At 44.9% G+C, this 56,457-nt stretch carries 61 protein-coding genes (2 of these 61 only partly in view); 47 read left to right on the forward strand and 14 right to left on the reverse strand.

The window, feature by feature from the left end; translation table 11 throughout:
• Positions 1-249, reverse strand: the beginning of a protein-coding gene (locus K339_RS0110620) for a glycoside hydrolase family 43 protein (protein ID WP_028523555.1). Its footprint begins 744 nt before the window's first position; the window shows 249 of its 993 coding nt (coding positions 1-249); its start codon is at positions 247-249; its stop codon lies beyond the left edge, outside the window.
• Between the two features lie 257 nt (positions 250-506).
• On the opposite strand from K339_RS0110620, the gene K339_RS0110625 reads away from it, so the two are divergent.
• From K339_RS0110625 to K339_RS0110635, 3 genes are all read left to right on the forward strand, one after another.
• A complete protein-coding gene (locus tag K339_RS0110625) occupies positions 507-2,300 on the forward strand; it encodes an acyl-CoA dehydrogenase (protein ID WP_028523556.1) in 1,794 nt (597 codons plus the stop codon).
• A gap of 113 nt (positions 2,301-2,413) precedes the next feature.
• Complete coding sequence (locus K339_RS0110630) at positions 2,414-2,929, forward strand: hypothetical protein (protein ID WP_028523557.1); 516 nt, start codon at positions 2,414-2,416, stop codon at positions 2,927-2,929.
• Between the two features lie 87 nt (positions 2,930-3,016).
• Positions 3,017-3,421, forward strand: coding sequence for an Hsp20/alpha crystallin family protein (locus K339_RS0110635; protein ID WP_028523558.1), 405 nt, complete (start codon positions 3,017-3,019; stop codon positions 3,419-3,421).
• An 86-nt stretch (positions 3,422-3,507) separates the two neighbouring features.
• Here the strand turns inward: K339_RS0110635 and K339_RS0110640 are convergent, their stop codons facing one another.
• Positions 3,508-5,067 (reverse strand): OmpA family protein, encoded by a 1,560-nt coding sequence (locus K339_RS0110640; RefSeq protein WP_028523559.1) that lies wholly within the window; start codon positions 5,065-5,067, stop codon positions 3,508-3,510.
• A 461-nt stretch (positions 5,068-5,528) separates the two neighbouring features.
• On the opposite strand from K339_RS0110640, the gene K339_RS0110645 reads away from it, so the two are divergent.
• Both K339_RS0110645 and K339_RS0110650 read left to right on the forward strand, forming a co-directional pair.
• The gene (locus K339_RS0110645; RefSeq protein ID WP_028523560.1) at positions 5,529-6,053 is read left to right on the forward strand and encodes an ion channel; all 525 of its coding nucleotides are present in this window, start codon (positions 5,529-5,531) and stop codon (positions 6,051-6,053) included.
• An 18-nt stretch (positions 6,054-6,071) separates the two neighbouring features.
• A complete protein-coding gene (locus K339_RS0110650; protein WP_051397937.1) occupies positions 6,072-7,787 on the forward strand; it encodes a VRR-NUC domain-containing protein in 1,716 nt (571 codons plus the stop codon).
• A gap of 54 nt (positions 7,788-7,841) precedes the next feature.
• Here the strand turns inward: K339_RS0110650 and K339_RS0110655 are convergent, their stop codons facing one another.
• The 5 genes from K339_RS0110655 to K339_RS0110675 all read right to left on the reverse strand — a co-directional run bounded on the left by K339_RS0110655 (position 7,842) and on the right by K339_RS0110675 (position 16,073).
• Positions 7,842-8,564 (reverse strand): SIMPL domain-containing protein, encoded by a 723-nt coding sequence (locus K339_RS0110655; protein ID WP_028523562.1) that lies wholly within the window; start codon positions 8,562-8,564, stop codon positions 7,842-7,844.
• An 81-nt stretch (positions 8,565-8,645) separates the two neighbouring features.
• Positions 8,646-10,634, reverse strand: coding sequence for a family 10 glycosylhydrolase (locus tag K339_RS33350; protein ID WP_051397938.1), 1,989 nt, complete (start codon positions 10,632-10,634; stop codon positions 8,646-8,648).
• A gap of 210 nt (positions 10,635-10,844) precedes the next feature.
• On the reverse strand, positions 10,845-13,454 hold the full coding sequence (locus K339_RS33355; RefSeq protein WP_051397939.1) for a carbohydrate-binding domain-containing protein: 2,610 nt from the start codon (positions 13,452-13,454) through the stop codon (positions 10,845-10,847).
• 302 nt (positions 13,455-13,756) lie between these two features.
• Entirely contained in the window at positions 13,757-14,002 is a 246-nt protein-coding gene (locus tag K339_RS0110670) for a DUF433 domain-containing protein (RefSeq protein WP_028523563.1), read from the reverse strand.
• A 91-nt stretch (positions 14,003-14,093) separates the two neighbouring features.
• Positions 14,094-16,073 (reverse strand): M1 family metallopeptidase, encoded by a 1,980-nt coding sequence (locus tag K339_RS0110675; protein WP_028523564.1) that lies wholly within the window; start codon positions 16,071-16,073, stop codon positions 14,094-14,096.
• 173 nt (positions 16,074-16,246) lie between these two features.
• On the opposite strand from K339_RS0110675, the gene K339_RS0110680 reads away from it, so the two are divergent.
• Both K339_RS0110680 and K339_RS0110685 read left to right on the forward strand, forming a co-directional pair.
• Positions 16,247-17,257 carry a CobW family GTP-binding protein gene (locus K339_RS0110680; protein WP_028523565.1) on the forward strand — a complete coding sequence of 337 codons (1,011 nt, stop codon included), beginning with the start codon at positions 16,247-16,249 and terminating at the stop codon, positions 17,255-17,257.
• 6 nt (positions 17,258-17,263) lie between these two features.
• The gene (locus K339_RS0110685; protein ID WP_028523566.1) at positions 17,264-18,550 is read left to right on the forward strand and encodes a hypothetical protein; all 1,287 of its coding nucleotides are present in this window, start codon (positions 17,264-17,266) and stop codon (positions 18,548-18,550) included.
• On the opposite strand, the gene K339_RS0110690 is transcribed toward K339_RS0110685, so the two are convergent.
• Positions 18,470-20,761, reverse strand: coding sequence for a T9SS type A sorting domain-containing protein (locus tag K339_RS0110690; RefSeq protein WP_051397940.1), 2,292 nt, complete (start codon positions 20,759-20,761; stop codon positions 18,470-18,472). The genes K339_RS0110685 and K339_RS0110690 overlap by 81 nt on opposite strands.
• Before the next feature lie 52 nt (positions 20,762-20,813).
• Between K339_RS0110690 and K339_RS33360 the strand changes: the two genes are divergently transcribed.
• A complete protein-coding gene (locus K339_RS33360; protein ID WP_051397941.1) occupies positions 20,814-21,899 on the forward strand; it encodes a patatin-like phospholipase family protein in 1,086 nt (361 codons plus the stop codon).
• On the opposite strand, the gene K339_RS0110700 is transcribed toward K339_RS33360, so the two are convergent.
• Positions 21,888-22,586, reverse strand: coding sequence for a YjjG family noncanonical pyrimidine nucleotidase (locus K339_RS0110700; protein WP_028523568.1), 699 nt, complete (start codon positions 22,584-22,586; stop codon positions 21,888-21,890). The genes K339_RS33360 and K339_RS0110700 overlap by 12 nt on opposite strands.
• A 59-nt stretch (positions 22,587-22,645) precedes the next feature.
• Here K339_RS0110700 and K339_RS0110705 point away from each other — a divergent pair, with 59 nt between their 5' ends.
• From K339_RS0110705 to K339_RS33365, 3 genes are all read left to right on the forward strand, one after another.
• A complete protein-coding gene (locus K339_RS0110705; RefSeq protein WP_028523569.1) occupies positions 22,646-23,491 on the forward strand; it encodes an MOSC domain-containing protein in 846 nt (281 codons plus the stop codon).
• Between the two features lie 31 nt (positions 23,492-23,522).
• Positions 23,523-24,992: a 1-hydroxycarotenoid 3,4-desaturase CrtD gene (gene crtD, locus K339_RS0110710; protein WP_028523570.1), complete on the forward strand. Its 1,470-nt coding sequence runs from the start codon at positions 23,523-23,525 to the stop codon at positions 24,990-24,992.
• Between the two features lie 66 nt (positions 24,993-25,058).
• Positions 25,059-26,090 (forward strand): PorP/SprF family type IX secretion system membrane protein, encoded by a 1,032-nt coding sequence (locus K339_RS33365; protein ID WP_157607556.1) that lies wholly within the window; start codon positions 25,059-25,061, stop codon positions 26,088-26,090.
• 5 nt (positions 26,091-26,095) lie between these two features.
• Here the strand turns inward: K339_RS33365 and K339_RS0110720 are convergent, their stop codons facing one another.
• Entirely contained in the window at positions 26,096-27,241 is a 1,146-nt protein-coding gene (locus K339_RS0110720) for a hypothetical protein (protein WP_028523571.1), read from the reverse strand.
• Positions 27,242-27,357: 116 nt separating this feature from the next.
• On the opposite strand from K339_RS0110720, the gene K339_RS0110725 reads away from it, so the two are divergent.
• Entirely contained in the window at positions 27,358-28,371 is a 1,014-nt protein-coding gene (locus K339_RS0110725) for a quinone oxidoreductase family protein (RefSeq protein ID WP_028523572.1), read from the forward strand.
• A gap of 78 nt (positions 28,372-28,449) precedes the next feature.
• Positions 28,450-29,517, forward strand: coding sequence for a dual-specificity RNA methyltransferase RlmN (rlmN, locus tag K339_RS0110735; protein WP_028523573.1), 1,068 nt, complete (start codon positions 28,450-28,452; stop codon positions 29,515-29,517).
• 258 nt (positions 29,518-29,775) lie between these two features.
• Here the strand turns inward: rlmN and K339_RS0110745 are convergent, their stop codons facing one another.
• The 3 genes from K339_RS0110745 to prfA form a co-directional block, all read right to left on the reverse strand.
• Positions 29,776-30,900, reverse strand: a complete 1,125-nt coding sequence (locus K339_RS0110745; protein ID WP_028523575.1) for an acyltransferase family protein — start codon at positions 30,898-30,900, stop codon at positions 29,776-29,778.
• A gap of 66 nt (positions 30,901-30,966) precedes the next feature.
• Positions 30,967-31,401, reverse strand: coding sequence for a (4Fe-4S)-binding protein (locus K339_RS0110750; protein ID WP_028523576.1), 435 nt, complete (start codon positions 31,399-31,401; stop codon positions 30,967-30,969).
• Between the two features lie 130 nt (positions 31,402-31,531).
• Entirely contained in the window at positions 31,532-32,608 is a 1,077-nt protein-coding gene (gene prfA / locus K339_RS0110755; protein ID WP_028523577.1) for a peptide chain release factor 1, read from the reverse strand.
• A gap of 189 nt (positions 32,609-32,797) precedes the next feature.
• On the opposite strand from prfA, the gene K339_RS0110760 reads away from it, so the two are divergent.
• The 3 genes from K339_RS0110760 to K339_RS0110770 all read left to right on the forward strand — a co-directional run bounded on the left by K339_RS0110760 (position 32,798) and on the right by K339_RS0110770 (position 37,728).
• Positions 32,798-35,629 (forward strand): sensor histidine kinase, encoded by a 2,832-nt coding sequence (locus K339_RS0110760; protein ID WP_169731848.1) that lies wholly within the window; start codon positions 32,798-32,800, stop codon positions 35,627-35,629.
• Between the two features lie 26 nt (positions 35,630-35,655).
• The gene (locus K339_RS0110765; RefSeq protein ID WP_037300137.1) at positions 35,656-36,279 is read left to right on the forward strand and encodes a response regulator transcription factor; all 624 of its coding nucleotides are present in this window, start codon (positions 35,656-35,658) and stop codon (positions 36,277-36,279) included.
• A gap of 90 nt (positions 36,280-36,369) precedes the next feature.
• The gene (locus tag K339_RS0110770; protein WP_028523580.1) at positions 36,370-37,728 is read left to right on the forward strand and encodes a CotH kinase family protein; all 1,359 of its coding nucleotides are present in this window, start codon (positions 36,370-36,372) and stop codon (positions 37,726-37,728) included.
• Positions 37,729-37,734: 6 nt separating this feature from the next.
• Here K339_RS0110770 and K339_RS0110775 read toward each other — a convergent pair whose 3' ends face one another.
• Positions 37,735-38,598, reverse strand: a complete 864-nt coding sequence (locus tag K339_RS0110775) for a hypothetical protein (RefSeq protein WP_037300140.1) — start codon at positions 38,596-38,598, stop codon at positions 37,735-37,737.
• Positions 38,599-39,045: 447 nt separating this feature from the next.
• On the opposite strand from K339_RS0110775, the gene rplC reads away from it, so the two are divergent.
• From rplC to K339_RS0110935, 31 genes are all read left to right on the forward strand, one after another.
• Complete coding sequence (rplC, locus tag K339_RS0110785; protein ID WP_028523582.1) at positions 39,046-39,666, forward strand: 50S ribosomal protein L3; 621 nt, start codon at positions 39,046-39,048, stop codon at positions 39,664-39,666.
• Between the two features lie 25 nt (positions 39,667-39,691).
• Complete coding sequence (gene rplD / locus K339_RS0110790) at positions 39,692-40,321, forward strand: 50S ribosomal protein L4 (RefSeq protein ID WP_028523583.1); 630 nt, start codon at positions 39,692-39,694, stop codon at positions 40,319-40,321.
• A 4-nt stretch (positions 40,322-40,325) separates the two neighbouring features.
• A complete protein-coding gene (gene rplW / locus K339_RS0110795) occupies positions 40,326-40,616 on the forward strand; it encodes a 50S ribosomal protein L23 (RefSeq protein ID WP_028523584.1) in 291 nt (96 codons plus the stop codon).
• Positions 40,617-40,652: 36 nt separating this feature from the next.
• A complete protein-coding gene (gene rplB / locus K339_RS0110800) occupies positions 40,653-41,477 on the forward strand; it encodes a 50S ribosomal protein L2 (protein WP_028523585.1) in 825 nt (274 codons plus the stop codon).
• Between the two features lie 10 nt (positions 41,478-41,487).
• Positions 41,488-41,766: a 30S ribosomal protein S19 gene (rpsS, locus tag K339_RS0110805; protein ID WP_028523586.1), complete on the forward strand. Its 279-nt coding sequence runs from the start codon at positions 41,488-41,490 to the stop codon at positions 41,764-41,766.
• Positions 41,767-41,783: 17 nt separating this feature from the next.
• Positions 41,784-42,152, forward strand: coding sequence for a 50S ribosomal protein L22 (gene rplV / locus K339_RS0110810; protein ID WP_051397943.1), 369 nt, complete (start codon positions 41,784-41,786; stop codon positions 42,150-42,152).
• A 15-nt stretch (positions 42,153-42,167) separates the two neighbouring features.
• Positions 42,168-42,980, forward strand: a complete 813-nt coding sequence (gene rpsC / locus K339_RS0110815; RefSeq protein WP_028523588.1) for a 30S ribosomal protein S3 — start codon at positions 42,168-42,170, stop codon at positions 42,978-42,980.
• 50 nt (positions 42,981-43,030) lie between these two features.
• Complete coding sequence (gene rplP, locus K339_RS0110820) at positions 43,031-43,465, forward strand: 50S ribosomal protein L16 (protein ID WP_028523589.1); 435 nt, start codon at positions 43,031-43,033, stop codon at positions 43,463-43,465.
• 11 nt (positions 43,466-43,476) lie between these two features.
• Positions 43,477-43,677: a 50S ribosomal protein L29 gene (gene rpmC, locus K339_RS0110825; protein WP_028523590.1), complete on the forward strand. Its 201-nt coding sequence runs from the start codon at positions 43,477-43,479 to the stop codon at positions 43,675-43,677.
• 39 nt (positions 43,678-43,716) lie between these two features.
• Entirely contained in the window at positions 43,717-43,995 is a 279-nt protein-coding gene (rpsQ, locus tag K339_RS0110830) for a 30S ribosomal protein S17 (protein WP_028523591.1), read from the forward strand.
• Positions 43,996-43,997: 2 nt separating this feature from the next.
• The gene (rplN, locus tag K339_RS0110835) at positions 43,998-44,366 is read left to right on the forward strand and encodes a 50S ribosomal protein L14 (RefSeq protein ID WP_028523592.1); all 369 of its coding nucleotides are present in this window, start codon (positions 43,998-44,000) and stop codon (positions 44,364-44,366) included.
• Between the two features lie 3 nt (positions 44,367-44,369).
• Positions 44,370-44,723 carry a 50S ribosomal protein L24 gene (rplX, locus tag K339_RS0110840; protein ID WP_028523593.1) on the forward strand — a complete coding sequence of 118 codons (354 nt, stop codon included), beginning with the start codon at positions 44,370-44,372 and terminating at the stop codon, positions 44,721-44,723.
• Between the two features lie 59 nt (positions 44,724-44,782).
• The gene (gene rplE / locus K339_RS0110845; RefSeq protein WP_028523594.1) at positions 44,783-45,337 is read left to right on the forward strand and encodes a 50S ribosomal protein L5; all 555 of its coding nucleotides are present in this window, start codon (positions 44,783-44,785) and stop codon (positions 45,335-45,337) included.
• Between the two features lie 27 nt (positions 45,338-45,364).
• Positions 45,365-45,634: a 30S ribosomal protein S14 gene (gene rpsN / locus K339_RS0110850; RefSeq protein ID WP_028523595.1), complete on the forward strand. Its 270-nt coding sequence runs from the start codon at positions 45,365-45,367 to the stop codon at positions 45,632-45,634.
• Positions 45,635-45,712: 78 nt separating this feature from the next.
• A complete protein-coding gene (gene rpsH / locus K339_RS0110855) occupies positions 45,713-46,111 on the forward strand; it encodes a 30S ribosomal protein S8 (RefSeq protein ID WP_037300144.1) in 399 nt (132 codons plus the stop codon).
• Positions 46,112-46,127: 16 nt separating this feature from the next.
• Entirely contained in the window at positions 46,128-46,685 is a 558-nt protein-coding gene (rplF, locus tag K339_RS0110860; RefSeq protein ID WP_028523597.1) for a 50S ribosomal protein L6, read from the forward strand.
• Positions 46,686-46,714: 29 nt separating this feature from the next.
• Positions 46,715-47,068 (forward strand): 50S ribosomal protein L18, encoded by a 354-nt coding sequence (gene rplR / locus K339_RS0110865; protein WP_028523598.1) that lies wholly within the window; start codon positions 46,715-46,717, stop codon positions 47,066-47,068.
• 6 nt (positions 47,069-47,074) lie between these two features.
• Positions 47,075-47,590, forward strand: coding sequence for a 30S ribosomal protein S5 (gene rpsE / locus K339_RS0110870; protein ID WP_028523599.1), 516 nt, complete (start codon positions 47,075-47,077; stop codon positions 47,588-47,590).
• A gap of 12 nt (positions 47,591-47,602) precedes the next feature.
• Positions 47,603-47,782, forward strand: a complete 180-nt coding sequence (rpmD, locus tag K339_RS0110875; RefSeq protein WP_028523600.1) for a 50S ribosomal protein L30 — start codon at positions 47,603-47,605, stop codon at positions 47,780-47,782.
• Between the two features lie 14 nt (positions 47,783-47,796).
• Complete coding sequence (rplO, locus tag K339_RS0110880) at positions 47,797-48,243, forward strand: 50S ribosomal protein L15 (RefSeq protein ID WP_028523601.1); 447 nt, start codon at positions 47,797-47,799, stop codon at positions 48,241-48,243.
• A gap of 62 nt (positions 48,244-48,305) precedes the next feature.
• Positions 48,306-49,619, forward strand: a complete 1,314-nt coding sequence (secY, locus tag K339_RS0110885) for a preprotein translocase subunit SecY (protein WP_028523602.1) — start codon at positions 48,306-48,308, stop codon at positions 49,617-49,619.
• Between the two features lie 8 nt (positions 49,620-49,627).
• Positions 49,628-50,422 (forward strand): type I methionyl aminopeptidase, encoded by a 795-nt coding sequence (map, locus tag K339_RS0110890; protein ID WP_028523603.1) that lies wholly within the window; start codon positions 49,628-49,630, stop codon positions 50,420-50,422.
• Between the two features lie 21 nt (positions 50,423-50,443).
• Entirely contained in the window at positions 50,444-50,662 is a 219-nt protein-coding gene (gene infA / locus K339_RS0110895) for a translation initiation factor IF-1 (RefSeq protein WP_013927416.1), read from the forward strand.
• Between the two features lie 92 nt (positions 50,663-50,754).
• The gene (gene rpmJ, locus K339_RS0110900; RefSeq protein WP_028523604.1) at positions 50,755-50,871 is read left to right on the forward strand and encodes a 50S ribosomal protein L36; all 117 of its coding nucleotides are present in this window, start codon (positions 50,755-50,757) and stop codon (positions 50,869-50,871) included.
• An 8-nt stretch (positions 50,872-50,879) separates the two neighbouring features.
• Complete coding sequence (gene rpsM / locus K339_RS0110905; protein WP_028523605.1) at positions 50,880-51,257, forward strand: 30S ribosomal protein S13; 378 nt, start codon at positions 50,880-50,882, stop codon at positions 51,255-51,257.
• 85 nt (positions 51,258-51,342) lie between these two features.
• Positions 51,343-51,738 carry a 30S ribosomal protein S11 gene (gene rpsK, locus K339_RS0110910; RefSeq protein WP_028523606.1) on the forward strand — a complete coding sequence of 132 codons (396 nt, stop codon included), beginning with the start codon at positions 51,343-51,345 and terminating at the stop codon, positions 51,736-51,738.
• 103 nt (positions 51,739-51,841) lie between these two features.
• Positions 51,842-52,453 carry a 30S ribosomal protein S4 gene (gene rpsD / locus K339_RS0110915; protein WP_028523607.1) on the forward strand — a complete coding sequence of 204 codons (612 nt, stop codon included), beginning with the start codon at positions 51,842-51,844 and terminating at the stop codon, positions 52,451-52,453.
• 131 nt (positions 52,454-52,584) lie between these two features.
• The gene (locus K339_RS0110920) at positions 52,585-53,574 is read left to right on the forward strand and encodes a DNA-directed RNA polymerase subunit alpha (protein WP_028523608.1); all 990 of its coding nucleotides are present in this window, start codon (positions 52,585-52,587) and stop codon (positions 53,572-53,574) included.
• A 111-nt stretch (positions 53,575-53,685) separates the two neighbouring features.
• Positions 53,686-54,429, forward strand: coding sequence for a 50S ribosomal protein L17 (rplQ, locus tag K339_RS0110925; RefSeq protein ID WP_028523609.1), 744 nt, complete (start codon positions 53,686-53,688; stop codon positions 54,427-54,429).
• A 119-nt stretch (positions 54,430-54,548) separates the two neighbouring features.
• The gene (gene carA / locus K339_RS0110930; protein ID WP_028523610.1) at positions 54,549-55,649 is read left to right on the forward strand and encodes a glutamine-hydrolyzing carbamoyl-phosphate synthase small subunit; all 1,101 of its coding nucleotides are present in this window, start codon (positions 54,549-54,551) and stop codon (positions 55,647-55,649) included.
• Positions 55,650-55,762: 113 nt separating this feature from the next.
• Positions 55,763-56,457, forward strand: partial view of a carboxylesterase/lipase family protein gene (locus K339_RS0110935; protein ID WP_028523611.1) — the 5' end (the start) only. It continues 961 nt past the right edge of the window; the window shows 695 of its 1,656 coding nt (coding positions 1-695); the start codon lies at positions 55,763-55,765; its stop codon lies off the right edge, out of view.

Consider the following 56,457-nt stretch of genomic DNA (forward strand, 5'->3'; position numbering starts at 1 on the left):
GTCGCCTTTGGTCAGGATCATCCCCAGTGAATCTTTTGACTTAGCAGGTACTGTCCATGTTTTCAGGTCTTTTGATTCTAAAAAGGCAAATCCTTGCGGCCCATCGTTTCCACTTTTTGACCCAGTAAGATAATACTTGCCTCCCTCTATATAGACGGTCACATCTGCAAAAAAAATCTCTCGCTTTGCCTGTGCTGATGCCTGTAGTGTGGAGAGTAAAAGGAGAGGAAAAATAAGAATTGATTTCATTTTTTCGGGTTACAATTAGTAGTTTTATCTGTTAAACTAAACGCTACATACTTATCTACTCAACGGCGCTTCATATTTATTCTGCCAGTCTGATAAAAACTAGATGCCGCTGATGGCTGTACTTCTACGATACGTATTGAAGACATAAATAGCGTGTGCCTGAGGGCGTTCATAATCTCCCTTTTTTGTTTCAATGAAATTCCTTCTATATTTGCAAAACCGTATGCTTGCATAATACCTAAAACACTTAACGTCCAATGGCACAGTACTATAGCCGTCGTAATCTTAACTTTTTACTTCACGAAGTATTCGACGCCGCATCGCTTAACAAATATCCGTATTTCAGCGCTCACGACCGCGAAACGATTGATATGACGATTGATGCGGTGACGCAGATTGGCGATAATCTGATGTATCCCTATTTCCGAGATCTGGATCGTAATCCTCCTGAGCTACACAATGGCAAAGTGACGGTTCATCCTAAAGTCGGTGATTACCTGAAAGCCATGGGAGAAGCAGGGTTGATAGGAACAAGCTTTTCGTTTGAAGATGGTGGTCAGCAATTGCCTGAGGTGGTGAGTTCGTGTTTGGGATTTATCGTCATGGCTGCCAACAATGGCATGATGTACACAGGGCTTACCTCTGGAGCAGCTGGGTTGATTAATTCGTTTGGTACGGATGAATTGAAACAAACCTACGTAGCCAATATGCTTTCGGGCAAATGGCAAGGAACGATGGCGTTGACCGAGCCTCAGGCGGGTAGCTCGCTTTCGGACATTACTTCTACTGCTGCTCCACAAACCGATGGAAGCTATTTGGTTAAAGGACAGAAAGTTTTTATTTCAGCAGGCGACCACGACCAGTGTGAGAACATCATTCACTTGATGTTGGCCCGAATCGACGGTGCACCCAAGGGAACGAAAGGAATTTCGCTTTTTGTCGTGCCAAAATTTCGCCTCGATGGCGCTGATAACGACGTGACTTCGACGGGAGTATATCATAAATTAGGGCAGCGGGGCGTACCTGCCATGCACCTTACCATGGGTGACCGCGACGACTGTCGTGGCTGGTTAGTGGGAGAACCGCACAAGGGGCTTTCGTATATGTTCCAGATGATGAACGAAGCGCGTATTGGGGTCGGGATGACGGGTGCGGCGATTGCGTCGGCGGCTTATTGTGCCTCGGTGCAGTATGCCAAAGAACGCCCACAAAGCCGCCGTCTGAACGAAAAAAGCGTATTAGATAGTCCGCAAATTCCGATTATTCAGCACCCCGACGTAAAACGGATGTTGCTGCTCCAAAAAGCGGTAGTGGAAGGTTCGTTGTCGTTGTTGTTGGAAACGGCGCGTTGTGTTGACATTGCCCACGCTAGTGAAGACCCCGAAGAAAAAGAAAAATACCACCTCATCCTCGAATTATTGACACCAATTGCGAAAACGTATCCTACCGAAATGGGATTAGTTGCGGTAAGTAATGGCTTGCAAGTGCTTGGAGGATACGGTTTTACGGAAGATTTTCCGCTGGAGCAATACTACCGTGATATTCGCATTACGCCTATTTATGAGGGGACAACGGGGATTCAATCGCAGGATTTGTTGGGACGTAAGATGACCATGAAAGGTGGAAAACCTGCGCAACTGCTGTTTGCCGAAGTCGCCAAAACCATTGCGGAAGCCGAAACCCACGAAGAATTGAAGCCTTATGCGCAAAAACTCAAGGCCGAATTGGGGCGCTTGCAAGAAGTAACGATGGCCTTGATGCCGTACGCCATGCAGGGCGACATTGAGCGCTACTTGATGGATGCAACGTTATTCATGGAAATGTTTGGGATTATTGCCGTGGCGTGGCAGTGGCTAAAACAAGGAGTTGTGGCCAAAAATGCGCTACTTACTCAATCGCTTGAAGGGGATGAATTGGCATTCTACGAAAGCAAAATTCACACAATGAAGTTTTACTTCCATTACGAAGTGCCAAAAACGCTTGGATTGGCGGTTCGATTAAAAGATACAGAAGTGTTGACCATTGAAACTGAAAAAGAGTTAGCACTTTAAAAGAAAAAAAATCAACAATTGAAAACCGAAGCAACAGTCCCGACAATTGTCGGGATTTGTTGTTTTTGAGGGAGTTTGCTTTTAAGTTTGTGTTTTAACCTACCACAGACACAATGATTATTGGTATCGGCGGCCGAAGCCGTTCTGGAAAAACTACCCTCGCCGAAACACTGGTTTGGCACGAACGTTCGCAAAACAAAAAGGCCATTACGCTGCACCAAGACGATTTTGTGAACCGAATAGAAGATATTCCACTCGTTCGCGATCACATTGATTGGGAAATTCCTGCCTCGATTGATTTTGAACTCTTGCGTAAAACGGTTGCTTTTTTGCAGACCCAATTTGACGTGGTTGTGGTTGAAGGTTTTTTAGCTTTTGCCGATGCTGACCTAAATTTGATGTACGACCGCTGTTTTTTTACGGTTATTTCGGAAGAGACCTTTCGGATTCGGAAAGCGGCTGACACGCGCTGGGGGCAAGAACCTGAGTGGTACGTGACGTACATCTGGGAAAGTTTTTTAGCGTATGGGCAACCTCCTGCTTCGCTAACCAATTTGATGGAGATTGATGGGGCAAAACCGTACCCAATGGAAGAAATTGTGGATTTTTTGCGCCATTCTGGCAGTTAGTGTATTTGTTAAGAAGCCATTTTGTCGTAAAAATGGGATTGGTATGTGGTTTGTACTTGTATCATCACACAGCAACCACTTACGACAATGAAAGCAAAGATTGAAATTCCGCAAGATATAATTACCGCCATCGACTACGCCAATACCACCAACGGAGGTATGAGCGAGCCTACTTTGGCAGTACAGCAAAAAGAAGAAGGGTATGAAGTTAAAGTAAAAATGGCAGGAGTAAGTGCCGACAACTTTGGCCTAGATGTTGTCAATGACCGTCTTTGGGTATATCACTTCGTAGATCTTTTTGCTGAACGTCCCGAGGGATTAGAAAACCTAAAAACAGCCCATACGATTGGCAATTTGTTTTTACCCAATGACGTGAATGCAGAAGAAATTGTGGCACGCTTTGATGCGCAAGCCAACGTGCTAAAAATTTCGATTCCCTTTAATCAAGCCAAGCGAAACTTTCGCCGTCATATCGACATTGAGAAATGGTAGGCTTGGAATGACGTGTAAAGGGGGTGCTCACACGCCGCTTATGCGGAAAACTGTGAGCACCCCTTTATTTGAGTAAAATCGAGCCTTTATTTCTTCAAAATCTTAAACTCTACCCGACGGTTGATTTGGCGTCCTTCTTCGGTGTCGTTGGTGGCTTTGGGTTTGGCTTCCCCGTAACCTTTACTTTGCACGCGGTCGGGTTCAATTCCTTTTCCGATAAAGTACTCTCTCACCGAATCCGCACGTTCTTGGGAAAGTTTTAAGTTGGCGGCGTCCGTACCTACGTTATCGGTATGTCCCCCAATTTCCATCACTAGGCCAGGGTTTTCGTTGAAAGTAAGCACCATACGGTCAAGTTCGGCATTGGATTCGGGACGTAAGGCTGCTTTCCCTGTGTCGAAAAAGAGGTTATTTAATACCCCAACTGCATTGATTTCAATCGGTACAAGTGTAAGGTTGGTACCGTTTACTTCCTGAAAGCCACCTTTCATGTTGGTAAGGTCAATGCTTTGCGCTTCGGCAATAAAGTCTTTGGCCACAGCCCGCACGCCGTATTTCACCCCTTTAGGTAGTACAATTTTATATTCTCCCGTCCGAGGGTCGGTTTGGGCGGTGCCCACTTCGGTACCGTCTGCCAAGTTTTCGTAAATGATACGGGCATCAATCGGTTTACCTGTTTTGGTATCAACTACCTTTCCACTCACCAGCGCAACAGGGTCGGGAGCAGGGACGATTGGCGCGGCCGAAGGCTCATCTGATTTGATTTTGATACGAACGATGTCCCCTTTACCAAGGGTATTTTTTTTGGAAACCATGTAAGCATAATCTCCTGCTGCTGCAATGGCATAATAGGCATCGTAGCCATCGGTGTTGATAGCTGGGCCAAGATTGACGGGTTTCGACCAGCGTTTCCACGTTTTATCAATACGTTTGGTATAATAAATATCATTGCTGCCTTGTCCGCCTGTACGGTCGCTCGAAAAATAAATGGTAGCACCGTCAGAAGCCAAAAACGGCGTTGTTTCCGTAAAATCGTCGGTATTTACTTCTACTCCGAGGCTTTGTGGTTTGGTCCAAGTGCCATTTTTTTGGAAAAAACTTACGTACAAATCGTCTTTAGTACTGCGCTTTTTCTCGCTAAAAGCCATGAGCATGGTTTTGCCGTCGTTCGATAAAAAACCACACATATACTCGCCCTTGCTCATCCCTTCCAATCCTGGAATGTTGAGCTTACTTGGAGCCGACCAGCCATTAACAGTACGTTTGCTAAACGAGAACCCGCGTGTTTCGTAGGCTCCACGGTCGTAGGCTCCCATGATGAGCAAGGTGTTGCCGTCGGGAGTAACACTGTAAGCGCAGTTGTATTCTTCTTTGTTGAGCGGAGGAGTCATTCGTTTGGCCAAACTCCATTGATTATTAAGCCATTCTGAATACCAAATATCCTGACTTCCTTCTTGGCCGTGCGCATTTTGGGGGTGACTCACCCGCCCAAAATAGAGGGTTTTGCCGTCGGGAGAAATGACGGGGTTGATTTCGTTGTATTCGGAGTTGATGGCATTGCCCAAGTTTTCGACTTTAGGCTGGGCAAAAACAATCGCAGTTGGAAAAAGAAAACAAGAAAAAGCAATAAGAGTTGACTTCATCATCAATGGAAGTTAGAGGCATTTGTATGCTTAAAAGCGAATTTCGTACCATTTTAACGAAATAGTTGCTAAAATTGATATTCAAAATGCTTTTGCAGGCAAACTTACGATATTTGCTCACAAAAGTGCGAGTGTGCGAGCGGTTACGTTAACCGCTGGCGGGTTTCTCAAAACCTAATGAAGAGAACGAGGTTTTGAGAAACCTCGTGGTTGGATTTGAGAATCCAACCGCACGCTTTTGTGCCAGCGGTTACACTAACCGCTGGTGGGTTTCTCAAAACCCAATGAAGAGAATGCGGTTTTGAGAAACCTCTGTGTTGGATTTGAGAATCCAACGGCACGGTGGTGCGAGTGTGTCAGCGGTTACGCTAACCGCTGTCGGGTTTCTCAAAACCCAATGAAGAGAATGCGGTTTTTAGAAACCTCCTTACGATATTTATGTACTTTTTATACCCCCTTTTCCGATGACAAATCTCCGAAATAATGTCCTTGAGTACGTAGCGATTTTGCTGTTAGGTTTATTGGCGCGTTGGGTATTTGTGCAAGGATGGATTTCGGGGAACTGGTTTGCTGTATTTGTCATTGTTCTTTCATTAGTGAAAACAAGCTGGTTTGTGCTTGAAAATTCGCAACAGTTGATTCGGGCGACGGCGCAGAATTTACCCTATCACCGTTTTTTGTTTTTGATGGTGACCAACATGAGCCAAATCGCCCTCTCGTATGCCATTGATTTTTACTGTTTGTACCGAGCCAACGCTCAGAGTTTTTCAGGCATTGACCCTGCTTTAGGGCATTACGAATTGATGTTTGAATTTGGCTATTTTAGCGTGCTCAATTTTTCGTTTTTTGGTTATGGAGATATTACTCCTGCGACCATCCCTGCGAAAATTACGGTGCTGACCGAGATAGTTTTAGCATTTTTGACCGTTATTTTTATTCTTTCCGATTTTATTAGCCTGAAAGAATCCCTCCAAAAAAAGAAACAATAACCACTCAAACCCTCACAAATGGAGTCGTTAGTACCCCATGAACCAACGCCCCCCGTCGAACTGCCGCCTAAGTACTACTTGGATTATTTTTTGTTTCTGATTGAGTTTGTTGAAAAGCTCTACGGGGAAATTTTAAACGAATCAGAACAACAATTTCTCACCGATTTTAGGGCGCTGTCGGAAGACGCTCAGTGCCTTTTTGTGCGGTTTAGTAATCGACGAGGGCTTTTTTTTCGAACCAATAAGTTGAAATACAACGAACTAGAGGATATTCCAGCGGCTTTGTACGAACTAGAGGAGCGTGGGTTTATTGAGCCTTTGGACGTAAAACACGCAGCTTATGCCGACGAAATTCTGAATTTGTTTACCAAAGAAGAGTGGATAAAACTGGCACCTCCCACCGAGCTGTCGCTCAAACCCCTCAAAAAGCCCGATTTAATTCGTTTTTTGAGTCATACTTACACCTTCGACTTGTTGATTTCACGCATCAATTCGCCCGATTTACTGGGGGAGCCTGTCGTTAAAGTAGGCTACGAAGTGGAAGTAATGATGCTGAAATTCTTGTTTTTTGGCAACCGTCACGCAGATATGACGGAGTTTGTGGTGAGGGATTTGGGGAAAGTCAACTTCGAACGCTACCGCGACGATGCCTATACCGCACGTTTTGCCACGCGCCAAGACGCGGAAGACAAATTTATGGTGTCGCTTACGGCGCAGCAATTCTACGAATTTCAAGAAGCTGCTACACCTCCCGAAGAAATCTTTGATTGGTTTATGAACTGGCAAGCCTCGCTGCATACGCTCAGTGATGTTGCGCAGGCGGGTTACGTCAAACTGATTAATCGGATGGGGGCTTTCTTGGAACGACAAAAACTACCCGAGCAAGCACTAACAGTGTATCAGTTGACCGATCAAATTCCGTCGCGGGAGCGGCGAGTGCGCCTTTTGCACCGCATGGGTTTTGTGGAAGAAGCGGTGGCGTTGTGCGAAGCGATTGCGCATACCCCCCAAAATGCCGATGAACGTTTTTTTGCCGTCGATTTTCAAGATAAAATCACAAACACTAAAAAGCGGGTCAAAAAAAGTGTGACGCGCTTTTTGCAAGAATCGAGCAGTGTGCAAATCCCGATTAGCTATCGTCATCGCGTAGAGCAAGGGGTGGCTGATTATTTTATAGAAAAAGGATACGGGGCTCTTCATGCCGAAAATTATCCTTGGCGAGGGCTATTTGGGCTTATTTTCTGGGAAATTATTTACGATACCAACGTTCAAGCCATTCACCATCCATTGCAGAGAATGCCTTCGGATTTTTACCAACCCGATTTTTACCGAAAACGAGCTCCCCAAATTCGCGAGCGACTATCGGAGTTGGATACCAACGAAAAAGTGGCGCAGGTCTTAGAAAGTACGTTTATCGAAAAGTTTGGAATCGCCAACGTCCTTGTGGATTGGAACGAGATTTTATTGGAGCTAGTGAAGCTAATTGCTCGTAGCCTCAGCCCGATGCAGTTGCGGGCAATTTTGCTTGAAATGGCGACGAATTTACGAGAAAATACGCGAGGATTTCCTGATTTGATGGTGTGGGGAGAACAGGGGCTCGAACTGGTGGAGGTAAAATCTCCGACCGATCACCTTTCGGCGCAACAGCTTCATTGGATGCACTTCATGGCCGATTTGGGGGTCAATGCGCGGGTACTGCGGGTCGAGTGGCGGGCAGACTTGGAAAGTTTGTAAAGAAAACCTCCCGAAAGTTGTAGAACTTTCGGGAGGTTGAAGATGAAGAACAAATTATTTAATGCGGAACGTCGCATTCATACGGTAGCTGTACTTGATTTTTTCGTATTCAAGTCCACCACCTGATTCGGGTGCAGCATCGGCGGCCATCATCCGTACATTGTATTGTGCTTGTTTGTACATCGGATAGACATTACCTTCTTCCACTTCGTGGATTTCAAGTACTTCTCCTAGTTTTTCACCGATCGATTCTAGCAGATACCCCGCTTTTTCCTTGGCGGCTTTGAGGGCGTTGATTTTTACTTGACGGCGAAACTCTTCTTTCTTCGAATGCTCAACGCGGCTCATGTTGACATATTCTACGCCACGGTCATCGACTTTGGCCATGAGGTCATTGATGTTGTTGGCGTTTGAAAGCTTCAATTGAAATTGTTTGGCGGCCAAAAAGTGCTGAGGCTTTTTCTTGCCCGTCCATTCGCGATACCCAGTTACACCGCTAATCGAAAGGTTTTCTTTGGGTAAACCTGCGCTTTTGACGGCGTCAATCAATTGCTTCTCAAGCGTTTCGAGCGAAATTTTATCTTTTTGATTTTTTTCGTCTTTAAAATACTCTTTCAACGAAATAGTGAAATAAAGCTCGTCGGGTACGATTTCGAGTTCGGCAGTGCCTGTCACCTCGATTTTTTTGATGGGGTCTTTGTCCACGGTAGTAGGTGTTTGAGCAAACATGGATAAGCTTGATGCAAGCAAAACGGCTGTTAATACGAAACGTTTCATGGTTAGTAAAGAAAATTAGATGGTTTTGGGCTAAAAACGTCAAAGTGATGCCCAAATTGTGAATGGTTTTGTTAATGATTCCTAACGCTTCAAGGTAATTTTAGCGGTTTTCTGCACTTCACCCGCCATAAGTCGAGCATAGTAGGTGCCTTCGCTCATGAACTGTACATTGAAGTGAACGGTGTAATTTCCAGCTTCTTGCTGCTTGTTGACAACCAATGCTCCCACCCGCGTTCCGCGCGAATCATACACGTAAAGCGATACCTCGGCAGCTTCGGGTAAGCGGTATCGAATGTTGACTTGTTGGTTGAAAGGATTGGGGAAAATCTGCAGCAACTCATCTGATTCGGTTGAAGCTACAGACGTGCTTTGTGGCTTTGCGGGCGTTTTTGATTCCTCTACAACTTCGTCTTCTTCCTCCTCGTCTTCTTCACTGGCGGCAGCCACGGCCTCCATCGGCTCGTCGGCATTTGGCTCAATCGGCACATTTTTGAGTTGGGTCGCCAACGGCAAAATAACTTTTGCTGGCTCGGGAGAGGTCTCTACCTGTTTAGAGTTGGTTGTTAGACTAATCGCTTCCGTTGGTTGGCTTTCGTTGTGAAGGCGATTAAAGGCACTTACGGTATAATTGTATTTAGTGTTGGATTTTACTTGATTGTCGGTAAAACTAAAGGTCGATGTACCGTCGGTTTTGACTACAATCGTCCGAATCGACTGAGCCGAGCGCAAATCAATCGACGATTGCTGGCTGCTGCGATAGACCACGAAATAACGAGCCTTGTCCCGCTCCGACGTCAACTGATAAGGAAAAGACCACGATAAAGTAATCGTATTATTGTCGTTGAGTTGGGCAGTGAGTTCTTTGGGCGTGGGGGGAGTCGCTTGGGTTTTCCAAGGCATGGCGGGGACAAGAGCAGGGCTTTGATACACCTCTTGGCATAGCGCATCACAAAAACGATTGGGGTTGTTGCGGAGGGTTTTCGCACTGAACATAATGCTGCCGTGTACGTTCTCAAACGAGCGATTGTAACGAACTTGATTGGGTACTTCGAGCGGACGTTTCCAGTGGGGGTCACTATTAACTTTATAGACACCGTGACCAATGTACAGGTGGGGTTCAGAAACATTGTCACTCCACCACGAAACCAATTGAGCGTAATTGGCCGACTTACTTTCCATACTCCAATACACTTGAGGGGCAATGTAGTCCACCCAGCCTTCTTGCACCCATTTGCGAGAATCCGAAAAATTGCCCGAAAAAGCTTCAAAACCGCGCGAGTTAGAGCCTTCGGGCGAGCTACTGCGATTTCGCCAAATGCCAAACGGAGAAACACCAAACTTAATCCAAGGCTTGACCCGACGAATACTGTCAGACACCGTTTTGACGAGCAAATTGACGTTATCGCGCCGCCAATCGGCTTTGTTGGTAAAACCTCGGCTGTAATTTTGGAAAGTCGTTTCGTCGTTGAGGCTTACCTTTGGGACGGGGTAAGGGTAAAAATAGTCGTCGAAATGAATGCCATCAACATCGTACCGACGCACCACGTCCATGACCACACGGGTGACAAAGTTGCGCACTTCGGGGCGGCCTGGGTCGAGAATGCGGAGCGAGCCATACGACAGTAGCACGTCGGGGTGCGTACGGGCGATGTGGTTGGGAGCCAACGAAGCCCGACGAATATCCGTGACCGCGCGATAGGGATTGATCCATGCGTGAATTTCGAGGTTACGTTTGCGACATTCCTGAATGGCAAAGGCGAGAGGGTCATACCCAGGAGATTGGCCTTGCTGCCCCGTTAGCCATTCCGACCACGGCTCGAATTTGCTATCATAAACGGCGTCGCAGGCGTTGCGAATTTGGAAAAAAACGGCATTTAATCCCCGTAACTGAATCAAATCCAATAAGTCGCGGAGTTCTTGCTGCTGCTGCTGGGCCGATAATCCCTTTTGCGAGGGCCAATCGACATTACCTACATTGGCAATCCATACCCCCCGAAACTCACGTTTGGGTTGGGCAAAAAGTGAAAAACTAACTAGCAGTAAAAGAAGTGTATATTTCAAAAATGACATGATTTTCAATGCTCAACGTAGAAAAAACCACTACGAATGAATGGTGATTGGACTCAGACTGATACGATGTAAGAATGAGCCTGCAAAATTAACGCCAATCTCGCACATAATGGTACGTTTGAGTAATAACAAAGTCAGGGAGGGGTGAAAAAATAAACCGAGACCCTTCTCAGAGCCTCGGCGTGGTATGAAGTAAAAGGGGAATAGTAATTAAAACGAAATGGTATTCACCGTAGCCGAGCTCGACGTCGTGGTGGTTGACTTGAGCGTAGCACCTGAGTTAGAATACGTACCGCCTGTGTACAAGCCCCAGCCCGATGAGTTGCCTACAAAGCTGCCGCCTGTATAAGTTCCTCCGAAATAGATTTTATACTGTGTACTCTTTGCCAAACTTGGATTAGAGAAATGGAAGTAGTAGTTGGCGTTTTTAGGTTTAAAGGTGACTATATCTTTGCCTGAAGCATCTTCAATGTGCAATACTGAATTTGCGGCTACCTGCGCACTTGAAGTGATGTACATACTTACTTGCGTAGAACCTGTACTCATGGCTTTGGTCATGCGGGCGTTGGAGCCTCCCGAAATTAGAATACCACCGTTAACCAAGAAATTACCATTGACATCAACTCCTTCTTCGGGCGAACTTGTCGGACCGCCTATGATGGTGGTTCCGCCTGTAATGGTAATGTTTCCGTTACTGTCGATTCCGTCACTTCCTGCGACAATCAATACACCTCCTTTTATGTAGATGTTACTGCCGTCGTTCGATTCTGTGCCGCCAGTAGTGGTTCCCATTGAGGCATTCACCCCGTCGTTGGAAGAGGTTACATTGGTAGTGCCACCCGCAAAAGTGATGGTTTTGGATTCGATACCTTCCGTTGATTTGGTGATATTCACCGTTCCGTCATTGATGGTAATTGAGGTTTCTGATTTGATACCGTCGTCGGTAGCGGCAATGTTTAGTTCTCCGTTGTTCATCACAAACGCACCATCGCTCTTAAAGCCTTTGGCTTCGCTGGTATTTGCGGTATTGTAGGTGTATTTTGTTCCTGTAGCAGAAATGGTGGTTGTGCCGCCACTAATGGTAGCAGTACCATCAACACTAATCCCTTTAGCTCCTGTACCTGTGCTTGTTACGGTCAATGTCCCTCCTTTGATGGCTAGGTTTTTGTCGCAATTGATCCCTGCGGGTGCGGCAATGTCGGCGTCGGCAGTATCGTAGTAGGCAGCTCCTGAGGTCGTGATTTTAACCGTTCCCGAGGTAATTGTTAAGTCTCCTCCTGTTTTGATACCTTTCGATCCTTTTCCCGAAACCGTGAGCGTCACGGCGTCAGTGGTACCGATAGTTGTATAACTTTCACTCTTGATGGCGTTTCCTTTGTCGCCCGTCGTCGTGACCGTAATTTTACCTCCTTTAATCAACACATACGGAGTAATGGTAGCATCGGTACCTTCGTACGAAGCCGTAATACCGTCGTTGACACTATTGATGGTGACAGTTCCGCCATTAATGGCGACATAGCCTTCTTCGGCTTCGATACCGTTGCTGGTCGCAGAAGTAACGGTTAAGCTTCCATTGTCCATCGCAAAATAATCACTGGCATGAATGGCGTCACTTGCTGCTGATTTGACGATGATAGTAGCTTCGCTGAGGTAGATATAATCGTCGGAAACAATGCCGTGTTTGTTATTACCTGTGACGTTCAACGTACCTGTTCCCATAAAACTCAATTGTCCTTCGCTAAAAAACGTCCCTTTTTGGTCTTCTGAACTGGTTGTATAGGTAGCGCCGTCGATAAGGGTGTTGGTACCGATGACATTAATGGTTGCTTTTTTACCAGATTGACTATTGATGGCGGGGCCATTACTGTTGGTAATGCTGACGCTTTTCATGGTAATATTAAACTTATACTCGCTGTAAATCTTGAAACTGCCTTTGGTTGCCGTTCCTGACAACAGATAGACAATTTCTTTGGTGGTATTGGTTGATTTTACGGTAACATCTGCACCACTCGTTGTGACAGTTACACCATCGTTTTGGAAGGCGTTGCTTACCGAAGCGCTGGTACCCGAGTAGGTAATAACGACGGTGTCTTTAGCCGTAGAAGCGGTACTAGACGCGCTGATGGCAATGCTCACAGTTACCGTTTGACCTCCCAAACTCAAATTAAAAACAGCCGTACCCGTCGAAGTAGGTGTTCCCGAAATAGTATAGATCAGTGTTCCCGAGCCGTTGGCCAACGTCCCTGCTGTCAAAGTTGCCGTAAGTCCTTCTACGCCTGTGGAAGAAGCTGTGGATACGTCGTATGCACCACCGTTTCCGCCTGTGTAAGTGAGGGTTACTGTGCCAGTATAAGCTACGCCGTTGGTACCTGTGGCAGGGTTTACAGCACCTGTGAGGGTGGCGACACTTGCTTTGGAAGCAACAACGGGCAAGGCCAACGAACACGATTGCCCACCTAAATCAATGGCAAAGCTGGCCGTTCCTGCGGCCGAAGGAGTTCCCGTAATGACAAAGCTGGCTGTTCCGCTACCGTTGGCTAATGTGCCCGCTGATAAAGTCGCCGTCAGTCCAGTCACTCCCGTCGAAGCAATGGCTGTCCCTTCGGCATACGCAACGCCATTTCCGCCCGTGTATGGAACAGTTGCGGTGGCTGTAAACGAGGCTCCGCTAGTGGCGGAAGCCGAAAAAGTAGCGCTAGAGCAGTTTAATGAGGTGACTTTAGCAGATTCTGCGGCAGTAATTTCTTTGTCTTTACACGCTTGGACAATCAAAATAAATGCCAGAGCAAGCCCTGCTAATAAAAAACGTTTTTGATTCATGGTATCAGATTATAAAAAGAGTATTGGTGTATCAATGTGTGTGCACTTTTGAGATTTACGTAGCTTTTTGGGTTTGCGTTGCATTTTGGGGCTATTTCTTGGGGAATAAAACACAAAAAAGCCGAGACCATTGCGGGCCTCGGCTGAAGGGAGAAGAAAAGTATTTTATTCTATGGCTTCAAGACGGTCTTTGAAATCGGTATCTGGCGAGGTATTTAAAATATCATTTTGATGAATGTAATCCAGTGTATTCCATAGAGAGAAATAATAGGGCAGATTTACATCAATTAAATACTTTGGCATCAGGCTACATTTTTAATGTTCTGAATAACGTAATGTTGTTCCATCAATTGAATAGCAAACGGTTGACACGCTTCTATATCTTCAGGTTCGAGCATAGGGTATTGGTGGAGAAGTTCCTCTTGGGGAGTTCCTGCAAATAAAAATTCTAGAACAGTTTGAACAGTAATACGCATTCCACGAATGATGGGTCGTCCATTGCATATATCTGGATTGATGGCTATGCGTTCGGTAATGTAGGTAGTCATGGATGTTTTGTTTGTTCAAAATTACTGATTTTCGGTGCAATAAAAAAAGCCGAGACCATTGCGGGCCTCGGCTTCTTACGATGGTGAAATGCTAGTTTTCGTCGGGTGAAATATAGCGAGCAGGACGCCACGTATTGTTGCGAGGGTTGACGTCTGGGGTTTTGGAATCTGGGTCAATCGTAACCGATTTAAGTGGCCCTTTGGTTGGGGCTTTAAACGTCCACGAACCACTGCGTTGAAAAACCTCAACAGGGAGTTGAATCCGCGTTTTTTTACCGTTGGTTTCTTCCAATTCTACTACGGCTGGTAAAGCCCACTGTTCTAAGTTTTCAATCGTAATGATTGAGCCTTTGGCGGGGGTTTGTTCTACGTATTGTACTTCTTTGACGGCTTGGTCGAGTTTGTAGTTTTCGTAAAACCAACCTTTCCAAAACCAGCCAAGGTCCTCGCCTGTGCCATCTTCCATGCTGCGGAAGAAATCATACGGAGTGGGGTGTTTGAACGCCCAGCGTTTTACGTATTGTTTGAAAGCATAATCAAAACGATCGCGGCCAACCACGACTTCCCGCAGAATCTTGAGGCCAATCGCAGGTTTGTAATACGCATCCCAGCCAAGGTTTGTGGTTTTGATGACGTCAGGAATGGTGATGATAGGGTCGGCACCGTCGCGGAAAAGGGTCGGAGCAATGTTTTGAATGTCATCCAAACGGTCTTGGTTGTATTCGCCGTCGTTGAATGCCTCGGTAGAGAGCATGTTGATAAACGTGTTGAAACCTTCGTCCATCCACGCAAACTTACGCTCGTTGTTGCCCACAATCATCGGAAACCAAGTATGCCCAAATTCGTGGTCAGTGACGCCCCAAAGCGATTCTTTTTTGTCGTTGTGCGCGCAAAAAACGATGCCAGGGTATTCCATTCCGCCCACAATTCCCGCTACGTTGGTAGCGACGGGGTAGGGATATTCAAGCAAATATTTTGAATAAAACTCTAAGCAGCCTTTCACGTATTCGGTAGAGCGCCCCCAGCTATCGTTGCCTGCACTTTCGACAGGATATACCGACTGTGCCAAGGCAGGTTTACCGCTTGGCAGGTTCATTTTAGCCGCATCCCAAACAAACGACTGCGAAGTGGCCCAAGCCACGTCACGGGCATTGTTACAGCGGAAACGCCAAGTAAGCATACCCTCTTGTTTTGGGCGAGAGTTTTTGTCTTTCACTTCTTTTTCCGTCCGAATCATCACCGTTTTGTCGCTCTTACGGGCTTCTTCGAGGCGCTTCAACTGCTCCGTGGTAAGTACTTCCGTCGGGTTAAGCAGTTCGCCCGAACCTACCACAATGTGGTTCCAAGGTACAGTTACGCTGTATTCATAATTTCCGTAGTCTAGATAAAACTCGCCTGCGCCGAGGTAAGGAAGTACGTTCCACCCTTCGATGTCATCAAATACGCACATACGTGGGTACCACTGGGCCATTTCATACACTATTCCATTGCGCGTGTCTAGTTTTCCCATGCGGTCGGAGGCATACGATGGGATTTTGAATGAATAGGTAACTTTGATTTTTATGACATCTCCTGCTGCTTTGAGCGGCTCTGCCAAACGAATCTGCATTCGAGTGTCGTCGACAATATACTCCGCAGGTAAGGCTTTTCCTTTGCCTTGCAGAATAGTCACCGCAGAGATGATATAGCCACCTTCAAAACCAGCATTCCCATAGCGCCCGCCGCTCAAAGGGGTAGTTTTGCCGCTACGAGAGTTATCATTGAAGGCGTTTTGATCGAGTTGAAGCCAAAGAAAAGGCAGCGTTTCGGGGCTGTTGTTAAGATAGGTGATTTCTACTTCACCGTTGAGCTGATTAGCCGCTTCGTCGAGGGTTACAGCAATTTTGTAATCAGCGTGATTTTGCCAATACCGAGGCCCTGGAGCGCCGCTTCCTGTTCGAAATTCGTTGGCAGGCTGGTAGTTAAACAATGGGTTAAATAATACGTGTGGATCGTATTTGCTGGTGGGGTTTTGGGCTTGCACCAATGCGGCAAGGCTTACCAAAAATAAAAAACAGAGTTGTCGGAACATTTTAGTGAAATTTGCAGAAAAACGAAGGTAAAACAGAATTGTTGTAAAACGTAAAAAAGCGACTTAGAATCCCCAACTTTGGCCCTATTTTCACCCAATCTGAGGTATTCTATGGTTTACTATGTGATTGTATTCCTAATGTGCCCTATGTGTTAAAAGAAAAGAAAGTATTTATGGCATTACAAAAAATACCCGTCAATCTAATCACTGGTTTTTTGGGCGTAGGCAAAACCACAACGCTCCAAAACATCCTGAAACGTAAACCAGCCGATGAGCGCTGGGCCGTTATTATCAACGAATTTGGGGCGGTTTCCATCGACCATACCCCCTTTGCGGGAGCCGATGAAAACGGGCTCGTGGTGAAAGAAGTCGCAGGCGGCTGTATTTGCTGCACGGCTAATTTACCAATGCAAATGACGCTGACGTTGGTGCTACGCCAAATCAAGCCCCATCGGATTTTGATTGAACCTACGGGAATGGGGCACCCAGAGGCTATTCTCGACATGCTTCGGGGAAAATTTTTAAAAGATGTGCTGGACATCCGCGCCACGGTATGTTTGGTTGACCCAAGGCAGTGGAACAATGAAGAATACCGCGAACATGAGACATTCATTGACCAAATTACGCTCTCTGACGTACTGATTGCCAATAAAGTTGACCTTGCGGGCGAAGAATTGACGCGTGAGTTTTTGGAGTGGGCCAAGGAGCTATTTCCGCCGAAGATTCTGATTGGCGCGGTCGAACAGGGCGATGTTGACCCTAATTGGTTGAATATTGAGCCTTTTCCCAATCGCAAAGCTTTGCACCCTCATGCCCATGAGCACGAACACCATCACCATCACGGAGATAATCACGACTTACCTATTCCTGAAGTGGGCAAACCATTGATGAAAGAAAATCACGGGCTAGGACGATATAGCTGCGGTTGGGTATTCTCGCCCGACGAGGTGTTTGATTTACAAAAGTTAAAAGCTTGGGTGACCTCCGTCAAACAGGTTGAGCGAGTAAAAGGAGCGTTTCGGACGGGTGTGGATTGGGTGCTAATCAATGCCGTTCGAGGTGAGTTTTCGATTGAGTATCTGGCCTACCGTCGCGATAGTCGGGTGGAGTGCATAGGTGCCAATCCGTTGCCGTGGAAGACCTTGGAAGAAGGCTTGAAAGGCTGTTTGTTGGAAAAAAAATAGCCCAAAATGAAAAAAAACGTTGGGATAGCAATGGGGGTGAGCACGATTGTATATCTAGCGTATGCAGTCGTGCAGCCTACGTATTCCTACGAATTGCTGGACAAACGTTTTGATGCCCACAAATACGCGGAAAGCTATCGGTATTTTCGGGGCATTACGCCTGATTACCTCTCCTCTTTTCCTTTTAATACCAGAATTTTGAGCTCATGGATGGCAGCACATTTGCCCTTCAATGACCTAAAAACGGATTTTATTTGGCTCAATGGTGCATTTGTCGTGCTGACTGTGGGCTTACTTACGTTGATTTGGCAAAAACTACACCTTCGCCTTTCAGTCATTGGACTGGGATTGTTTTGGCTACTTTTTCATTGGAAAGGACTGGTGCGCATGTACCTGCCCGACCCCGTAACGGCAGATGTGGGAAGCTATTTTTGGTTAACGCTCTTGCTGTTTTTTGGGGTTATAGAAAGTAAAAACAGGCTTTTTGTAGTGATTGTGGCCGTTTTAGGAACGCTACAAAAGGAGTCGTTTATTGCCGTCGTTGGATGTATGACTTTGTGGAATGGGGTGAATGGCGTTGTTTTCAACCAGTCAAAACGTCCCTTTTTTATTGCATTATCAGCGCTATTGGTGGCGTTGTTGGTGTATTACCTAGCTTCGCATTTTTTCCCTCCCCCCACGTCCGATTGGCGAAATAACTCCCTAGTAACATTGCTTCGGGTGGCAAAAAGGTACTTGGTGGAGCCAGAATTATTAGCGCGGATTCCCATTAGCTGGTTATTGGCTTTTGGAACTTTGTGGATAGCCGTCTCACCAAATAAGCATTGCACCTCATTCTCACTCTGCGTCTTCAAGGAGAAAGGCGTTCAAAATCCCCCTCTCCTGCAAGGAGAGGGGGACTCAGGGGGTGAGGTAAATACCCATTTACAAATTCAACTCATTGTATGGCTATTCCTCAGCGTGTTTGGGGGCGGAGACACGAGCCGAATTTTGTTTAATGGAATGCCTTTTGTGCTTACTTACTTGTTGCTAAAATTAAATCAACAGCCTACTTGGGTTACTGGCTACGTGTTCTTGATGTCGCTGCCTTTGATGCGATTGCATGAAGTAGAGCCCGACCTTGGGCGTTTTCCTAGCGAAACCCATCGCTGGTGCGTGGAGTGTTGGACTATGAGCGAAAGTTGGGGCTATGCGGTGTATGCTTTGGCGGTTTTAGCGGGTTATTATTACCTTTTGCGACATTTTAACGTCATTGGCGGTGGTAAAACGCAGGACATACAAGCCCGCAGGTAATTTGCTGGTATCCATGGGGAGCTCGGTCGTGGCTTGTGGAACAACAATGCTGCGGATGAATTGTCCACTGAGGGAAAACAGATCAAGCGTTCCTTTTTCTGGAACTTGGGCGTAAAGGAAGTTGGAAGTAGGGTTTGGATACACAAAAAACTCCAACTCGTTGCCAGTGGGAGTGCCTTTGGGGGAGTTGTTTTTCAAAAAGCGAATTCCTCCCGTATTGCTTCCAATAAGTAGTTCGGGGAGTTGGTCGCCGTTTACATCACCTGCCGCAGGAAACAGCCCCACGCCAATGCGGATAAATTCAGATTTGCTATTAAATGCGTTGAAAATAAGGCTACTATCACTTTTAAGCGTAGCCAGGGTGGTAAAGTTTTGGTAAACACGCAAGCGACCTAGCAAGTCTCCCATGATAAGCTCAGGTTTTTGGTCAGCATTTAGGTCAGCCACGACCATGCCCTGCGCGCGGCGTTCAAAATCAACGTCAATTCCGCCAAAAGCTTCACTTTTAAGTTCGTAGATGGGGGATACCGTACTCCCCACATTTTGGTGAAACTCCACGTTTCCTGAATTTTTACTGACCAATACGTCTAATTTTCCGTCTTTGTCAATGTCGTAGTAGAGTAAATTCTCTCCGTTGGTAAAATTCTTAGGAAGCGGCATTTTGGCGATTCGACTCGTATCTAGCCGCATTGCTTGTCCACGGGGGGCGAGATTAGGCAGGTAGCGAATGTCCATTCCCCTGAAAGTATTGGCCCAAAAGCCCAAATCAGTGGTGCCATCGCCGTTCAAATCCGCAAAAAAAGGTTTGACATTGACCAAACTCACGTTTTCTTTTTTAAAAAGCTGGGCGCTCAACCCGAGAAAGTCCTCATTGATAAATTCAAAGGCTGCTTGGGTGGCGTTACCTGTATTTTGGAAAAACGCAATGCCCGCCCGATAGCCATCAGTGGCGCGTAAACCACCGTAGCCTGCGATTAAATCTAAGTCACCATCACCGTCAATATCCACTAGGGCAGGGGTGGCGTTTTCCCCCAAATCAATCATCCCGTCTTGGAGAAAATCCATTTGACGATAGGTAAACTTGGGGTTGGTAGTGGTTCCTTCGTTTTTATACAGCCAGTTGGATTTCCGTAAATTGAGCAATGGGTTGGTGGCAATGTCGGTACTGCTGGGGCTGGCAATCAGGTCCTTTTGGCCGTCGCCGTCGATGTCTTCCAAATAAGGAGAAGGAAAAACGGGGAAACTGATGGGGTTGACGGTTGGAAAAGAAGCTTGGGCACTTCCAATGAGTGCCGCCATGCCGTTTCCCCCTACGTTGGTCAGCATCACAATGTTGTCACAAGCAACGTGGCCGTGCAGTACGTCTTTTTTGCCGTCTCCGTTGAGGTCGCCTACCCAGAGGGTGTTTCCTGCGTGGGCAATGCGCGCGTTTGAGGGATTTTGAAGGGTGACGTCGATAGGTGGAAGGTTGAAAAGGTATTGGTCACAAAAGGAGGTGGCGCTGAAACGCCCCCAATTGTTAGTCGTTTTCTTAAAAATAAACGGATTCGTACTTTTTTGTTCTTTGCTAAAATTTTGGTGTAATTCCACCGACGTTCCCGTAAAATCGAAAGTAAGAATATCAATGTCGCCGTCGTCGTCAATGTCAGTAATGGCAGGTAAGTCGGTGGGCTGAACGTATAAATTTATATTCCCCGAAAAGCCTTGGGTGAGAATCGGGTCAGCAATGAGGGACCACGAAAAGCCGTTGGAAGTGGCCACGTTTCTGAAAACCCGAATACCACCGTTGGTGCTGGTAAAAAGGTCTTTACGGCCATCTTGGTCAAAATCAACTAGCAACATCCAATGAAGCATGTCAGCGGGGAAGCGCGTTTCGTATTCGGGAGCGTGTTTCCATTGAAGCCCAGTCGCTTGCGGTACGGCCAAAAAAGTGTTGATGGAATGGCTTGAACGTTCAAAAACTACCAAATCTTCGACCCCATCGTCGTTGAGGTGCATCTTAGAAAACTGAGCATTGTTTAGCCCACCTACCCAAGGGTTAAGAAGCTTTTTGCCCTGAATCGTCACGGGAACAGTATTATCCCACTGAAAAGAAAACGACTGAGCCAACGCCGTGAAAGTCGTGCATACCCCTAAAACAATTCCCGCCAAACCGCGACAAGCGAAGGAATAGGCGAGTGATGTGGTGAAATTTGGTAGCAGAAGCTTCATTCGTTGTTCAATTTTTCTTGGCTAAAATCGTTACACAACAAAAAACGTTTTTATGGCTCAAAAAGTGTTACGCAAGCTCTTACTCAACGGACTTTTCATTCATTTTGTTTGGGGATTGTCAACGGCATGTGCCCAGCAAAAGTATCATAATCTGGTGCTTGAAGGCGGAGGAATACGAGGAATAGCTTATTGTGGAGCGCTGCAAGAATTGGAACAAAGAGGGATACTGCACAATATTCGTCGCATTGGCGGAACATCGGCGGGAGCGATTCAAGCGTCATTGTTGTCGGTAGGTTATTCGGCAGCGGAGCTAACGGACTTAGTTTCTGAGATGAAAGTGGAATCGTTCAACGACGGTCAATATATTTTTGTGGGAGGAACCCAGCGATTGGTGGAGCGTTTTGGCTGGTACCGAGGTGATGCCTTTCGACGCTGGATTGGTGAAAAAATCGAGATCAGAACGGGGAATTCGGGGCTGACTTTTGGGGAACTTCACGAACTTGCCCAACGCGACAGTTGTCTCAAAGACTTGTACGTGACGGTGACCAACCTTACGCAGCAAAAACCGATGGTGCTGTCGTACGAAAACTTTCCCAACCTTGCCGTTGCGGATGCAGTACGGGCGTCGATGTCGATTCCTTTGTACTACTGCGCGGTGTTTATGGACAGCACGGGGCGTTTTTATTCGCGCCCTCCGCGTACGGTTCCCGCCGACGTGCTGGTGGACGGTGGGTTGTTGCTCAATTATCCGATTGGTTTGTTTGACCAAAACCGCTTTTTGAGTCAGCCGCAGCCCCAATTATCGCCCGATGCCTACGTTTTTAACCACGAAACCCTCGGTTTACGCCTCGAAAGCGCCGAACAAATCAAGGCCGACGCCCAGAACTTTGGGTTAGCGCCTTACCCCATTCGCAGTTTTAAAACCTACATGGGGGCGTTTTATAACCTTGTTTCGGAAGCCGCCAATCGGGCTAGTTTTCGCCCTGAAGATTTAAAACGAACGATTTCAATTGATTTTCAAAGCATTGGGGTAAAAGTTCGGAAACTTTCTTTGTTGGAAAGAAACACTTTGATTGAAAGCGGGAAAAAAGGTGTTTGTGATTTTTGTAAACCAACCGCCATCACCTCAGAGAATTGACATCAACTCATTCAAATGCTGTACATCGTAGGTGGGTTGTTGCTCAAATTTTAGGCTTTTGGGATTATAGAAAGCGGCATCAATTCCAAAGCGGAGCGCTCCCATGATGTCAGCTTCCCAGTTATCGCCAATCATCAAACTTTCTTCAGGGCGGGCGTTGGCGGAGCGAAGTGCAAACTCAAAAATCTGGGCATCAGGCTTTTTAGCACCTGCTTTTTCGTTGGTAATGACGTGTTCAAAATACTGCTGAATGCCTGAACTCGCCATTTTGGAGGCTTGAATCGAATCAAAGCCGTTGGTGACGATATGAAGTTGGTAGTTTTTGTTGGCACAATAGTCCAACAACTCAACGGCACCGTCTAGCAGGTGTGATTTTTGGGGTAAAAGTCGCAAATATTCTTCGCCCATGTCTTTCCCAATGGCAAGGTTATCTACTTCTAATGTCTCAAAGACCAACCGAAAACGATTTTCGCGGATATAGCCGTGGGCAATTTTACCACGGTCAAAATCAGCCCAAAGTTGGGTATTGATCTCAATAAACGTTTTGACAAAGTCGCCTAATGACAAAATGCCGTGGGAATTAAGTTGAAAATTATGGTAAATTTCAGAAAGAGATTCCGCTGAGTTGCGTTCAAAATCCCATAAAGTGTGGTCGAGGTCGAAAAAAAGATGTTTGTAAGCAGGCATTGTGGACAGCTAGATTGCTATTTTTTCCAAAACTACGAAAATCAACGTTACTTTGTTTTATGAACACTTCACTCATTCTTTCTGATATTTACATTTATCCCGTCAAATCATTGGGTGCGATTCGGGTTTCGCAGGCCGAAGTCGAAGAACGGGGCTTACGCTTTGACCGCCGTTGGGTGGTGATTGATGACACCAATCGCTTTGTGACACAGCGTCAACATCCGACCATGGCGTTAATTGAGGTAACCTTGACTGACAATGGCTTGGACCTTCGACATCGCACGCGCGACTTGGGGGTCTTAACGGTACCTGCACTTCCCGAAACCTTCGATTTGGTGCCTGTGACTGTTTGGGACGATACCATCGAAGCCGTGGTGGTCAACGATGCCTGTAATCGCTGGCTGACGGAGGCGTTGGGTTTTTCGGTGCGTTTAATGTATTTGCCTGATACTTCACCGCGTTTGGCCGACCCAGATTACGCCCCTTTCGACGTCAACGTAAGCTTTGCCGATGGCTTTCCTTTTTTGTTGATTGGCCAATCTTCGTTAGATGATTTAAACACTCGACTGCCCGACGCAGTTTCTATGGTACGCTTTCGCCCAAACTTTGTTTTTGAAGGAGGCGAGCCTTACGACGAAGACCAATGGTACGAGTTTACGATAGGAGGAATCCGCTTTTATGGCGTAAAACCTTGTGCGCGCTGTGTCCTGACCACGGTTGACCCAGAAAAAGGGGAAATTTCGGGTAAAGAACCTTTGCGTACGTTGTCCACTTATCGAAAAAGAAACAATAAGATTTTCTTTGGCCAAAATGTAGTTACGCAAGAATCGGGACGAATTAAGGTGGGAGACGAAGTCGTGGTCGTGAGTCGGAAGGTGCGTTATACAATGAGTGAAGGAATTTAACTAACCAACGGACAAGACATCCGTAGCACAAATGAAAACAGCAGCGGTCATTGGCGCAGGAATTGCAGGGATTGCCACCAGCATTCGGCTAGCCAATAAGGGATATGAGGTACACGTTTTTGAGGCCAATACCTATCCAGGAGGTAAACTTTCGAGTTTTGAGTTAAACGGTTATCGTTTCGACGCGGGGCCATCGTTGTTTACCATGCCGCAGTTGGTCGATGAGCTTTTTCGTTTGTCGGGCAAAGACCCCAAAGCCTATTTTGATTATATTCGGCTAGAAGAAGTGTGTCGGTATTTTTGGGACGACGGGGTTCGGCTAACGGCCCATGCCGACCAGGAAAAGTTTGCGCAAGAACTTGAACAAACACTAGGGGTGCCTGCCAAAGACGTGTTGGAACATCTAGACGACAGCGCCCTAAAATATGATGTGACCGAGAAGCTGTTTTTACACCGTTCGTTGCATAAATTGGGCACGTATTTTAACCGAGATGCGCTCAAAGGTTACGCGAATTTGCACCGTTTGGACGCTTTTACCACCATGAACCGCGCCAACGAACGACGGTTCTCTAATCCACGGGTGGTGCAATTGTTCAACCGCTACGCTACCTACAACGGCTCTAATCCTTACGAAACTCCCGCGACGATGAACATCATCCCGCATTTGGAGTATAATATTGGGGCGTTTTTTCCAAAAAAAGGAATGGTGGGCATCACCGATAGTTTGGTGAAATTAGCGCAGGATTTGAGCGTAACGTTTCATTTTGGAACGAAAGTAACCAACATCTTAACGGAAGAAAATCACGTAAAAGGTTTACAGCTAGTTAGTAACGGAAAAGTAGAAGAGCGAACCTTCGATGTCGTCGTTTCTAACATGGACGTAGTGAATACTTTTCGGAAATTACTACCCAACGCGCGCCAACCTGAACGTATCCTGCGTCAACCCAAATCAAGTTCGGCCCTGATTTTTTATTGGGGGGTAAAAAAACAATTTAACGAATTGGAACTTCATAACATCTTCTTTTCCAACGATTACCGTACCGAATTTGAGCATTTATTTCAAAAGAAAACCATTTATTCCGACCCGACCGTTTACATCAATATTACTTCCAAATATAAACCTGACGACGCGCCAGCAGGGGGAGAAAACTGGTTTGTGATGGTGAATGCCCCCAATAACGAGGGTCAGGATTGGGATGCTCTCATTGCCCAAACGCGGGAAGCAATTGTGCATAAATTGAGCCATAATTTAGGCGTCAACTTGGCTGAATTGGTTGAATGTGAGGCGATTTTAGACCCGCGCACCATCGAATCTAAGACGTCAAGCTCGCAGGGAGCACTGTATGGCAATAGCTCCAACAATCGCTTTGCGGCTTTTCTTCGTCATGCTAATTTTTCTCGTCAGTTCAAAAACCTTTACTTTGTAGGAGGAAGCGTACACCCTGGAGGCGGGATTCCGCTGGCAATTTTGTCGGCTAAAATTGCGACCGCCGAACTTTGACAAAGTTTAGGAAAAGGGGTATTTAGGCGCGATTTTTGTAATTAATCCTTGAATCTGATACCCTTTTTGAAAAGTAACTTGGACAGGAAGAAACGTGTGTTTGGGCAGACTACCTTGTGGGCCGTGATGGGGGTTTTGGTAGTGGGAGCAAGTTTTGCGCAACAAGTGCCTCATTATTCGCAGTATTTACAAAATCATTTTCTCATCAACCCTGCCGTAGCTGGAATTGAAAGCTATGCCGACGCCCGAGTGGGCTATCGACAGCAGTGGGGTGGGCTCGAAGACGCGCCTCGAACGTTTTATTTGACGGCTCATCTGCCTTGGGGCAATCCTGATTTTAGAGTAGAACCTCCTTCTTCTCCTCGTTTTCGTTTTGGGCGAGAAAGGTATTCATCGCAGCCCGATGCTCATGCGGGGATGGGACTGACGGTGGTACGAGATCAAACGGGGCCGTGGACGCGGTTTTCGTTGGGAGTTTCGGGGGCGTATCATTATCCGATCAATGACGAATGGCAAGTAAGCGCGGGGCTAACGGCAGGGCTCAGTCAGCATACGCTTGATTTTGACCAACTTCGGTTGGCAAACCCACAAGACCCGTTGGTGTCATCGGGAAAATTATCCGTCATTCGTCCCGACCTAAACGCGGGCGTTTGGGTGTATTCGACCGATTTTTTTGGTGGGTTTTCGGTAAACCAACTTTGGCCTTCAACGCTCTCGTTTAAAAACAGTAGCAGCAATTGGCAGGGGAAGGTCGTTCCTCACTTTTTTCTGACGGCTGGGTATCGGTTGCCGTTGGTAGAAGACTGGGATTTTACCCCTTCTATTTTGTTGAAAAAAGCACCTAGTGCGCCGCTATCTTGGGATTTGAATTTAAAAATAAGCTATTCTTCCGATTGGTGGTTTGGGGCTTCATACCGCCAATTAGAGTCTTTTACGGCCTTTTTTGGGGCAAAAGTGGCGCAGCAACTGCGGGTAAATTATACCTACGAATACCCTATATCGTCCTTACAAGTAGCTACGCGCGGTTCGCACGAAATCACGTTGGGAGTAACCCTAGGCTCACGAAGTCACTATACTTCTTCGCGCACGTTTTGGTAGCAAAATCACTCCTTTTGATAAAAATCTTGGAGGCGCTTCCGCAGCCGAGATGCCAATGACTTGCTCATATCTTGAAAAAAATCATTATCCGAAGGTGGAAAAAGGTTTTTGGAGGTAGTCAGCACTTTGCCGTTCAAGGCCCGCGTGTCTCCGCTAAACTCATGCCATTCTTCGGCCCAATCGGCGCTATCGTTGATATAATCAGAATGAAGTGGGCGCTCTGTGTCCAAATCAATGATTCTGAACTCTAACCGACAACTCGCCGACAACTCCCTACGGTGCGTAGTGAGGTTTCCTTTTACCTTTTCCATCACGTCCACTTCAGTGGTATCATTGATTTTTTTGGTGCCTACTTTGTACGTTTCGTTACTTTCAACGGTCGTGGAGCTCGACGACAAAGTTTCGCTTTGGGAGCTGTATTTGGTAAAACTAAGTTGAATCAAATGGTGAGGCGGAATGCTGTCGTAACGAGCAAGGGCAGGAGGGTAAAAGCGGACCAATTCGTGCGGTTGGCGACTATCAAACAGAGCATCAGCTAGTTTGTCTTCTAAATACTCGTAGTTATTTTGGGAAAGTGAATGGACATCCTTAAAAGGTTCAATCACCACCCGCAGAGTAGCGTATTCTTTGGCCAACGGCAGTAATTTATCCACGTCTTTATACGACGACCGCAGTTGTTTTACTTTTTTAAAATGAGCAAAAGCTTCTTTGCAGGCTTGGCGGTTGCCTTGTTGCTTAAACGCCAGAATACCTGCTTCGTAGCGTTCGGCGGCGGCGAGGTCGCGTACCTGTTCTATGCTTTCGGTGTAGGGTCGAGGCAAGGGCTGAATCAGCGAACGACACGCCGCACACTTCGAAAACTGTTGAAAGTTTTGTTGTAAACGCTGGTATTGGTATAAGACATCTTCCCATTTAAAGGGTTGATTGTTCCTGATTTGAAGCTGTATGTTTTCTTGGTGAATACGTTCCTGCGCTTGGTAGGCAGCAATGAAGACCTTTGCCGCTTTGGTATGCGAAGGTTGTTGGGTCAGGCGGTACGACGATTGCTTAATGGCAAGGTCGAGTCTTCCTTTTTTGAGGGCCGTTTCGCCCGTAGCGCATCGGACAAAAAGCGAAGCAATTACTAGCAAAAGTAAAGAAGTGGTTTTCATAACTATTCATGGCTTGTTAGTTCAAAAATAACGAAATTTTTGGAGGTCTGTCAACCATTCATCCCAAAAGGTTGTTGGTAATGGAAGTTGACACTCAAAAAACTTTTTTGTTTTGTATGAAAGCCGCTATTCTTCCAGAAATCAAACAAGCCGTTACGGTTCAAGAAGTTGAAAAACCAAGCGCGGGCACGGGCGAAGTGCTTGTGCAAATTAAAGCCGCCGCCCTCAATCACCGCGATGTTTTTATTCAACAAGGGCTGTATCCAGGGATTAAACTCCCCGCCATTTTAGGTTCTGACGGTGCGGGTACGGTGGTAGAAGTAGGAGAAGGAGTTTCGGAAGAATGGTTGGGTAAAGATGTCATTATTAATCCGTCGCACAATTGGGGGGGAAATCCTGCCTTTTATAGCAAAAGCTTTAAAATTTTGGGAATGCCCGACAACGGAACGTTTGCCGAATACCTTAAAGTAGAAGCAAAATACCTCGTCACAAAACCTACCCATTTGTCGTACGAAGCCGCAGCGGCAGTCCCATTGGCTGGCTTGACGGGCTGGCGGGCGCTCATGTCGCGCGCAGGGATGAAAGCGGGTGATCGGGTACTGGTAACGGGGATTGGAGGCGGAGTGGCGTTGTTTGTGCTTCAGTTTGCCGTAGCGGCGGGCGCCGAAGTATGGGTAACGTCAGGTTCGGACGAAAAAATTGCCAAGGCCATTGCGTTGGGAGCCAAAGGTGGCGTAAATTACAAAGATGCCAACTGGGCCAAAAACCTAATCGCCGCCACAGGGGGCGACCGTAGTGGGTACTTCAACGTCATCATCGACAGCGCAGGCGGGGCAAGTTTTGCCAAATTGATAGATGTTGCCACGGCAGGAGCAAGTATTTGTTTTTTTGGTGGAACTACGGGAAATATTACCGACATCGTGCCTGGAAAAGTATTTTTTAAACAACTCAATATTTATGGGTCAACGATGGGCACCGAGGCGGAGTTTGCCGATATGGTCAATTTCCTAGCGGAGCACAAAATTGAGCCTATTGTTGATAAAGCATTTGCGTTGGAAGAGATTGAAACAGCCTTACAACACATGGATAGCGGTGCCCAATTTGGGAAGATTGTCCTGAAAGTTGGATGATTGCCCTGAAAGCCAGTAACTTTGCAGAAAATAAGACAGTTTGGCTCATTGCAATGGCCAAACTGTCGTCTTTATAACATGATAGAAACAACAACCATAAAAAAGCAAGATATTCGTAAACTGTCGGTGGCACAGTTGAAGGACTGGTTAGCCGCCCACGGAGAACAAGGTTTTCGTGCTAAACAAATTGCCGAATGGCTGTGGAAAAAATCCGCCACGTCGTTTGACCAAATGAGTAACCTCTCGCTCAAAACGAGGGAGTTATTGGATACCCATTTTGAAATAAAGTCCATCGCAACGGCCAAATCCCAAAAAAGCTCGGACGGAACCATCAAGTCAGCCTTCCGACTGCACGATAGTCACCTAATTGAAGGGGTGTTGATTCCTGCCGACGACCGCATGACGGCCTGTGTGTCGAGCCAAGTAGGGTGTTCGCTGACCTGCAAGTTTTGTGCGACGGGCTACATGGATCGTAAGCGTAACCTCGACGCAGCCGAAATGTACGACCAAGTGGTGGCCATCGACCGCCAAGCCAAGGAAAACTACGGAATTCCTTTGTCGAACATTGTGTATATGGGAATGGGAGAACCACTGCTCAACTATGCCAATGTGCTCGAATCTGTGGAAAAAATCACTTCGCCCGATGGGTTGGGAATGTCGCCCAAACGAATTACGGTTTCGACGGCGGGAATCGCCAAAATGATTACCAAACTAGGTGACGATGGCGTAAAGTTTAACTTGGCATTGTCGCTTCATGCGGCCAACGATGAAAAACGCAATAAAATCATGCCTATCAATGAATCGAATTCGTTGAAAAATTTGGCGGAGGCGTTGCAACATTTTTACCGTAAAACCCAAAATCGCATTACGTTTGAATACATCGTGTTTCACAATTTCAACGATACGATTCAGGACGCCAGAGAATTGTGGGAGTTTACCAAAAAAGTACCCTCAAAAGTAAACATCATCGAATACAACCCCATTGCCGAAGCCGATTTCAAAAATACGGGTGTCGATAAGCTGACGCAGTTTGCTAAATTTTTGGAAGACAAAGGCGTAGTCGTTAACGTGCGGCGAAGTAGAGGAAAAGACATTGATGCCGCTTGCGGGCAATTGGCCAACCGCGAAAAGTCGGAACAAGAATGAGATTTGATGTTCTAAGAGGCTGTCCAAAAAGTAATAAGTTACAAAAGATTCTTTGGTTTCAACCTCATCCCAACCCTTCCGCTCGGGCGGCCCCGTCCTGCCAGGAGAAGGACTTTAAAAGTCCCCATCTCCAGAAAGGAGAGGGGGATTTAGGGGACGGTCGGCCGCTGCCGTGAGGTTGAACAGAAGCCGAAGATAATTTGGTGATACCAGACTTTTTGGACAGCCTCTTAAAATAAATTTGACGCGTGTTTTGAACTACACCTTCAAAAAGACTTTTTTCTTATAAAGGAAGTACAAAACGAGCCATTCGACCACTACGAAGCCAATGCTGTAGAATACCTTCTGGAACGGTTCAGAGAAGTATTTGACAATGCCTACAAACAAGTGTTCTGACGTATAGTGAAAATCGAAGAAACTATCGCTCATATATATAAGGATAGAGTTCATCCCAATAACGGCCAACACCCACGCCCAGCGGTTCCAGTTTTGAACGTCAATAATCCAATAAAAAATTGACAATAAAACGAGACTCCAGCCACCTACAAATAACACAAACGAGCTCGTCCAAAGGTTTTTATTGATGGGGAAAACGTAATCCCAGAGTTTTCCTAGCACCAGAAACGCGATGCCTACCACAAAAAGATAAAGCGTTTTTTGTTGACGGCTCGTAGAACGCTCGTCGGCGTGGAGTAAATTTCCCGCAAAAATCCCTAACAATCCCGTAGCAATGGCAGGGAAAGTAGAAAACAAACCTTCGGGGTCGTGGATGCCCTTGTGCAAATGCCCTGGGATAATTAAATGATCAAGATAACTCACGGGGTTACACTCCATCGTCATGTGGCCTGCTCCGCAACCTGGAACGGGAACAAGCATTACAAAGGCCCAATAGCCCAGCAACAGAGAAACAAACCAGATGTATTGCGCTTTTGTGCTGAAATAAAGGTAAATGATTTGGGCAAACATCCCTGCCAAGCCAATCCGAGCCAAAACACTTGGGAAGCGCATTTCGGACAAAGGTTTGATTTCTAATCCATTGTTATAAATAATGCCCAACAAAACGAGGGTGAGTCCGCGTTGGATGATTTTGCGAAGCAACTGTGAGCGGTCGGCGCCCTGCTCCATACGACGCCCAAGTGAAAACGGAGTAGAAACTCCCGCTAAAAATAAAAACAAGGGAAAAATAAGGTCATACGCCCGAAAGCCGTTCCATTCGGGGTGAGAGAGCTGTTCGGCCATTAAGATGGCTCCCGTCCAGCCAGTCGCCTCGGCCAATGAGTGAAAGATATTTTCGCCCCCCGCAATCCAAAACATATCGAAACCCCGAAGGGCATCGAGCGAGAGTAACCGTTTGGGGCGAGAATCGGTAGAAGGTGAATTCATAGGGGTGTAGTTAGATAATTCGGGTTTTAAGAAGGTACGCCCATAAAGGGCGAATGTACTATTAGGTTATCCTTCAAATTTGGCCGTAACGTGTGAGCCGTCGCAGTAGGGTTTGTTGCCCGATTGGCCGCAGCGGCAAAAGGCCGTTACCTGTGACTTCTTGGTTTCGTTACCCGCCGCGTCTTTGACCTTTAAGTTGCCATAAACTAATAAAGGCCCTTTAGGAAGAATTTCGATGATGGTTTCAGCCTCTACTTCTATGGGTTCAGGCTCTTCTACTTGGGTATTTATAAAATAAGATAAAGCCCCCGAAGGACATTTCTGGATTTGCTCTACAATAGCGACGGTGCTTCCACCTTCAGTTGTTACCCAAGGGCGTTTGCGTGGGTCGAAAACTGTAGGAAGCCCTCGAAAACAAATGGCAGAGTGAACACAGAGGTGCGGTTGCCACACAACGGTTACTTCACCATTGGTGTAATGTTTGGTAATTTGCTTGTCCATGTGATAAGGTAAGATTATAAAGGGGAACAAAAACTACGAAATCTAACGAAAATCTGCCATGCGTGCTACCATAAAGCACAAAAAAACCTGACAACATTTTCTGCTGTCAGGTGCTATAAATAGAAGTGTTTTACGCTGTAATTCCTTCTTTCATGCGTTCGGCATTGTCGGCAATCCGAAGTTGCTCAATGAAATCGCCAATTTCACCTTCCATAAAGGCGGGTAAGTTGTAAATGGTATAACCAATGCGGTGATCAGTCACGCGGCTTTGGGGGTAGTTATAGGTACGAATTTTATCCGAACGGTCACCACTTCCCACCAACGACTTACGCTGCGACGAAACGGCTTCATTTTGTTTCTTCAACTCCATTTCGTACAGTTTTGAACGAAGCATATTCATGGCGCGCTCGCGGTTACCATGTTGGCTACGTTCTACCTGACATACGACCACGATGCCCGTAGGTTTGTGGGTAAGTTGTACTTTGGTTTCTACCTTGTTGACGTTCTGTCCACCCGCACCTCCCGAACGCGAAGTGATGATTTCAATATCGGCAGGGTTGATTTCTACTTCTTCAACGTCTTCTACTTCTGGCAATACCGCTACCGTCGCCGCCGAAGTATGCACCCGTCCCTGCGATTCGGTCACAGGAACGCGCTGTACGCGGTGAGCCCCTGATTCAAATTTGAGCTTACCGTACACGTCTTCGCCGATGATACTGGCAATAATTTCTTTGTAGCCGCCTGTACTTCCTTCGGTAAAGTCCATGATTTCAATCTTCCAGCCCATACGGTCGCAAAAACGCTGATACATGCGGAACAAGTCTCCCGCAAAAATCGCCGCTTCATCTCCACCTGTTCCTCCACGAACTTCGAGAATGATGTTGTGGCTGTCGTTGGGGTCTTTAGGAATCAACATATCTTTGAGCGTAGCTTCAAGCTCGTCGGCTTGCGGTTGAAGCTCTATCAATTCCGCTTTGGCCATATCGCGCATTTCCTCGTCGCTTTCATTGGCAACGAGGTCTTTAGCACCTTCGATGTCGCTCAGTACTTTTTTGTACGCTTGGTACTTCTGTACGATTTTGTCTAAGTCTTTGTATTCTTTGCTCAATTTTGAAAAGCGCTTTTGGTCAGAAACGACCTCAGGCTGCACAATTTGTTGCGAGACCTCTTCGAAACGCTCTTTTATAGCTTCTAACTGTTCTAACATTGGTATTTTGTGTTTCTTTGATGACTACATAGCCCCGCAGATAATCAGAAGTTTGGCCTTGCGAGGGGGTATGTAGAGCAGATACTCTGATGAAATCCGTTTTGAATGTGCAAAGGTACGACAAAAATACATTTCACCCACTTTGGGGGAAGCGTAAACCCTCAGTTACCAATACTTTTGTTTGAAAGTATGAAAACGAAACTACTCATCGGGCTTATGTGGATGTGGGCGGCTTGGGCAAACGCTGCGCCACCGATTGGCTTTGACTTTTGGAACCACTTAGGTACCAACGAGGGGCTAAGTCAAAATGAAGTTCACTGTATTTTACAAGACCACCGTGGTTTGATGTGGTTTGGGACGCAAGATGGCCTCAATTGTTACGATGGGCAACGCGTGCAAGTCTTTCGTCAAACGCCTTTTGATTCTACCTCTTTGTCCGATGATTTTATTACTACGCTTCACGAAGACTCCAAACAGCGCTTTTGGGTAGGTACTGCCAAAGGGCTCAACTGCTATGATTTTGCCAAAGGAACGTTTCGGCGTAGCTCTCAGCTCAAAACCGTTATTTTACAAATCATTGAAGATAAAAATAAGGCCATTTGGGTACAGACAAAAACGACTTGGTGGGTTATGACCGCCAATGAAACCGAGTTTAAGGCGACAAAACGTAGCCCTGACGATGCGAAAAAAGCATTATTGGTCCAAATTACCCCGTTACTTCCTGCGAAAGTATCCGTTTCTTCGCTTATAACCGACCATCTGGGTATTGTGTGGGTCGGAACGCGTGGTCAAGGCATCTATCGGTTTCGTTACGAAGCAGATAAGCAGCAATACGCGCCTTTAGATGCTTTTGATGAAGATTTTTTTGATACCAACGGCTTGAAAAGTAGCCATATTACTTGTTTGTACGAGGGAAATGAGGCCGATGAAGATATTGTTTGGATAGGAACGCGCGAAGCGGGCGTGCAGTTATACAGTCGTTCCAAAAATACCTTTAAGCATTGGGAACGCCTTTTTACCCAAGAATCGGCGGCTACTCGTACGTTTTTTGGGTTAACGACCGATAAAAAAGGTCACCTGTGGGTGGGTTCTTATTCTGGCTTGTACCGTATTCATCGGGCAACGCATGACATCCGAACGTACAAAACTCCTCCTAATACCATCGTCGAAACCTCTTTGGAAGATACACAGGGTAGTTTTTGGGTAGGAGGAAATACGGGATTGTTTCATTTAGGCAATGCCCAACAGCAATTTGAAACGTTTAATCTGCCACTGTACGAAGGATATCAGCCGTGGGTGTTACGAATTTATGAAGACCCAAGCCAACAAGTTTGGGTCGGGACGCGGGGATACTTGGCCCAAATTGACCCGCAAAAAAAAGTTCGTACGTGGAAAGAGCTGCCTGTTTCTAAGACCAGCAAAGCAAAGTTAGAATCCGTAGGGACGATTCAGCGCGATGCCAAAGGAGGAATGTGGATTGGGATGCGGCAAGGGCTCATCTATTGGCCATCCCCAAATCAGTACGCACGTTTGTTTCAAAATAACCCCAATGATGCCAAGTCGCTCATCAGCAATATGATTTTGGACGTGCATGTGGATGCCAAGCAGCGCGTTTGGATTTGTTCAGCCAAGGGGTTGAGCTTGGCCAAACATCAAAATGGAAAGGTAGAGTTTGAACATTTTACCGAAAAAAATGGCCTTACCAATTCGTTTGTGTATGGTGCCATGAGCGATAAAGCTGGGCATTTGTGGTTGACGACCAACGGGGGGCTGATTCGCTTCAATCCTGAAAAGAAAACATTTCGCACCTACACCAGCCAAGATGGCTTGGGCGGCTTGGAGTTCAACTCAGGAGGGTTTCATCGCAGCCCCGACGGGGAATTTTTTGTGGGTGGAAATGGAATGTTGCTCAGTTTTCGTCCCGATGAATTGGTGATAAACAAGCACCTCCCACGGATTTTGCTACGTTCTTTTAAAAAGTTTGAAAAACCAGTTGTTCATTTAGATAGCATCATGGCGAGTGGTCAGCCCATCCGTTTAGACTATGACGAAAACTTTTTCTCCTTTGAGTGGGCGGCATTGGATTATACCAACCCATCGAGCAATCAGTTTGCATACCGTCTCGAAGGATTCGATAAAGATTGGGTCTATACAGGCACGCGCCGCTTTGTTGATTTTACTAACCTCAACCCAGGCAACTATCAATTATGGGTAAAGGCGGCCAATAATGAGGGAAAGTGGAACGACCGAGATTACTTACAACTATCACTGGTCATTACTCCGCCTTTTTGGAAAACTTGGTGGTTTTATGGACTCCTTTTTCTATTGGTAGCGGCAGTGGCAAAACTGCTTTATGATAACCATGTTCGACAACTGCTTGCGCTTGAGCGAGCAAAATTGGAGGAAAATGAACGCGTTCGGAAACTAGCTGCCCAAGATTTGCACGATGAATTTGGAAATACCCTCACGCGAATTTCTCTCTTGACCGAATTAGTGAAAAACCGAATGAATGGCCAAGCAGGAGGTGAAGTAGGGGAGTTGTTGACTAAAATCAGCGACAATGCGAATCGTATGTACCAAGGAACCAAAGATTTTATCTGGGCGATTAACCCCGAACACGACAGCCTGTATGAAATCGCTGTTCGTTTGAAAGACTTTGGGGACGATGTTTTTGACAAAACAGGAATACGGTTCAACGTGGAAGGGTTAAATGATTCGCTTCGTGGCGTCAATTTGCCCACGGGTGCAAGTCGGCATTTGGTGCTTTTGTTCAAAGAAGCCATGAGCAACACCCTCAAACATGCTCAAGCTACCGACACTACTCTTTCGTTTGTTCCTACTTCTGATTCATTACGTATTGAATGGCAAGACAATGGACGAGGAATGGACTTGGGGCGAAGCCGACCAGGAAATGGCTTGATGAATATTCAAACGCGGGCCGAAAAAATTGGCGGTAAAGCAACACTCACTTCGCCGACACACGGAGGTTTTGTCGTTTTATTTGAGCGACCTTGTGCATAATTTAAACTAAAAATCAGTTACTTAACATGATAAAAACACGCCTTTGTTTGGTCGAAGACGACTATATTATCCGAGAAGGTTTTGCGGCACTTTTAAGTCAAACTTCTGATTTTGAGGTGGTAGGAGCCTATTCTAACTGCGAAGATTACCTCAAAAATCTGACCACCGACCGCCCCGACGTTGTTTTGATGGATTTGGAATTACCTCGCATGGGAGGAGTGGAAGGAATTGAACGTACCAAAAAACTCCGTCCCCAAACCCAGCTCATTGTCGTGACGGTATATGAAAACGATGGTTTGGTATTTAAAGCATTGTGCGCGGGAGCGGGAGGCTATTTGACCAAAAATATGCCCCCAAGCCGTTTGATTGACGCCATTCGAGAAATCCGCCAAGGGGGAGCTCCCATGAGCACCAATATTGCTCGAATGGTGGTTGCTTCCTTCCAAAAAAACTACCAATCTCCCCTAACTGCCCGCGAAACGGAGGTGTTAGAGCGAATTGCCCAAGGAAAAAGCTACACGACCATTGCCGATGAGCTATTTGTCGATAAAGAAACGATTCGGACTCACATCAAAAATATTTACTGGAAGTTAGAGGTTCATTCAAAGGCAGAAGCGATAGAAAAAGCGCGGAAAGAAAAATTGATTTGAAGTTGGGGCACAAGAATAAATTTTAATTTGCATCAAAATGAGGAAGAGAGGCGTATTGCTAACTAACTGATTCTAAACCTGAATGCTTGTATGAAATTTATTCACGGCTTTTTGGCTGTTTGCCTATTTACTGGAATCCTTTTAAGCTGTAAAAATCCAGAAGAAACTACGCCCGACCACGCTGGATTGTCCGATTGGACGGATGAAACACACGGAAAAAAAGCCGATGCTAATTATTCGGTTGTTTTCCCACAAGATAAAGTCAATTCGTTGGAAATAAAGATGACGAAAGACGATTGGTCGGCCATCCGTACGGATATGAAAACACTGAAAGGTTCCGATTTCGGTGTGGGAGGAACTGGCGGAGGTCCTGGTGGAGTCAATACAACCACCGAACCGCGTTATGTCGCGGTTTCGATGAAATTTAACGGAAAAGAGTGGTATAAAGTAGGGTTTCGCCTAAAAGGGAACTCAAGCTTATCATCCATTTGGCGCGCGGGTATCTATAAATTGCCGTTTCGGTTAAAAATGGACGAATTTGAAGACCAGTATCCAACAATACTAGATCAGCGATTTTACGGGTTTAAGGAGCTTTCTATGTCTCCTGCTTTTAAGGATAACTCACTTATTCGAGAAAAAGTAACGGCTGATATTTTCCGAATGGCGGGGGTTCCTGCGGCGCAAACGGCCTTCTACAAAATTTATATTGATTTTGGCGAAGGACTAAAATACTGCGGTGTTTATACGATGCTCGAAACCATCGAAGACGAAATGCTCAAAGCGCAGTTTGGAGAAGATAAGGGGAACGTATATAAGCCAGAATCAAACTTCACTGCCTTTAATCAAACCCAGTTTGAAAAGAAAAACAATGAAGATTTGGCTGATTGGAGTGATATTCAGGCGACGATAACGGCGCTTAATGCACCTACCCGAACGTCAAACCCCGCCCAATGGCGAACCAACTTAGAGAAAGTATTCAACGTTGACCATTTTATAAAATGGCTTGCAGTTAATACAACTATGGTCAACTGGGATACGTACGGAGCTATGGCGCACAACCATTATCTATACAACCATTCCACGAAAAAACTAACGTGGATTCCGTGGGATAACAACGAAGCCTTGACCAGTAATGCAAGAGTACAGCTTTCATTGGCGGGTGTAGCGGCTTCTTGGCCGCTAATCCGGTACATTGCCGACGATGCGGTGTATTATCAAAAATACAAAACGTACGTGAAAGACTTCAACGATAACGTCTTTACGACCGCGAAAATGAACGCGCTTTTTGATAAGAATACAAACCTGATTACCCCATTCGTAAACGGTACCGAGAAAGAACAAGCACCGTATTCAAATCTGACCAATACGACAAGCTTTACGGCAGCGCTTCCATCATTGAAACAGCATGTTGTCGCTCGAAATCAAGCGGTTGCCAACTTTGTTCCTTGATAATCGTTAATAATAGCATTTAAGTTTGCGGCGTTCCGCACGGCGGGCTTGGGTTCCCAAGAGATATTCTGCCCGAAAAGATAAAAAACCGTACGAATCCTTTACTTTGGGGTTTCCGCGTTGCGCACCTGCGTCATTTCTAACTGGGTAGCCTGTTGGAAGTGTCGCAGGGTCAAGCTCTGGGCGGCGGTCAGAAAGTTGGAGTGCAAGTTCAGACATTCCTGTAGGATTAGGATAAACTGTACTGACGTCGTCCAAATAATCCGAGTTCGCGTAGTTGTTACTTAATTCGACGGCAAAACTCCAGCGCTCGTTGTATTTCCAAGAGGTACCAATACCGATGACCCCAATGCGCACGTTGCGTTTATACGCAACACCTTCCGTCTGAAGCGGTGCAAGGCTATGCCAAGTCCCTTGATATTGCGCTTTAGGAGTAATGCGAGTGATCCCAATGCCACCAAATAAATAAGGATTCACTGCCCGTTCGTCGTGATAACGGAACAAATCTGCTTGTAGGCCCACATACCCGGCAGGATTGTCCGAACGAAACGAAAGATTATTGTACCAAATAGGCCCACCTTCTTGTTTTCCAGAAATACGATAAAAATCAATTTCTCCGCGTACAGAAAAGCGTTCGGCCAAACGATAAGTAATGGCCGCAGCAATGTGAGGTTGAATAAAGCGTAAATCAGTTTTTGCGCGCATGTCGCCCATGTAATACGAAATGCCAGTTCCCACACTAAGTTTTACAACGCCAAAAGCAGGCGTATTACGATACAGGTGAGAATTACGGGACGATTGGGCTAGAACAGATACAGAACCAATCACACATACCAACAAAATAGCCAATCGAAGAGGGAGTTGTGTCATATTTTACGGGTTAAGCCTCGTATGTTTACAGCGACAATAACGAAAATGATGCCAAAGTTAATATGGATTTAGGTAGATTTTGCGAAAAGAAGCCGTAACTGCCTCAAAAACAAAAAAATATTTTTTCTTTTTTGTTGTAATGTATTGTAATATTGAATAATAATTAAGACCTTTGCAAGCCTTTTCAAAAGACGTATATTTTCTAGTCAAGACATACATTGGGTGAAGGTCCTGAGTTAAGGAAACCGCATCTGAGTTCAAAGCAAAAATTTAGCTAGTTTATTAGCTTTAATTTGGTTGCAACTGAAGTCAGGTGTTCTATCATCTGACTTTTTTTGTGTCTTTAGAAAATAAATACGAAGGCTAATTTGGAATGCAAAAATATAATGTTGACCTTTGCACTCCATTTTATTAAATAAATTGTATAACCTGCTGTAAATCAAAAAGATGTCTGGTTTAATAGGAAAAAAAATCGGAATGACAAGCGTGTACAATGCGGACGGGCAGGCTCTGGCGTGTACGGTTATTGAAGCTGGTCCTTGTGTAGTAACGCAAGTAAAAACCGAAGAAACCGATGGATACCAAGCTATTCAGCTCGGTTTCGGTGAGAAGAAAGAAAAGCACACGACTCAGCCGCTCATGGGTCACTTCAAAAAAGCTGGAACTACTCCTAAGCGCAAGCTCGTCGAGTTCAAAGAGTTCACACAGGAACTTGCTTTGGGTCAGACGTTGGAAGTTGCTGACGTTTTTATTGAAGGAGACTTTGTGGACGTGGTTGGAACTGCCAAAGGTCGTGGTTTTCAAGGTGTTGTAAAGCGTCATGGCTTTGGTGGGGTTGGAGGCCAAACTCACGGTCAGCACAACCGTCAACGTCACCCAGGTTCGATTGGGGCTTGTTCGTTTCCGTCGCGTGTATTCAAAGGAATTCGCATGGCAGGTCGTATGGGTAACAACCGTGTGAAGGTTCAAAACCTCAAAGTGTTGAAGGTAATCCCTGGGCAGAATATCGTCGTTATCAGTGGCTCAGTGCCAGGTGCGAAGAATTCGTTTGTAATCATTGAAAAGTAATCAATCGCAACGGCGAATCAAGACAATGGAACTTTCAGTATTAAATATAAAAGGACAAGCTACTGGTAAAACAGTATCTCTTTCCGATGAAGTGTTCGGCATCGAGCCAAATGAGCACGTAGTATATTTGGATGTGAAACAGTACTTGGCCAATCAACGTCAAGGTACTCACAAGTCAAAAGAGCGTGCCGAGGTTTCTTATTCAACTAGAAAAATCAAGCGCCAAAAGGGAACTGGTGGAGCTCGTGCGGGTTCAATCAAGTCGCCAGTATTCGTAGGTGGTGGACGTGTATTCGGGCCTAGACCACGCGATTATAGCTTCAAATTGAATAAAAAAGTAAAAGCGTTGGCGCGTAAGTCAGTGCTTTCACAGAAAGCTAAAGCAAACGGTATTTCGGTAGTAGAAGACTTTACGTTTGATGCTCCAAAAACAAAACAATACCTTTCGTTTTTGAGCGCGCTTTCACTTACTGGCAAGAAAACACTTCTTATTTTGCCAGAATACAATAACAACGTGTATTTGTCAGGACGTAACATTCCTAAAACAAATATCACTACAGCAGGTGATGTTAATACATACGACCTTATCAATGCTGAGGTGTTGTTGATTAGCGAAACAGCGGTGTCGAAGTTAGAAAATCTCTTGAACAAGTAAGACAATGAGTGTACTTAAGCGACCAATATTGACCGAAAAAGCTACTGCTCTTAGCAACTTGGGCAAGTATGTATTTGAGGTAACAAAAACTGCCAATAAAATTGAAATCGCCAACGCCATCGAAAAGATGTACGGCGTGAAAGTAGCGAGTGTAGATACAATGCGCTCGATTGGTAGAAAGAAAACAAGAATGTCACGCGGTAAGGCCATTAGTGGTATTACTTCAACGTACAAAAAGGCCATTGTGACATTGAAAGCAGGCGAGATTATTGACATCTACGCTGATATTGTTTAATAAACCGTTGAAGTAGCAAATAATTGAACAACAACAATGGGAGTCATTAAGCTCAAACCAACAACTCCAGGTCAGCGCTACCGTACGGCTCCGTCATTTGACGAAATTACGACCGACAAGCCCGAAAAAAGCTTGTTAGCCCCTATCAAAAAGACAGGTGGACGTAACAGCCAAGGTCGTCGTACTGCTCGTTACATTGGCGGTGGTCACAAGCGCATGTACCGTATCATCGATTTCAAGCGTAATAAATTGGACGTACCAGGTACTGTAATGACAGTAGAATACGATCCAAACCGTTCGGCTCGTATCGCATTGGTAGAGTACCAAGATGGTGAAAAACGCTACATCCTTGCTCCACAAGGAATTGCTGTAGGACAAACAATTATCTCTGGAAGCGAAGTAGCTCCAGAAGTAGGAAACGCTCTTCCGCTTGCTGTGATGCCAATCGGTACAATTGTCCACAATGTGGAATTGCACCCAGGCAAAGGAGGTCAGCTCGTTCGTAGTGCGGGAACTTACGCTCAGTTAGTAGCTCGTGATGGTAAATATGCAGTATTGCGTATGCCATCAAGCGAAATGCGGATGGTTCTTGCAGTATGTAAGGCAACGGTAGGTTCAGTATCTAACCCCGATCACATGAACGTAAGCCTTGGTAAGGCAGGTCGTAAGCGTTGGTTAGGTATTCGTCCACGTGTACGTGGGGTTGCGATGAACCCAGTCGATCACCCAATGGGTGGTGGTGAAGGTCGTGCGTCAGGTGGTCACCCACGTTCTCGTACGGGCTTATATGCGAAGGGTAAAAAGACCCGTACTCCGAAAAAGTATTCTAACCGTTTGATTATTAGCAAACGTAAAAAATAATCGAAGATAAATGGGACGTTCGATAAAAAAAGGACCATATATTGATTTCCGTCTGCAAATTAAAGTAGATGCCATGAATGATTCGGGCAAGAAATCAGTAATCAAGACTTGGTCAAGACGCAGTACAATCTCCCCAGATTTTATTGGTCACACTTTTGCAGTACACAACGGAAACAAGTTTATCCCAGTGTACGTAACCGAAAACATGGTTGGGCATAAGTTGGGCGAATTCTCTCCTACGCGCAATTTCCGTGGGCACATTGCCAAAAAGGACAAAGGTAAGCGATAGTAATAGTCACAAAGAAAATGGAAGCAAGAGCTATATTAAGAAACGTACCCACTTCACCTCGTAAAATGCGGTTAGTAGCCGACATGATTCGGGGCCAGAAAGTGAGCCGCGCATTGGCGATTTTGCAGTATCAGCCACAGGCTGCCGCTCCGGTTTTGAAAAAAGTTTTGATGTCAGCCGTAGCTAATTGGCAACAGCTCAACGAGGATACTAAACTTGAAGACGCTGAACTGTATGTAAAGACAGTATTCGTTGACGGCGGTACTATGTTGAAGCGTCTGCGTCCGGCTCCTCAAGGCCGTGCCTATCGCGTTCGTAAGCGTTCAAACCACATTACACTTGTGGTAGATGATGCATCAGCAGAATTAATCCAACAAGAAGCCTAAAATTTTCAATAACGAATGGGACAGAAAGTTAATCCTGTAGGTCTGCGACTCGGTATCGTCCGTGGTTGGGAATCAAGCTGGTACGGCGGACGTGAGTTTGCTGACAAATTGATTGAAGATGAGCAGATCCGCAAATATATTTCCGCTCGTATTCCAAAAGGCGCCATCTCTAAAGTAGTAATTGAACGTACTTTGAAGCGCATTACGCTTACGATTCACACGGCTCGCCCAGGTATCGTAATCGGTAAAGGTGGAAACGAGGTAGATAAAATCAAAGAAGAGCTTAAAAAGATTACGGGTAAAGATATCCAAATCAACATCTACGAAATCAAGCGTCCTGAAATAGATGCTAAATTGGTAGGTGAATCAATCGCTCAACAACTTGAAAACCGTATCTCTTATCGTCGTGCCATGAAGCAAGCAATTTCTTCAGCAATGCGTGTAGGAGCACAAGGTATCAAAGTTCGGATTTCAGGTCGTTTAGGTGGTGCCGAAATGGCACGTACTGAAGAGTATAAAGAAGGTCGTGTACCTTTGCATACACTTCGCGCTGACATCGACTATGCTATCTCAGAAGCTTTGACGGTCTATGGAAAGATTGGAATCAAAGTGTGGGTTTTCAAAGGCGAAATCTTTGGAAAGCGTGACTTATCACCAATCAGCGGTGGTGCAGCAGCAGCAGAACGTAGCGGTGGAAATGACCGTGGCGGAGAGCGTGGCGACCGTCGTAGAGGTGGTGGTGACCGCGAAGGTGGTGACCGTCGTGGTGGAAACGGTGGCGGAAATAAAAACCGCAACAACAACAACAACCGTAACAAGAAAAAGTAATTATCGAAAGCAAACGGGTCTTAGTTGACACCGAATAATACTGCTGAACCATGTTACAACCGAAAAGAACCAAGTTCCGCAAACAACAAAAAAGCAAAGGGTCTGAAAAAGGCATGGCTACTCGTGGCCACGAAATTGCTTTCGGTACGTTTGCCATTAAAGCGCTCGAACCTGGCTGGATTACAGCCCGTCAGATTGAGGCAGCTCGTATCTCTGTTACCCGTGCAATGAAACGTGAAGGTCAAGTTTGGATTCGTATCTTCCCAGATAAGCCAATCACCAAGAAACCTCTCGAAGTACGTATGGGTAAAGGAAAAGGTGCTCCTGAGTATTGGGTAGCCCCAGTAAAAGCGGGTACAATCTTATTTGAAGCCACAGGTGTGTCACTCGAATTAGCTAATGAAGCTCTTCGTTTAGCAGCTCAGAAGCTTCCCGTTAAGACTAAGTTCGTAGTTCGTCGCGATCATCAAGAAGAAGCAGAATAAGTATTAGTCAAATGAAAAATAGTGAAATAAAAGCGCTAACGGTAGAACAATTGACGCAAACGATTGCTGAAGAGCAAGATCGTCTTTTAAAGTTAAAGTTTGCTCATGCCGTATCTCCGATCGAAAACCCGATGCGTATTCGCAATACGCGCCGCCTAATAGCTAGGTTGATCACGGAATTGTCGGCTAAAAATAAAGTCGCAAGCGCGTAATAATGGTCAGGAGACCCCAATTGTAAAATAACCGACACAATGGAGGCAGCAGCACAAACAACCGTAGAAAGAAATTTACGCAAAGTCAGAGTTGGCCGCGTAGTAAGCAACAAAATGGAGAAATCTTGCGTTGTCGCGGTAGAGCGTAAAGTAAAGCACCCGAAATACGGTAAGTTTATGAAAAAAACTACCAAATTAATGGTGCATGACGAAAATAATGAGTGTGGAATCGGCGATACAATTCGCGTAATGGAAACACGCCCACTCAGTAAGAATAAGCGTTGGAGATTAGTCGAAATCATTGAAAAAGCGAAATAACAATGGTACAGCAAGAATCAAGACTGTCTGTTGCTGATAATAGTGGAGCGAAAGAAGTACTTGTCATCCGTGTATTGGGTGGTACTGGCAAACGCTACGCATCTATCGGTGATAAAGTTGTGGTGACAGTTAAACAGGCAATTCCTTCGGGCAACATAAAGAAAGGTACAGTTTCTAAGGCCGTTGTTGTTCGTACCAAGAAAGAAATCCGTCGTAAAGATGGTTCTTACATTCGATTCGAGGATAACGCCGTCGTGTTACTCAACAACCAAGACGAACCACGTGGTACCCGTATTTTTGGGCCCGTTGCTCGTGAGTTGCGTGAGAAAAACTTTATGAAAATTGTTTCATTGGCACCTGAAGTATTGTAAGCAATGGAAAGAAAATTCAACAAACAGCCCAAGTTACACATTCGTACTGGAGACTCAGTAGAAGTGATAGCTGGTAACTCAAAAGGCCAGTCGGGCAAAATCACCAAAGTGTTGGTTGAAAAACAGCGTGCGATTGTGGAAGGTGTTAACCTTGTCACAAAACACGTTAAGCCAACTGCCGCGAATCCTCAAGGTGAGCTTAAAAAGATAGAAGGTTCAATTCATATCAGTAACTTGATGTTGATTGACCCAGCTACTGGTAAGCCAACCCGCACAGGACGCAAGCTCAACGAGCAAGGGAAACTACAACGCTATTCAAAAGAATCAGGGAAATTTATCCCAGATCCTTCAAAGTAGTTTTCGTTTGTCACTTATAAATTAACTGTGGGTCGGAAATCCACAAACTAATAATCAAAATGGCAACTACGAGATTAAAAGAGAAATACACGAAGGAAGTCGTTTCTCACTTGCATGAGAAGTTCCAATACAAATCAATTATGCAAGTACCACACCTTGATAAGATTGTTATCAACAAAGGTATTGGTGCTGCTGTATCTGACAAGAAATTGATTGATGCTGGATTGGAAGAAATCACCCTTATTGCAGGTCAGAAGGCAGTTCCAACAATGTCTAAGAAGGCGGTCTCTAACTTTAAGTTACGCGAAAAAATGCCAATTGGCGTGAAAGTAACGCTCCGTGGAGACAAAATGTACGAATTCTTGGATCGTCTAGTAAGCATCGCTTTACCACGTGTTCGTGACTTCCAAGGAATTAGCGACAAAGGCTTTGATGGCCGCGGTAACTACACATTCGGTGTAAAAGAGCAAATTATCTTCCCTGAAATTCAAATTGACAAGGTGAATAAGATTTCAGGTATGGATATTACATTCGTAACCTCTGCAAAGACAGATGAAGAAAGCTACGAATTGTTGAAATCTCTTGGTATGCCCTTTACAAAAGGTAAAAAATAAGAATCCCTTTTTCAACGAAATAAGGAAATGGCGAAAGAATCAGTAAAAGCAAGAGAATTGAAAAAGCAAAAGCTAGTTGCTAAGTATGCTGAAAAGCGTGCTGCTTTGAAAGAAGCTGGTGACTGGGAAGGTTTAGACAAATTGCCTCGTAGTTCATCGGCAGTTCGTTTGCATAACCGTTGCCGCCTTACAGGCCGTCCAAGAGGATACATGCGCAAGTTTGGTATTTGCCGTGTTGTTTTCCGCGAAATGGCTTCTCAAGGAAAAATTCCTGGCGTAACCAAAGCAAGTTGGTAAAAATCGCTTTTGTTTTCAAAATCAATTCCGTAACTTTGCAGCCCTTTTACAGAAGGGAAGCAACAAATCAGTAGAGAAATGATAACCGATCCCATAGCAGACTATCTGACGAGAATCAGAAACGCCATAAGGGCGAAGCACCGGGTTGTGGAAATACCTGCTTCTAACATTAAGAAGGAGATTACTAAGGTACTCTACGATAAAGGCTTTATCCAGAACTACAAGTTCGAGGAGACAGGCCCGCAGGGTACTATTAAGATTGCCTTGAAATACAACCCAGTAACAAAGCAGTCTGCCATTGTTGATTTACAACGTGTAAGTAAGCCAGGACTTCGTAAGTACTCTGGTTCAGCAGAAATGCCACGCGTTTTGAATGGTCTTGGCGTTGCAATTGTATCTACCTCAAAAGGGGTAATGACTGACAAAGAAGCTCGCGTACTTAACGTGGGTGGAGAAGTGCTGTGTTACGTTTACTGATAAAACCTGAAAGAAAATGTCACGTATAGGAAAGAAGCCGATAACGCTACCTGCAAACGTTACAATATCAGTGTCTGACGATAACGTCGTGACCGTTAAAGGGCCTAAAGGCTCATTAACTCGTGATATTGACCGTGATATCAAGGTGGAAGTAGAGGGCAGCGAGTTGACAGTTGTTCGTCCAACTGAGCAAAAACGTCACAAAGCATTGCACGGACTTTACCGTGCACTCATTAATAACATGGTTGTGGGCGTAAGCGAAGGGTATAAAGCACAATTAGAAATTGTTGGGGTAGGTTACAAAGCCTCTGTTAACAATAACATTTTGGAGCTTAGCCTTGGATACTCACACGGTATCTACTTCGCAGTACCTTCAGAAGTGAAGGTGAGCGCAACGATGGAAAAAGGACAAAACCCGAAAGTATTCTTAGAATGTATTGATAAGGAACTACTCGGGCAAATCGCGGCGAAAATTCGTTCGTTCCGCAAGGTTGAACCTTACAAAGGTAAAGGTATTCGTTTTGTGGGTGAGCAAATCAGACGTAAGGCTGGTAAAGCTGCTGCTAAGAAGTAATCAGTAATCTGAAAAAATTGTAAGCAATCATGGCTTCAGTAAAAAGCGAAAGAAGACAGCGCATTAAATACCGGATTCGGAAAAAAGTAGAAGGAACTTCAGAAAAGCCTCGTCTTTCTGTTTTCCGCTCAAACGCTCGTATTTATGCGCAGGTAATTGATGATACAAAAGGTCTAACATTGGTCTCTGCTTCATCTCTTGAACTTGATGCTACAAAAGCGAGTGTCAATGTTGAAGATGCAAAGAATGTAGGTCTTAAATTGGCCGAAAAAGCACTCGCAGCAGGCGTAAGTGCGGTTGTATTTGACCGCAATGGTTATTTGTATCATGGGAAAGTAAAAGCATTGGCAGACGGCGCTCGTGAGGGTGGTCTCAAATTCTAAAAAGATATGTCAAACAGTATCAAACCTTTGAAATACAACGAAGCTGACCTTAAAGAAAAGGTAGTAGCTATCAACCGTGTTGCCAAAGTAGTAAAAGGTGGACGCCGCTTTAGCTTCTCAGCAATTGTAGTCGTTGGAGATGGCAAAGGCGTTGTAGGTTACGGATTAGGAAAAGCTAACGAAGTAACTGACGCCATTGCAAAAGGAATTGAAGACGCGAAGAAAAACCTCGTGCAAGTTCCACTTCTTAAAGGAACAGTTCCTCACGAAATGCACGGAAAATTCAGCGGTGGCTTAGTATTTGTTAAGCCAGCAGCTCCAGGTACTGGAGTTATCGCGGGTGGTGCGATGCGTGCTGTATTAGAAGCCGCAGGTGTACACGACGTATTAGCCAAGTCAAAAGGTTCTTCTAACCCTCACAACGTAGTGAAGGCAACAATTGACGCGCTTCTTAAAATGAGAGCTCCGCACCAAGTTGCATTCCAACGTGGAGTAAAGTTGGCCACAGTGTTTAATGGATAATCTTTTGAGACAATGTCAAAGATAAGAATTACACAAGTTAGAAGTATGATTGGCCGCCCTGGAGACCAAAAACGCACTCTTGCGGCTTTGGGACTTGGCAAAATCAATCGTAGTGTCGAGATTAATGTGAATCCAGCCCTTGAAGGTATGATTCGCAAGGTAGATCATTTAGTGAAAATTGAAGAGATTTAATCCGCGATATAGCAATGAATCTTAGCGCATTGAAACCAGCTTCAGGCTCGGTAAAAACAAAAAAACGTTTGGGTAGAGGTCAAGGTTCAGGAATGGGCGGAACTTCTACACGCGGACACAAAGGGGCCCAGTCTCGTTCGGGATATAGCCAAAAAAGTCACTTTGAAGGTGGACAGATGCCGCTTCAAAGACGAGTACCTAAATTCGGTTTTAAGAATATCAACCGCGTTGAATACAAAGCTCTTAATTTGGATGCAATCCAAGCAGTTGTTGACAAAACAAATGCTACTGTAATCGATATTGAGACACTTTATAGCAATGGCTTGGTATCTAAAACAGACTTAGTAAAAGTGCTTAATCGTGGTGAATTAAAAGCTGCCGTTGAAGTAAAAGTTCATGCTTTTTCTAAGACTGCTGCCGAAGCTATCGAAAAAGCAGGTGGTAAAGCGGTTACATTGTAATCTTGATTCAAAAGATTTTCGTAACTTTGCCTGATTTTTTACACAGGTAAATCTAAAAACGCATGAAACGGTTTATACAGACCTTAAAAAATATCTTTTCAATCGAAGAGCTTAGAAGTAGAATTCTTTATACTCTTCTATTGATCGCGGTCTATCGCCTTGGTTCGTACATCGTACTTCCAGGTATTGATAGTGACAAGCTTGAGGTGAATAATTCAGGTCTTTTAGGCTTATTAGATACCTTCCTCGGTGGTGCATTTACGAAAGCATCTATCTTTGCGCTAGGTATTATGCCTTACATTTCTGCGTCAATTGCCATTCAGTTATTGACAATGGCGTTGCCTTACTTTCAAAAAATGCAGAAAGAAGGAGAGTCTGGACGGAAAAAACTTAATCAGATTACGCGTTTACTAACAATTTTTGTTACCATCGCACAATCGGTAAGTTATTTACAAACAACCATCTCTTCAGAAGCTCTATTGATTGATCGTGCAGCTTTCACCATTTCAGCCGTGTTTATCCTTACTGCAGGAACAATATTCTGTATGTGGTTAGGTGAACGTATCACTGACAAGGGAATTGGAAACGGAACATCAATGTTGATTATGATTGGGATTGTGTCTCGTTTCCCAAAAGCAATTGTTCAGGAAGGTGCTTCACGCGGTAGTGGTGGTTTGTTGATTTTTGTTGCAGAAATTGTTGCTCTTTTTGTAGTGGTAATGTTTGCAGTAGCATTGACTCAAGCAGTACGTCGAGTACCCATTCAGTATGCAAAACAAGTTGTTGGTAATAAAGTAATGGGCGGTCAACGTCAGTACTTACCTTTGAAACTTAACACGTCAGGAGTAATGCCAATCATTTTTGCGCAAGCATTGATGTTTATCCCATCACTAGTGGCTGGTTTGTTTGCAGAGAAAAGTGATGTGGCTAGTTCAATTGCTACAACATTCAACGACTATACGACTTGGCAATACAATGTATTGTTTGCAACTTTGATTATTGTCTTTACTTTCTTTTATACAGCGATTGCTATCAGCCCACAACAAATATCTGATGATATGAAGCGTGGGGGAGGCTTTATCCCAGGAGTAAAACCTGGCATTGCTACATCTGATTTCATTGCTACTGTATTAGACCGAATCACATTGCCAGGAGGAATTTTGTTAGCAGTTGTTGCTATCTTACCATCACTTGCAAGTATGTCAGGTATGACAAGAGAGTTTTCTCAATTCTTTGGTGGAACATCGCTTCTTATCTTAGTAGGTGTTGTACTTGATACATTACAACAAGTAGAAAGCTACTTATTGATGAAGCACTATGAAGGCTTGATGAAGTCAGGGCGCGTGAAAGGACGTACTGAGACTGTAGCTGCCTAATAAAGAAGATGATTTTTCTCAAGTCAGAAGAAGAAGTACTACTCATTAAGGAAAGTGCCCAGCTGTTAGGCAAAGCACATGCAGAAGTAGCCAAATGGATTAAACCAGGAGTGGCCACAAAGCAGCTCGATAAAGTTGCTGATGAGTTTATCAGAGACCATAAAGGACATCCGTCATTTAAAGGTTATAATGGTTTTCCCTCGGCACTTTGTATTTCTTTGAATGATATTGTGGTTCACGGTTTTCCAAGCCAGTACCAACTAAAGGAAGGCGATGTTATTTCGATTGATTGCGGCGTAAAGTTAAATGGGTTTCATAGCGATAGTGCTTATACATATCCGATTGGGAATGTAAGTCCTGAAGTTTCAAACCTCCTTAAAAGAACAAAACAATCGCTTTATTTAGGTATTGAGCAAGCCGTTGAAGGCAAACGAGTAGGAGATATAGGATATGCTGTCCAAACCTATGTTGAAAAGTTTGGATACGGTGTTGTAAGAGAATTAGTAGGGCATGGTGTAGGCCGAAACCTACACGAAGGACCAGAAGTTCCAAATTATGGAAAGAAAGGACAAGGCCCTAGACTAAGAGAAGGAATCGTTATTGCTATCGAACCAATGATTACACTTGGAAAACGTAACGTAGTTCAAGAAAAAGATGGTTGGACGATTAGAACAACGGATAGAAAACCAGCGGCTCATTTTGAACATACAGTATTGGTTCGAAATGGCAAAGCTGAAATTCTTACAACGTTTAAGTATATCGAAGAAGTAACCCAAAATACGACGTTAATGGTAAGCGTCTAATTTTCCTTACCAAAAGAGTATATGGCAAAACAAGGACTCATCGAAGTTGACGGAATAATCGTAGAAGCGCTCTCAAATGCAATGTTTAGAGTACAACTCGAAAACAAGCACGAAGTAATTGCTCACATTTCCGGAAAGATGCGAATGAATTATATCAAGATTTTGCAGGGTGATCGAGTGAAATTAGAGATGTCGCCTTATGACTTATCTAAAGCTCGAATTATCTATCGGTATAAATAAAGGTAACAACTTGATAATAGATAGTAGGGCTTTAAGTAGTTCGTTTTGATTTTGAAAGTCCTATCGTCTAAAATCCAAAATCAAATACAAAAATGAAAGTAAAAGCGTCTATTAAAAAGCGCAGTGCTGAATGTAAAGTGATTCGCCGTAAAGGTAAACTTTACGTGATCAACAAGAAAAATCCCAAGTACAAACAAAGACAAGGATAATTTAAGATATGGCACGTATTGCAGGTGTTGACATTCCAGACAAAAAACGTGGCGAAATCTCGCTTACTTACATCTTCGGAATTGGACGTAGCTCCGCTCGTAGAATTTTGGAAAAAGCTGGAATTAGTTACGACAAAAAAGTAGCTGAATGGTCGGACGAAGAAGCTAATGCTATTCGTGGAATCATTAATGGTGAATTTACTACTGAAGGCGCCCTTCGCTCAGAAGTTCAATTGAGCATCAAGCGCTTGATGGACATCGGTTGTTACCGTGGCTTGCGTCACCGTAAAGGTCTTCCTTTGCGTGGACAAAGAACGAAGAACAATAGCCGTACTCGTAAAGGTAAGCGTAAGACTGTAGCGAATAAGAAGAAGGCTACGAAGTAATTCATAATTGTTAACTGTTGTCCGTTATTTGTTTGAAATAATGAGTAGGATAACAGATAACTGCTAACAGATACCGATTAAAACAATGGCTCAAAATAAGCGTAAGGATAAAGCAAAAAAGCGCGTTGTACAAGTGGAGCAAGTGGGTCAAATTCACATTAAAGCTTCCTTCAACAACATTATCATCTCAGTTACCAATTTGTCTGGTCAAGTTATCTCTTGGGGATCAGCTGGTAAAATGGGCTTTAAAGGCTCAAAGAAAAATACGCCCTATGCTGCCCAAACAGCCGCTCAAAGCTGTGCCCAAGTAGCATATGACCTTGGAATGCGTAAAGCAGAAGTGTTTGTAAAAGGACCAGGTTCTGGACGTGAGTCTGCTATCCGTACCGTACAAAACGTAGGTATTGAAGTGACTACCATCAAGGACATTACTCCACTACCACACAATGGCTGCCGCCCTCCAAAGCGCAGAAGAGTATAATCTTTAAGATTTTATAACACCGTACGAACAATCAGCAATTTGGACACTGGGGTTGCTAGATTGTTCCTACGGTAATTTTTGTGTTTATTCTAAATCAATTCACATGGCACGTTATACAGGTCCGAAATCGAAGATTTCACGTCGTTTTGGTGAGGCTATCCTAGGGCCAAGCAAAGCACTTAGTAAAAAGAATTACCCTCCTGGCCAACACGGCAGAGGGCGTCGTAGCAAGAAGTCAGAATATGCACTTCAATTGCAAGAAAAACAAAAGGTGAAATATACTTACGGTATCTTGGAGCGTCAGTTCCGTAACCTTTTCCACCGTGCAGCAGTACGTGAAGGTATCACAGGTGAAAACTTGCTTAAACTTTGCGAAGCACGTCTTGACAATACAGTATATCGTTTAGGAATTGCTCCTACTCGCCGTGCTGCTCGTCAGTTGGTTACTCACAAACACATCACTATTGATGGCGAAGTCGTAAACGTACCTTCGTACTCGTTGCGCCCAGGCCAAGTAGTTGGCGTTCGTGAGAAATCAAAATCACTTGAAACTATCAACGATAGCATCGTAGCTCGTACAGCTGCTGCAAAACGTTTTAACTGGCTTGAGTGGGATAACGGTTTGATGGTTGGAAAGTTTGTTCAGTACCCAGAACGTGATCAGATTCCTGAAAACGTGAACGAGCAAGCTATCGTCGAATTGTATTCGAAATAGTCTTAAATTATTCTACAAAACCCTTGTGGGGTGGATTACCACGTCAAGGGTTTTGTTTTTGTATGTTTAGAAAAACATACTTTTTTGCGGTTAATAACCGCTCTTCGGACTCTAAAAAAACTGCTAATCCTATGTCTATTTTAGCATTCCAAATGCCTGACAAGGTCGTAATGGAAAAAGCCGACGACTTTCACGGGTTGTTTGAGTTCAAGCCGCTGGAAAAAGGTTTCGGTGTAACAATAGGAAATGCGTTACGTCGTATCCTGCTTTCATCGCTGGAAGGCTACGCTATCATTAGCGTTCGTTTTCCAAGTGTTCTTCATGAATTCTCTTCGATTGAGGGAGTTGTTGAAGATGTTACCGAAATCATCTTGAACCTTAAAATGGTTCGTTTTAAGAAGGTTTCGGAATTGGTTGATAACAAAATCTCGGTAAGTGTGAAAAACCAATCGGTGGTAACAGCTGGCGACATCGCTAAGTTTACTTCATCGTTCCAGGTTTTGAACCCTGACCTCGTTATCTGTCACATCGACGACCAAATGACTTTCGAAATGGAGATTATCCTTGAGAAAGGTCGTGGTTATGTTCCTGCTGACGAACCTCGTACATTGGAATTACCGATTGGTCATATTCCAATTGACGCCATTTACACACCAATCAAAAACGTTAAGTACAGCGTAGAAAATACGCGCGTAGAGCAGAAAACTGACTACGAAAAACTACTTATTGAGGTTACCACTGACGGGTCTATCCACCCAGAAGAAGCCCTCAAAGGCGCTGCTTACATCTTGATTCAACACTTTATGTTGTTCTCTGATCAAACGATGACGTTTGAAACTCAGAAGAATGACGAGGTGAGCGAAGTAGATGAAGAAATGTTGCGTATGCGTAAGTTGTTGAAAACGCCTTTGGCTGACCTCGACTTATCAGTACGTGCTTATAACTGTCTTAAGTCGGCAGACATCAAAACCCTTGGTGATTTGGCAAGACTCGAAGTTGCTGATATGATGAAGTTCCGTAACTTCGGTAAAAAGTCATTGACTGAGTTGGAGCAATTAATTGCTGAGAAAAATTTGACGTTCGGTATGGACGTAGCGAAGTACCGCCTCGACGAAGACTAAAATCTTTCGACCTTTCTCTGAAATGAGAAAGGTCTTTTTATGTATTGTTCAACCGGTTAGTATTCTGAAGCGCGGTTTCCGCAGCTCGAAGCTAATCAAAAACTCAAACTAATGAGACACGGTAAAAAAGACAACCATTTGGGGCGTACCTCCTCACACCGTAGTGCCTTACTACGTAACATGGCTTCGTCATTGATTATCCACAAGCGTATCGAAACTACTTTAGCGAAAGCAAAAGAACTCAAAAAATATGTTGAGCCTCTTTTGACTCGCTCTAAAGAAGATACTACGCACAACCGCCGTATCGTTTTCTCTTACATCCCTGAGAAAGAGGTTGTAAAAGAATTGTTCAGTACTGTTGCTGACAAAATCGCCAACCGTCCTGGAGGTTACACTCGTATCATCAAATTGGGTACTCGTCAAGGTGACGCTGCCGAAGTTTGTATGATTGAGTTAGTTGACTTCAACGAAACGCTTCTTGCTGCGGTTGAAGAAAAAGCAGCAAAAACACGTCGTAGCCGTCGTGGTGGTAAAAAAGCTGAAACTGAAGTAAAAGCTTCTGCACCAGTTGTGGAAGAAGTTGCTGCTGAAACAGCGGAAGTAACTGCTGCTGATGACCTTGAAATCATCGAAGGAATTGGTCCAAAAATCGCAAGCGCGCTTGTCGCGGCGGGTGTAACAACCTTTGCGCAATTGGCAGACTCAACTCCTGAAGCAATTCAAGAAATCGTATCGGCTGCGGGCATCGGCTCTAAGAGCCCTGCCACATGGCCTCAGCAAGCTGCCCTCGCTCGCGATGGTAAATTTGATGAATTGAAAGCTTGGCAAGACGAATTAAACGGAGGCCAAGAATAACTTTTCTCAGAATTAGTTCTATAAAATGAAGAAAAGTTGAAATACTAAAGGGGTTAAACGAAAGTTTAGCCCCTTTTTTTGGAAATTTGCAAAATAAATTATTCAACACCAACTAAAAAATGGGTTCTCAACAACCAGCACTCTTACTTCTCGAAGACGGAACAGCCCTCAGAGGGTTGGCGCTTGGCAAAATTGGTACAATGGGTGGCGAAATTTGCTTCAACACAGGTATGACTGGCTATCAGGAAATTTATACTGATCCTTCGTACTTTGGGCAAATTGTGGTCAATACCAATTCTCACATTGGTAACTACGGTGTACAGTTGGACAGCGAGGAAGAATCAAGTTCTGTAAAAATTAGCGGGATGGTTTGTAACTCTTTCTCGCGTATTTATTCTCGCAAAACAGCTGACTTTTCGCTCCAAACGTATTTTGAAAAAGCAAATATCGTTGGAATTAGCGAAGTGGATACCCGCCAATTGGTACGTCACGTTCGCCAACAAGGGGTAATGAACGCAATCATTTCGTCCGAAATCTTGGACGAAAAAACACTCATGGAGCACTTAAAAGAAGTGCCTAACATGGCAGGTTTGGAGTTGTCGTCGGTAGTTTCTACTAAAGTTCCTTACTTTATGGGAGATGAAACAACGGCTCAGTACCGAATCGCGGTGATGGATTATGGTATCAAAAAAAGTATCCTTTTGAACATGACTCAGCGCGGCTGCTATTGCAAGGTGTTCCCAGCTAAAACTCCTTTTGAAGAAGTGATGGCATGGAATCCTGACGGTTTCTTTATCTCAAATGGCCCAGGCGATCCGTCGTCAATGCCGTATGCTGTCGAAACAGTTCAGAAGTTTTTGGGTACCAACAAACCCATTTTTGGAATTTGTTTGGGTCACCAAATCTTAGCGTTGGCAAGTGGAATTTCTACTTACAAAATGCACCACGGCCACCGAGGATTGAACCACCCCGTGAAAAACTTCCAAACTGGACTTTGTGAGATTACTTCACAGAACCACGGTTTTGCGGTAAGCCCAGAGGAAATCGAAGCGCATCCTGATGTTGAAGTAACGCACATCAACCTCAATGACAAAACCATTGAAGGTATTAAGCGAAAAGATAAGCCTGCATTTTCAGTACAGTATCACCCTGAAGCATCGCCAGGCCCGCACGATTCACGCTATTTGTTCGACAACTTTATTGAGTTGTTTAAAGCATAAAAAATCTAAGTAATATTCAAAAAACTCCCCAAGTATTTGGGGAGTTTTTTGCTTTAAAAGGCTTTTGTAAAGTGTTGACTTTTACCAGTTCACTCCTAAACACGTTTTACTTTATGAAAGCTAATCGCCGAAGTTTTATTCAGACGCTGGGGCTTAGTGCTGCAACTGCGGGGGTAAGTGTCCCACTTGCTTCCAATGCACAACCTACCAGCGTCCAGTCAAAAGAAGACGAACAAATTTTGTTTGTTGGCGATAACATCGCTGTCACAAATACAGCCTATGGTCGAGTCAGAGGGTTTATTTTGCGAGGTATTCATACATTTTTAGGCATTCCGTACGGCGCAGATACCTCAGGAGCAAATCGGTTTATGCCACCTCAAAAACCAACGTCTTGGACAGAAGTGCGTCCAGCCGTTTGGTGGGGAAACACAGCACCCCAAATCATGGAAAAGCGGTATGCTGACCAATATGCCTCATTTGTGGATCATTGGAACTACGACGATGTAAGCGAAGATTGCCTTCGGATAAACGTCTGGACGCCTGCTTTAGATACCAAAAAACGCCCAGTCGTTGTATGGCTGCACGGCGGTGGATTTGTTAATGGCAACGGCATTGAACAAGACGGGTACCATGGGGAGAACTTGAGTCGAATGGGCGATGTGGTATTCTGTTCACTCAACCACCGACTTGGGGCATTAGGTTTTACCAGTATCGCGGGAGTAGGAGGTGAAAAATTTGCTGCTTCAGGTAATGTTGGTATGTTGGATATTGTTGCAGCTCTCGAATGGGTACGAGACAATATCGCTAA

This window comes from Runella limosa DSM 17973 (genome assembly GCF_000482465.1).
Taxonomy (GTDB): Bacteria; Bacteroidota; Bacteroidia; order Cytophagales; family Spirosomataceae; genus Runella; species Runella limosa.

What these genes read in the sequence shown, in the direction of transcription:
- K339_RS0110625 (WP_028523556.1), top strand. Translation starts at nt 507, where the DNA reads ATGGCACAGTACTATAGCCGTCGTAATCTTAACTTTTTACTTCACGAA.
- K339_RS0110630 (WP_028523557.1), top strand. Translation starts at nt 2,414, where the DNA reads ATGATTATTGGTATCGGCGGCCGAAGCCGTTCTGGAAAAACTACCCTC.
- K339_RS0110635 (WP_028523558.1), top strand. Translation starts at nt 3,017, where the DNA reads ATGAAAGCAAAGATTGAAATTCCGCAAGATATAATTACCGCCATCGAC.
- K339_RS0110640 (WP_028523559.1), bottom strand. Translation starts at nt 5,067, where the DNA reads ATGATGAAGTCAACTCTTATTGCTTTTTCTTGTTTTCTTTTTCCAACT.
- K339_RS0110645 (WP_028523560.1), top strand. Translation starts at nt 5,529, where the DNA reads ATGACAAATCTCCGAAATAATGTCCTTGAGTACGTAGCGATTTTGCTG.
- K339_RS0110650 (WP_051397937.1), top strand. Translation starts at nt 6,072, where the DNA reads ATGGAGTCGTTAGTACCCCATGAACCAACGCCCCCCGTCGAACTGCCG.
- K339_RS0110655 (WP_028523562.1), bottom strand. Translation starts at nt 8,564, where the DNA reads ATGAAACGTTTCGTATTAACAGCCGTTTTGCTTGCATCAAGCTTATCC.
- K339_RS33350 (WP_051397938.1), bottom strand. Translation starts at nt 10,634, where the DNA reads ATGTCATTTTTGAAATATACACTTCTTTTACTGCTAGTTAGTTTTTCA.
- K339_RS33355 (WP_051397939.1), bottom strand. Translation starts at nt 13,454, where the DNA reads ATGAATCAAAAACGTTTTTTATTAGCAGGGCTTGCTCTGGCATTTATT.
- K339_RS0110670 (WP_028523563.1), bottom strand. Translation starts at nt 14,002, where the DNA reads ATGACTACCTACATTACCGAACGCATAGCCATCAATCCAGATATATGC.
- K339_RS0110675 (WP_028523564.1), bottom strand. Translation starts at nt 16,073, where the DNA reads ATGTTCCGACAACTCTGTTTTTTATTTTTGGTAAGCCTTGCCGCATTG.
- K339_RS0110680 (WP_028523565.1), top strand. Translation starts at nt 16,247, where the DNA reads ATGGCATTACAAAAAATACCCGTCAATCTAATCACTGGTTTTTTGGGC.
- K339_RS0110685 (WP_028523566.1), top strand. Translation starts at nt 17,264, where the DNA reads ATGAAAAAAAACGTTGGGATAGCAATGGGGGTGAGCACGATTGTATAT.
- K339_RS0110690 (WP_051397940.1), bottom strand. Translation starts at nt 20,761, where the DNA reads ATGAAGCTTCTGCTACCAAATTTCACCACATCACTCGCCTATTCCTTC.
- K339_RS33360 (WP_051397941.1), top strand. Translation starts at nt 20,814, where the DNA reads ATGGCTCAAAAAGTGTTACGCAAGCTCTTACTCAACGGACTTTTCATT.
- K339_RS0110700 (WP_028523568.1), bottom strand. Translation starts at nt 22,586, where the DNA reads ATGCCTGCTTACAAACATCTTTTTTTCGACCTCGACCACACTTTATGG.
- K339_RS0110705 (WP_028523569.1), top strand. Translation starts at nt 22,646, where the DNA reads ATGAACACTTCACTCATTCTTTCTGATATTTACATTTATCCCGTCAAA.
- crtD (WP_028523570.1), top strand. Translation starts at nt 23,523, where the DNA reads ATGAAAACAGCAGCGGTCATTGGCGCAGGAATTGCAGGGATTGCCACC.
- K339_RS0110720 (WP_028523571.1), bottom strand. Translation starts at nt 27,241, where the DNA reads ATGAAAACCACTTCTTTACTTTTGCTAGTAATTGCTTCGCTTTTTGTC.
- K339_RS0110725 (WP_028523572.1), top strand. Translation starts at nt 27,358, where the DNA reads ATGAAAGCCGCTATTCTTCCAGAAATCAAACAAGCCGTTACGGTTCAA.
- rlmN (WP_028523573.1), top strand. Translation starts at nt 28,450, where the DNA reads ATGATAGAAACAACAACCATAAAAAAGCAAGATATTCGTAAACTGTCG.
- K339_RS0110745 (WP_028523575.1), bottom strand. Translation starts at nt 30,900, where the DNA reads ATGAATTCACCTTCTACCGATTCTCGCCCCAAACGGTTACTCTCGCTC.
- K339_RS0110750 (WP_028523576.1), bottom strand. Translation starts at nt 31,401, where the DNA reads ATGGACAAGCAAATTACCAAACATTACACCAATGGTGAAGTAACCGTT.
- prfA (WP_028523577.1), bottom strand. Translation starts at nt 32,608, where the DNA reads ATGTTAGAACAGTTAGAAGCTATAAAAGAGCGTTTCGAAGAGGTCTCG.
- K339_RS0110760 (WP_169731848.1), top strand. Translation starts at nt 32,798, where the DNA reads ATGAAAACGAAACTACTCATCGGGCTTATGTGGATGTGGGCGGCTTGG.
- K339_RS0110765 (WP_037300137.1), top strand. Translation starts at nt 35,656, where the DNA reads ATGATAAAAACACGCCTTTGTTTGGTCGAAGACGACTATATTATCCGA.
- K339_RS0110770 (WP_028523580.1), top strand. Translation starts at nt 36,370, where the DNA reads ATGAAATTTATTCACGGCTTTTTGGCTGTTTGCCTATTTACTGGAATC.
- K339_RS0110775 (WP_037300140.1), bottom strand. Translation starts at nt 38,598, where the DNA reads ATGACACAACTCCCTCTTCGATTGGCTATTTTGTTGGTATGTGTGATT.
- rplC (WP_028523582.1), top strand. Translation starts at nt 39,046, where the DNA reads ATGTCTGGTTTAATAGGAAAAAAAATCGGAATGACAAGCGTGTACAAT.
- rplD (WP_028523583.1), top strand. Translation starts at nt 39,692, where the DNA reads ATGGAACTTTCAGTATTAAATATAAAAGGACAAGCTACTGGTAAAACA.
- rplW (WP_028523584.1), top strand. Translation starts at nt 40,326, where the DNA reads ATGAGTGTACTTAAGCGACCAATATTGACCGAAAAAGCTACTGCTCTT.
- rplB (WP_028523585.1), top strand. Translation starts at nt 40,653, where the DNA reads ATGGGAGTCATTAAGCTCAAACCAACAACTCCAGGTCAGCGCTACCGT.
- rpsS (WP_028523586.1), top strand. Translation starts at nt 41,488, where the DNA reads ATGGGACGTTCGATAAAAAAAGGACCATATATTGATTTCCGTCTGCAA.
- rplV (WP_051397943.1), top strand. Translation starts at nt 41,784, where the DNA reads ATGGAAGCAAGAGCTATATTAAGAAACGTACCCACTTCACCTCGTAAA.
- rpsC (WP_028523588.1), top strand. Translation starts at nt 42,168, where the DNA reads ATGGGACAGAAAGTTAATCCTGTAGGTCTGCGACTCGGTATCGTCCGT.
- rplP (WP_028523589.1), top strand. Translation starts at nt 43,031, where the DNA reads ATGTTACAACCGAAAAGAACCAAGTTCCGCAAACAACAAAAAAGCAAA.
- rpmC (WP_028523590.1), top strand. Translation starts at nt 43,477, where the DNA reads ATGAAAAATAGTGAAATAAAAGCGCTAACGGTAGAACAATTGACGCAA.
- rpsQ (WP_028523591.1), top strand. Translation starts at nt 43,717, where the DNA reads ATGGAGGCAGCAGCACAAACAACCGTAGAAAGAAATTTACGCAAAGTC.
- rplN (WP_028523592.1), top strand. Translation starts at nt 43,998, where the DNA reads ATGGTACAGCAAGAATCAAGACTGTCTGTTGCTGATAATAGTGGAGCG.
- rplX (WP_028523593.1), top strand. Translation starts at nt 44,370, where the DNA reads ATGGAAAGAAAATTCAACAAACAGCCCAAGTTACACATTCGTACTGGA.
- rplE (WP_028523594.1), top strand. Translation starts at nt 44,783, where the DNA reads ATGGCAACTACGAGATTAAAAGAGAAATACACGAAGGAAGTCGTTTCT.
- rpsN (WP_028523595.1), top strand. Translation starts at nt 45,365, where the DNA reads ATGGCGAAAGAATCAGTAAAAGCAAGAGAATTGAAAAAGCAAAAGCTA.
- rpsH (WP_037300144.1), top strand. Translation starts at nt 45,713, where the DNA reads ATGATAACCGATCCCATAGCAGACTATCTGACGAGAATCAGAAACGCC.
- rplF (WP_028523597.1), top strand. Translation starts at nt 46,128, where the DNA reads ATGTCACGTATAGGAAAGAAGCCGATAACGCTACCTGCAAACGTTACA.
- rplR (WP_028523598.1), top strand. Translation starts at nt 46,715, where the DNA reads ATGGCTTCAGTAAAAAGCGAAAGAAGACAGCGCATTAAATACCGGATT.
- rpsE (WP_028523599.1), top strand. Translation starts at nt 47,075, where the DNA reads ATGTCAAACAGTATCAAACCTTTGAAATACAACGAAGCTGACCTTAAA.
- rpmD (WP_028523600.1), top strand. Translation starts at nt 47,603, where the DNA reads ATGTCAAAGATAAGAATTACACAAGTTAGAAGTATGATTGGCCGCCCT.
- rplO (WP_028523601.1), top strand. Translation starts at nt 47,797, where the DNA reads ATGAATCTTAGCGCATTGAAACCAGCTTCAGGCTCGGTAAAAACAAAA.
- secY (WP_028523602.1), top strand. Translation starts at nt 48,306, where the DNA reads ATGAAACGGTTTATACAGACCTTAAAAAATATCTTTTCAATCGAAGAG.
- map (WP_028523603.1), top strand. Translation starts at nt 49,628, where the DNA reads ATGATTTTTCTCAAGTCAGAAGAAGAAGTACTACTCATTAAGGAAAGT.
- infA (WP_013927416.1), top strand. Translation starts at nt 50,444, where the DNA reads ATGGCAAAACAAGGACTCATCGAAGTTGACGGAATAATCGTAGAAGCG.
- rpmJ (WP_028523604.1), top strand. Translation starts at nt 50,755, where the DNA reads ATGAAAGTAAAAGCGTCTATTAAAAAGCGCAGTGCTGAATGTAAAGTG.
- rpsM (WP_028523605.1), top strand. Translation starts at nt 50,880, where the DNA reads ATGGCACGTATTGCAGGTGTTGACATTCCAGACAAAAAACGTGGCGAA.
- rpsK (WP_028523606.1), top strand. Translation starts at nt 51,343, where the DNA reads ATGGCTCAAAATAAGCGTAAGGATAAAGCAAAAAAGCGCGTTGTACAA.
- rpsD (WP_028523607.1), top strand. Translation starts at nt 51,842, where the DNA reads ATGGCACGTTATACAGGTCCGAAATCGAAGATTTCACGTCGTTTTGGT.
- K339_RS0110920 (WP_028523608.1), top strand. Translation starts at nt 52,585, where the DNA reads ATGTCTATTTTAGCATTCCAAATGCCTGACAAGGTCGTAATGGAAAAA.
- rplQ (WP_028523609.1), top strand. Translation starts at nt 53,686, where the DNA reads ATGAGACACGGTAAAAAAGACAACCATTTGGGGCGTACCTCCTCACAC.
- carA (WP_028523610.1), top strand. Translation starts at nt 54,549, where the DNA reads ATGGGTTCTCAACAACCAGCACTCTTACTTCTCGAAGACGGAACAGCC.